The sequence below is a fragment of the Rhizobium oryzicola genome, assembly GCF_030504645.1.
GTDB classification, from domain to species: domain Bacteria; phylum Pseudomonadota; class Alphaproteobacteria; order Rhizobiales; family Rhizobiaceae; genus Neorhizobium; species Neorhizobium oryzicola.
In genome coordinates this window covers 1-57,671 of the sequence record NZ_JAUKWQ010000004.1, presented here as the reverse complement: position 1 = coordinate 57,671, position 57,671 = coordinate 1, and the positions used below count along the sequence as shown (strand labels likewise).

At 59.2% G+C, this 57,671-nt stretch carries 51 protein-coding genes (1 of these 51 running past the window's edge); 30 read left to right on the top strand and 21 right to left on the bottom strand.

Annotation, left to right across the window (positions count from 1 at the left end; all coding sequences use genetic code 11):
* From Q2T52_RS13765 to Q2T52_RS13675, 19 genes are all read left to right on the top strand, one after another.
* A protein-coding gene (locus Q2T52_RS13765; RefSeq protein ID WP_302077348.1) for a GMC family oxidoreductase crosses the window boundary here: on the top strand, positions 1-324 show its final stretch. 1,263 nt of this gene lie to the left of the window's left edge; the window shows 324 of its 1,587 coding nt (coding positions 1,264-1,587); the start codon falls outside the window, past its left edge; the stop codon is at positions 322-324.
* A gap of 13 nt (positions 325-337) precedes the next feature.
* Positions 338-655 (top strand): Dabb family protein, encoded by a 318-nt coding sequence (locus Q2T52_RS13760; protein ID WP_367187314.1) that lies wholly within the window; start codon positions 338-340, stop codon positions 653-655.
* 10 nt (positions 656-665) lie between these two features.
* Positions 666-1,829 carry a dihydrodipicolinate synthase family protein gene (locus Q2T52_RS13755; protein WP_302077346.1) on the top strand — a complete coding sequence of 388 codons (1,164 nt, stop codon included), beginning with the start codon at positions 666-668 and terminating at the stop codon, positions 1,827-1,829.
* A gap of 9 nt (positions 1,830-1,838) precedes the next feature.
* A complete protein-coding gene (locus Q2T52_RS13750; RefSeq protein ID WP_302077345.1) occupies positions 1,839-2,855 on the top strand; it encodes a LacI family DNA-binding transcriptional regulator in 1,017 nt (338 codons plus the stop codon).
* A complete protein-coding gene (locus Q2T52_RS13745; RefSeq protein WP_302077344.1) occupies positions 2,852-4,108 on the top strand; it encodes a glycerate kinase type-2 family protein in 1,257 nt (418 codons plus the stop codon). The genes Q2T52_RS13750 and Q2T52_RS13745 overlap by 4 nt, the downstream gene beginning before the upstream one ends.
* A 476-nt stretch (positions 4,109-4,584) precedes the next feature.
* A complete protein-coding gene (locus tag Q2T52_RS13740) occupies positions 4,585-6,237 on the top strand; it encodes a CocE/NonD family hydrolase (RefSeq protein WP_302077343.1) in 1,653 nt (550 codons plus the stop codon).
* A 66-nt stretch (positions 6,238-6,303) separates the two neighbouring features.
* Entirely contained in the window at positions 6,304-8,070 is a 1,767-nt protein-coding gene (gene mhpA, locus Q2T52_RS13735; protein ID WP_302077342.1) for a bifunctional 3-(3-hydroxy-phenyl)propionate/3-hydroxycinnamic acid hydroxylase MhpA, read from the top strand.
* A 391-nt stretch (positions 8,071-8,461) separates the two neighbouring features.
* A complete protein-coding gene (locus tag Q2T52_RS13730; RefSeq protein ID WP_302077341.1) occupies positions 8,462-9,277 on the top strand; it encodes an IclR family transcriptional regulator in 816 nt (271 codons plus the stop codon).
* 243 nt (positions 9,278-9,520) lie between these two features.
* Complete coding sequence (locus Q2T52_RS13725) at positions 9,521-10,333, top strand: citryl-CoA lyase (RefSeq protein WP_302077340.1); 813 nt, start codon at positions 9,521-9,523, stop codon at positions 10,331-10,333.
* An 11-nt stretch (positions 10,334-10,344) separates the two neighbouring features.
* Entirely contained in the window at positions 10,345-11,553 is a 1,209-nt protein-coding gene (locus tag Q2T52_RS13720) for a CaiB/BaiF CoA transferase family protein (protein ID WP_302077339.1), read from the top strand.
* Between the two features lie 50 nt (positions 11,554-11,603).
* Positions 11,604-12,500, top strand: coding sequence for a DODA-type extradiol aromatic ring-opening family dioxygenase (locus tag Q2T52_RS13715; RefSeq protein ID WP_302077338.1), 897 nt, complete (start codon positions 11,604-11,606; stop codon positions 12,498-12,500).
* Complete coding sequence (locus Q2T52_RS13710; RefSeq protein WP_302077336.1) at positions 12,500-12,865, top strand: hypothetical protein; 366 nt, start codon at positions 12,500-12,502, stop codon at positions 12,863-12,865. The genes Q2T52_RS13715 and Q2T52_RS13710 overlap by 1 nt, the downstream gene beginning before the upstream one ends.
* A 27-nt stretch (positions 12,866-12,892) precedes the next feature.
* Positions 12,893-13,099 (top strand): arginase family protein, encoded by a 207-nt coding sequence (locus tag Q2T52_RS13705; RefSeq protein ID WP_302077334.1) that lies wholly within the window; start codon positions 12,893-12,895, stop codon positions 13,097-13,099.
* 366 nt (positions 13,100-13,465) lie between these two features.
* Positions 13,466-14,155, top strand: coding sequence for a FadR/GntR family transcriptional regulator (locus tag Q2T52_RS13700; protein ID WP_302077333.1), 690 nt, complete (start codon positions 13,466-13,468; stop codon positions 14,153-14,155).
* Positions 14,152-15,330 (top strand): PLP-dependent transferase, encoded by a 1,179-nt coding sequence (locus Q2T52_RS13695; protein WP_302077332.1) that lies wholly within the window; start codon positions 14,152-14,154, stop codon positions 15,328-15,330. Before Q2T52_RS13700 ends, Q2T52_RS13695 begins: the two co-directional genes overlap by 4 nt.
* A gap of 32 nt (positions 15,331-15,362) precedes the next feature.
* Positions 15,363-16,622 carry an ABC transporter substrate-binding protein gene (locus Q2T52_RS13690; protein WP_302077331.1) on the top strand — a complete coding sequence of 420 codons (1,260 nt, stop codon included), beginning with the start codon at positions 15,363-15,365 and terminating at the stop codon, positions 16,620-16,622.
* 116 nt (positions 16,623-16,738) lie between these two features.
* Positions 16,739-17,671, top strand: coding sequence for a carbohydrate ABC transporter permease (locus Q2T52_RS13685; protein ID WP_302077330.1), 933 nt, complete (start codon positions 16,739-16,741; stop codon positions 17,669-17,671).
* Positions 17,672-17,674: 3 nt separating this feature from the next.
* On the top strand, positions 17,675-18,505 hold the full coding sequence (locus tag Q2T52_RS13680; RefSeq protein ID WP_302077329.1) for a carbohydrate ABC transporter permease: 831 nt from the start codon (positions 17,675-17,677) through the stop codon (positions 18,503-18,505).
* 4 nt (positions 18,506-18,509) lie between these two features.
* Positions 18,510-19,592 carry an ABC transporter ATP-binding protein gene (locus Q2T52_RS13675; protein ID WP_302077328.1) on the top strand — a complete coding sequence of 361 codons (1,083 nt, stop codon included), beginning with the start codon at positions 18,510-18,512 and terminating at the stop codon, positions 19,590-19,592.
* A gap of 73 nt (positions 19,593-19,665) precedes the next feature.
* Here the strand turns inward: Q2T52_RS13675 and Q2T52_RS13670 are convergent, their stop codons facing one another.
* The 12 genes from Q2T52_RS13670 to Q2T52_RS13615 all read right to left on the bottom strand — a co-directional run bounded on the left by Q2T52_RS13670 (position 19,666) and on the right by Q2T52_RS13615 (position 34,271).
* A complete protein-coding gene (locus tag Q2T52_RS13670) occupies positions 19,666-20,415 on the bottom strand; it encodes a tyrosine-protein phosphatase (RefSeq protein WP_302077327.1) in 750 nt (249 codons plus the stop codon).
* Positions 20,415-21,233, bottom strand: a complete 819-nt coding sequence (locus Q2T52_RS13665) for a carbohydrate ABC transporter permease (protein WP_302077326.1) — start codon at positions 21,231-21,233, stop codon at positions 20,415-20,417. Before Q2T52_RS13665 ends, Q2T52_RS13670 begins: the two co-directional genes overlap by 1 nt.
* Positions 21,234-21,264: 31 nt before the next feature.
* Positions 21,265-22,218, bottom strand: a complete 954-nt coding sequence (locus Q2T52_RS13660; protein ID WP_302077325.1) for a carbohydrate ABC transporter permease — start codon at positions 22,216-22,218, stop codon at positions 21,265-21,267.
* Positions 22,219-22,288: 70 nt separating this feature from the next.
* Entirely contained in the window at positions 22,289-23,584 is a 1,296-nt protein-coding gene (locus tag Q2T52_RS13655; protein ID WP_302077324.1) for an ABC transporter substrate-binding protein, read from the bottom strand.
* A 20-nt stretch (positions 23,585-23,604) separates the two neighbouring features.
* Positions 23,605-24,447, bottom strand: a complete 843-nt coding sequence (locus Q2T52_RS13650) for a metallophosphoesterase family protein (RefSeq protein ID WP_302077323.1) — start codon at positions 24,445-24,447, stop codon at positions 23,605-23,607.
* A gap of 88 nt (positions 24,448-24,535) precedes the next feature.
* Entirely contained in the window at positions 24,536-25,177 is a 642-nt protein-coding gene (locus tag Q2T52_RS13645; protein WP_302077322.1) for a TetR/AcrR family transcriptional regulator, read from the bottom strand.
* A 105-nt stretch (positions 25,178-25,282) separates the two neighbouring features.
* Positions 25,283-26,356 carry an ABC transporter ATP-binding protein gene (locus tag Q2T52_RS13640; RefSeq protein WP_302077321.1) on the bottom strand — a complete coding sequence of 358 codons (1,074 nt, stop codon included), beginning with the start codon at positions 26,354-26,356 and terminating at the stop codon, positions 25,283-25,285.
* Positions 26,357-26,369: 13 nt separating this feature from the next.
* A complete protein-coding gene (locus tag Q2T52_RS13635) occupies positions 26,370-27,140 on the bottom strand; it encodes a carbohydrate ABC transporter permease (protein ID WP_302077782.1) in 771 nt (256 codons plus the stop codon).
* 127 nt (positions 27,141-27,267) lie between these two features.
* Positions 27,268-28,161: a carbohydrate ABC transporter permease gene (locus tag Q2T52_RS13630; protein WP_302077320.1), complete on the bottom strand. Its 894-nt coding sequence runs from the start codon at positions 28,159-28,161 to the stop codon at positions 27,268-27,270.
* A gap of 69 nt (positions 28,162-28,230) precedes the next feature.
* Entirely contained in the window at positions 28,231-29,514 is a 1,284-nt protein-coding gene (locus Q2T52_RS13625; RefSeq protein WP_302077319.1) for an ABC transporter substrate-binding protein, read from the bottom strand.
* Between the two features lie 159 nt (positions 29,515-29,673).
* Positions 29,674-32,799 carry an alpha-mannosidase gene (locus Q2T52_RS13620; protein ID WP_302077318.1) on the bottom strand — a complete coding sequence of 1,042 codons (3,126 nt, stop codon included), beginning with the start codon at positions 32,797-32,799 and terminating at the stop codon, positions 29,674-29,676.
* Between the two features lie 329 nt (positions 32,800-33,128).
* On the bottom strand, positions 33,129-34,271 hold the full coding sequence (locus Q2T52_RS13615) for an ROK family transcriptional regulator (protein ID WP_302077317.1): 1,143 nt from the start codon (positions 34,269-34,271) through the stop codon (positions 33,129-33,131).
* 95 nt (positions 34,272-34,366) lie between these two features.
* On the opposite strand from Q2T52_RS13615, the gene Q2T52_RS13610 reads away from it, so the two are divergent.
* From Q2T52_RS13610 to Q2T52_RS13580, 7 genes are all read left to right on the top strand, one after another.
* Positions 34,367-35,740 carry an ABC transporter substrate-binding protein gene (locus tag Q2T52_RS13610; RefSeq protein ID WP_302077316.1) on the top strand — a complete coding sequence of 458 codons (1,374 nt, stop codon included), beginning with the start codon at positions 34,367-34,369 and terminating at the stop codon, positions 35,738-35,740.
* A 128-nt stretch (positions 35,741-35,868) separates the two neighbouring features.
* Complete coding sequence (locus Q2T52_RS13605; protein ID WP_302077315.1) at positions 35,869-36,780, top strand: carbohydrate ABC transporter permease; 912 nt, start codon at positions 35,869-35,871, stop codon at positions 36,778-36,780.
* Positions 36,780-37,844 (top strand): carbohydrate ABC transporter permease, encoded by a 1,065-nt coding sequence (locus Q2T52_RS13600; protein ID WP_302077314.1) that lies wholly within the window; start codon positions 36,780-36,782, stop codon positions 37,842-37,844. Before Q2T52_RS13605 ends, Q2T52_RS13600 begins: the two co-directional genes overlap by 1 nt.
* A 5-nt stretch (positions 37,845-37,849) precedes the next feature.
* Entirely contained in the window at positions 37,850-38,962 is a 1,113-nt protein-coding gene (locus Q2T52_RS13595) for an ABC transporter ATP-binding protein (protein WP_302077313.1), read from the top strand.
* A 15-nt stretch (positions 38,963-38,977) separates the two neighbouring features.
* Complete coding sequence (gene ugpQ / locus Q2T52_RS13590; protein WP_302077312.1) at positions 38,978-39,700, top strand: glycerophosphodiester phosphodiesterase; 723 nt, start codon at positions 38,978-38,980, stop codon at positions 39,698-39,700.
* Positions 39,700-41,148 carry a metallophosphoesterase family protein gene (locus Q2T52_RS13585; protein WP_302077311.1) on the top strand — a complete coding sequence of 483 codons (1,449 nt, stop codon included), beginning with the start codon at positions 39,700-39,702 and terminating at the stop codon, positions 41,146-41,148. Before ugpQ ends, Q2T52_RS13585 begins: the two co-directional genes overlap by 1 nt.
* A 308-nt stretch (positions 41,149-41,456) precedes the next feature.
* Positions 41,457-42,149: a class I SAM-dependent methyltransferase gene (locus Q2T52_RS13580; RefSeq protein ID WP_302077310.1), complete on the top strand. Its 693-nt coding sequence runs from the start codon at positions 41,457-41,459 to the stop codon at positions 42,147-42,149.
* Positions 42,150-42,181: 32 nt separating this feature from the next.
* Here the strand turns inward: Q2T52_RS13580 and Q2T52_RS13575 are convergent, their stop codons facing one another.
* The 9 genes from Q2T52_RS13575 to Q2T52_RS13535 form a co-directional block, all read right to left on the bottom strand.
* Complete coding sequence (locus Q2T52_RS13575; RefSeq protein WP_302077309.1) at positions 42,182-43,006, bottom strand: ABC transporter ATP-binding protein; 825 nt, start codon at positions 43,004-43,006, stop codon at positions 42,182-42,184.
* 8 nt (positions 43,007-43,014) lie between these two features.
* Positions 43,015-44,058, bottom strand: a complete 1,044-nt coding sequence (locus Q2T52_RS13570) for a FecCD family ABC transporter permease (RefSeq protein ID WP_302077308.1) — start codon at positions 44,056-44,058, stop codon at positions 43,015-43,017.
* Positions 44,055-45,089 carry a FecCD family ABC transporter permease gene (locus tag Q2T52_RS13565; RefSeq protein WP_302077307.1) on the bottom strand — a complete coding sequence of 345 codons (1,035 nt, stop codon included), beginning with the start codon at positions 45,087-45,089 and terminating at the stop codon, positions 44,055-44,057. The genes Q2T52_RS13570 and Q2T52_RS13565 overlap by 4 nt, the downstream gene beginning before the upstream one ends.
* On the bottom strand, positions 45,086-46,066 hold the full coding sequence (locus Q2T52_RS13560; RefSeq protein WP_302077306.1) for an ABC transporter substrate-binding protein: 981 nt from the start codon (positions 46,064-46,066) through the stop codon (positions 45,086-45,088). The genes Q2T52_RS13565 and Q2T52_RS13560 overlap by 4 nt, the downstream gene beginning before the upstream one ends.
* 133 nt (positions 46,067-46,199) lie before the next feature.
* Positions 46,200-47,048 (bottom strand): carboxylating nicotinate-nucleotide diphosphorylase, encoded by an 849-nt coding sequence (gene nadC / locus Q2T52_RS13555; protein ID WP_302077304.1) that lies wholly within the window; start codon positions 47,046-47,048, stop codon positions 46,200-46,202.
* Complete coding sequence (locus Q2T52_RS13550) at positions 47,045-48,607, bottom strand: L-aspartate oxidase (protein WP_302077781.1); 1,563 nt, start codon at positions 48,605-48,607, stop codon at positions 47,045-47,047. Before Q2T52_RS13550 ends, nadC begins: the two co-directional genes overlap by 4 nt.
* Positions 48,604-49,575 carry a quinolinate synthase NadA gene (nadA, locus tag Q2T52_RS13545; protein WP_302077303.1) on the bottom strand — a complete coding sequence of 324 codons (972 nt, stop codon included), beginning with the start codon at positions 49,573-49,575 and terminating at the stop codon, positions 48,604-48,606. Before nadA ends, Q2T52_RS13550 begins: the two co-directional genes overlap by 4 nt.
* A gap of 70 nt (positions 49,576-49,645) precedes the next feature.
* Positions 49,646-50,548 (bottom strand): NUDIX hydrolase, encoded by a 903-nt coding sequence (locus Q2T52_RS13540; protein ID WP_302077302.1) that lies wholly within the window; start codon positions 50,546-50,548, stop codon positions 49,646-49,648.
* 139 nt (positions 50,549-50,687) lie between these two features.
* Entirely contained in the window at positions 50,688-51,698 is a 1,011-nt protein-coding gene (locus tag Q2T52_RS13535) for a LacI family DNA-binding transcriptional regulator (protein WP_302077301.1), read from the bottom strand.
* 176 nt (positions 51,699-51,874) lie between these two features.
* Between Q2T52_RS13535 and Q2T52_RS13530 the strand changes: the two genes are divergently transcribed.
* The 4 genes from Q2T52_RS13530 to Q2T52_RS13515 all read left to right on the top strand — a co-directional run bounded on the left by Q2T52_RS13530 (position 51,875) and on the right by Q2T52_RS13515 (position 57,101).
* Positions 51,875-52,903: an ABC transporter substrate-binding protein gene (locus tag Q2T52_RS13530; RefSeq protein ID WP_302077300.1), complete on the top strand. Its 1,029-nt coding sequence runs from the start codon at positions 51,875-51,877 to the stop codon at positions 52,901-52,903.
* 69 nt (positions 52,904-52,972) lie between these two features.
* Positions 52,973-55,213: an ABC transporter permease gene (locus tag Q2T52_RS13525; RefSeq protein WP_302077299.1), complete on the top strand. Its 2,241-nt coding sequence runs from the start codon at positions 52,973-52,975 to the stop codon at positions 55,211-55,213.
* Complete coding sequence (locus Q2T52_RS13520; protein WP_302077298.1) at positions 55,210-56,274, top strand: ABC transporter ATP-binding protein; 1,065 nt, start codon at positions 55,210-55,212, stop codon at positions 56,272-56,274. Before Q2T52_RS13525 ends, Q2T52_RS13520 begins: the two co-directional genes overlap by 4 nt.
* Before the next feature lie 29 nt (positions 56,275-56,303).
* Entirely contained in the window at positions 56,304-57,101 is a 798-nt protein-coding gene (locus Q2T52_RS13515; protein WP_302077297.1) for an inositol monophosphatase family protein, read from the top strand.
* The last annotated feature ends 570 nt before the right edge of the window (positions 57,102-57,671 follow it).

Below are 57,671 nucleotides of genomic sequence, written 5' to 3'. Positions count from 1 at the left end.
GCGCAGGAGATCATGCGGCAGGATGCGCTGAAGCCCTATGTGAAGGCCGAGCGCCTGCCGGGGCCGGATGTGCGGACGGACGAGGATTACTTCAACTACGCCTGCCGCCACGCCAAGACCGACCATCACCCGGCCGGCACCTGCCGCATGGGACCTGATCCGGCCGCAGTCGTCGATCCGCAATTGCGCTTCAACGGCATAGAACGCCTGCGCGTCGTCGATGCCTCGATCATGCCGACGCTGGTCTCGTCCAACACGAATGCGCCGACGATCATGATTGCGGAAAAGGCCGCCGACATGATCCGCGCCGCACATAGCCTCTGAGAGGAACACTCAAATGATGATCCGCCATATCGTCCTCATCCACTTTCGTTCAGAGGTCACCGAAGCCCAGATCGCGGCCATGTTCGAAGAACTTGAAGCCATCCGGTCCAAGATTTCCGGCGTGCGCGCCATCACTGCGGGCCGCAGCGAGAGCCCGGAAAAGATAGAGCGCGGCTATAGGCACGGCTTCGTCGTCGATTTCGACGGCTGGGACGCGCTGGAAGCCTATCAGACCCATCCCGATCACAAGGCGCTGGGCGCAAAGCTCGTTGCTCATGCGCAAGGCGGGCTCGACGGCATTCTCGTCTTCGATCTGCCGGTTCACGAATAGGAGCGCACCCATGCTGAAACTCCCGAAGGCCGATCACACGCTCGAAGCCTATGCGCTGATCGGTACGCCGCTGATCCCGCGCGCACCGCGCATTCCCTTGACACGCACCGCCTTTGCCGCTGCCCATGTGGTCTCCGATCCCTTGCGCGAACGCAGCCCGTGGGACACGCGGCCCGCCGTTGACTGGGATGCGACGCTCGCTTTCCGGCAGGGGCTCTGGGACCAGGGTCTAGGTCTTGCCGAAGCGATGGACACGGCGCAACGCGGCATGGGCGTCGACTGGCTCACCGCGAAGGAACTGATCAAGCGGACTATGGCGGCCGCGAAAGCGCACAGCCAAAAGCCGCGCGTGGCCTGCGGGGCGGGCACGGATCACGTTGCGCTTGCCGATCTCAGGGACGCTGACGCGATCCTCGCGGCTTACGAAACGCAGGCTTCAGCCATCGAAGCCGCGGGTGGTCAGCTGATCCTCATGGCCTCGCGCGCCTTTACCGCCATCGGGGCAGGTCGCGACATCTACCGCAGCGTCTATCGCCGGCTGATCGATGGCGCGGCGGAGCCCGTCATCCTGCATTGGCTCGGCGACATGTTCGATCCGGCGCTTGCCGGCTATTGGGGTACGAGCGATGTCGCGGAGGCGAGCGACTTCGTGCTCGATCTGATCGGCGAAAATCCGGCGAAAGTCGACGGCATCAAGATCTCGCTGCTGGACCAGGCGCATGAGGAGGCCTTCCGGGCGCGGCTTCCCGCCGGCGTCCGGCTCTATACGGGCGACGACTTCAACTATGCGGCGCTGATTGAAGACGATGGGCAGCATTATTCGCATGCGCTGCTCGGCATATTCGCCGCCATCGCTCCGGCGGCGGCCCAGGCGCTCGAAGCATTGGCGCAAGGCGACAGGGAGACCTACCACCGGCTCTTCGCGCCGACGGTGCCGCTGAGCCGGGAGATTTTCCGCGCGCCAACGCGGTTCTACAAGGCGGGCATTGCCTTCCTGTCCTGGCTCAACGGATACCAGACCCATTTCATCATGCCGGCCGGGTTCCAGTCGAGCCGCGACATTACCCATTACGCAGAAGTCTTCCGGCTGGCGGATCAGGCGGGTCTTCTGGCCAAGCCGGATCTCGCCGTCCACAGGATGCGTACCTTGCTTGCGCTCCACGGAATCGAATAGGTTCGCCGGATGGAGCGCAGACCGACCATTGTCGATGTGGCGCGCGAGGCGGGGGTGTCGAAATCGACCGTCAGCCTTGTGTTGCAGCAAAGCCCGCTGGTGCGGGAGGAAAAGCGCGTTCTGGTCCGCGAGGCGATGGATAAGCTCGGTTATGTCTACAATCGCTCGGCTGCCAACCTGCGCTCGGCCAATGTCGGCCTCATTGGCGTCGTGATCAATGACCTGAGAAACCCATTCTTTACCGAATTCGCCACCTCCCTGCAGATGGCGCTTTCGGCGCGCGGCTATGCGACGGTACTCGCCAATACGGATGAAGATCCTGCCATTCAGGCCCAGGTTGTTTCCGCTATCATCGAGCATGGGGTGTCGGCGTTGATCATCTCGCCGGCCTATTGCGAGGAGGCGGTAACCTTTGATGCAATCGCGCGGGCTAACATTCCGACCATGCAGGTGCTGCGCAAGGTCGATCCGCGCATCGGGCTGTTTCCCTTCTCGGCGCCCGACTATCTCTCCGGCAGCCGGCTTGCCGCTCAGCATCTCGTCAACGGCGGCGCGCGCCGTGTTGCTTTCGTCGGCGGTCTTGAGGGCCGGGCGGTGGCTCAGGAGCGCATGTCCGGTTATTTCGAGGTCATGGCGGAAGCGGGGATAGAGCCCTTCGTTCTGTCCGGTCGCGCCAGCCGCGCCTTCGGCCACGAGGCGGCGGCGATCCTGACGCGGGACCATCCGGACATTGACGCGGCCATATGTTTCTCCGACCTGGTGGCGTTGGGGCTGCTCTCCGGCTGCGCTCGAATCGGGCGGAAGGTGGGCGAGGATTTCCGCATCGTCGGCTTCGACGATATCGAAGAATGCGCGCAGGTCTATCCACCACTGACCACGGTGCGCTGCGATATCGCTGGATTTGGCGAGGCGGTCGCCTCGACCGTACTCAATTGGCTGGAAGACAGCCAGACTCCCATCAGCGAACACCGCACGCCGGTGGAACTGATTGTTCGTGACTCTAGCGGGAGCGGGCTGACCCCATGAATTCTACCGAAACCTTTCTGCGGCAGCTCTTCGACAAGGCGGTGGAGGTGGCAGACCCCATGCGCTCGCTCGCCCGCTTCCTGCCAGAACGTCCAAAGGGCCGGGTGATCGTCGTCGGCGCTGGCAAGGCAAGTGCGCGTATGGGCGAAGCGGTCGAGGCGGCGTGGGAGCCGTGCGAGGGGCTGGTCATCACGCGCTACGGCTATGGCCGGCCCTGCCGGGGCATCGAGATTGTCGAGGCCGCGCATCCCGTGCCGGACGAAAACGGGCTCAATGCGACGGCCCGAATGCTCGAACTTGTGAAGACGGCGGGTGAGGGCGATTTCGTTCTCGCGCTGATTTCCGGCGGGGCGTCCGCGCTGCTGGTCGCGCCGGCGGAGGGGGTGACGCTGGCTGAGAAACAGGCCGTCAATGCAGCACTTCTCGCCTCCGGCGCGCCCATCGACAGGATGAACACGGTGCGCAAACATCTGAGCCACGTGAAGGGCGGGCAGCTGGCCGCGGCGGTTTATCCGGCGCGGATGCTCTCGCTTCTGATATCCGATATGCCGGGTGACGACCCGGCCTTCATCGGTTCCGGCCCCACCGTGGGCGATGGCTCGACGCCGGACGATGCACTGGCTATCCTGAACCAGTGGAAGATCGATGTTCCGGCGAGCGTACGCGCCGCCCTTGCCGCGCCCCATCGTGTCCTGGCGCCCAGCGACCCGCGCCTCGCGCGCGTCGAAAACGTCATCTATGCCGCGCCGAAACAGTCGCTCGCCGCCGCTGCCGAACTGGCAGAGAGGGCAGGCTACGATGTGCGCCTGCTCGGCGATGCGCTGGAGGGCGAAGCCCGTGAGGTGGCAAGGGCGCAGGCTGAACTGGCCCTCGACATTCTCGCCTCGCTTCGCCCTGGCGACCGACCTGTTCTGCTCCTCTCCGGTGGCGAGCTGACGGTCACCCGGCGCGGCAACGGCGTCGGCGGGCCGAATGCGGAATTCTGCCTCGCGCTGGCGATTGCTTTGAAGGGAACAGACGGCATTCACGCGATTGCCTGCGATACGGACGGTGTCGATGGCGCGGCGGAGGTGGCGGGCGCGGTGATCGGGCCGCGGACGCTCAATGTGGCCAGGGCTACCGGTGTCGATCCCGACTTGGCGCTTGCCGCCAACGATGCTCACAGCTTTTTCGCCGCCATCGACGGCCAGGTCGTGACAGGCCCGACGCTGACCAATGTCAATGATTTCCGAGCGATATCTATATGCCGCTGAGCGATAGCCGGTTGGTTTCCTTGGACAGGGGTGACTAATGTGTTTGCCTTTCGGGTTATAGAACATCTCGGGATCGTCGAACGGCGACGTCGCCTTTATCGATTTTGAGACGCGACAGCTTTTCTGCTGGAATTTATAACTCAGCCAAAAGCGATTTCTCGCCGGATCAAGATGGCGTGAGCATGAAGCTGGCGATGATCGGCGGTGACCAGATCCCTTGTTCGTTACCACTACTTCATCGAATGGTAACTTGTGGGCAAAGTTGCACTTTGAGCGCTGTCGGATCTGATCGGCGAACAGCAGGCTGAATTTCACCGGTCGTTCTGCGATGTTGACGGACCTCATTGACAAACGACACGCCGTCACTCAAAATGCGAATAATTATTCGTCTAACGAATTATTGCTAAGCGGCGGAGGAGGCCGCGGGGCAGAGTAAGCCAGAGCTTGCGGGATTTGAGTTTATCAGGGAGGACAGAATGAACGCGGTAACACCTTCCGTGGAGGCGCGCAGAGAGCCGAACTATCTGGAGGACCACCCCTTCGATTTGGAGACATATTCACTGCCCAGCGATATTACGCTGGAAGAGGTGCTGATTCCGATGCGCGACGGTATCCGCCTCGCGGCAAACGTGTTTCGACGGCCGGGAGCGCCGGCTGCGCCAGTCATCGTCACGTCGACACCCTATGGCAAAGACAATTATGATCAATGGAACAACTTCAGGGATGCACCTGTCGGCAATGTTCCAGGCGGCGGCTTCTACCTCGGCAGCGTGCGCATTTCCGACCATACAGCGTTTGAAGCGCCGGACCCAGGCTATTGGGTGCCGCATGGCTATGTGGTTGTCCTCGTCGATCACCCCGGAATGGGAAGATCTGAGTCCAATCCTACGCTTGATCCGCCGCTGGAGGAGCGCTGGCATGACATCATCTCGTGGCTCGCCAGGCAGTCATGGTGCAGCGGCAGCATTGGCATGTCCGGGGTCTCGGCATTGTGTGCCACCCAGTGGATCGCGGCGAAAGACCCCGCGCCAAGCGCTCTCAAAGCAATCATTCCCTGGGAAGGAATCAACGAATCGGGTCCGGCGGGCGGATATGGCGGCATTCCCGAGACCGCGTTCCCAGGCTGGCTTAAGAGCCAATGGATCGGTCCCAACGTCAATCATGCGGCACACGGACCGGAGCGGTTGTTGTTCGATTGGAAATATGACACGACGAAGATCAGCATTCCGGCCTTGATATGCGCGAGCTTTTCGGATCAGGAGCTGCATACCTGGGATACATTTGACGCATTCACCCGCATCGCATCCAAGGACAAGTGGCTCTATGGCCATCGTCGGCAGAAGTGGGGTGCGTTTTATGGAAAGAACGAGCTTGAATATCAGCGGGCGTTTCTCGATCGCTTTCTGAAAGGCGATGCCTCCGCATTCCAAAATCAACCTGCTGTCCGACTGGAGATCAACAATAGTCGCTTTGACTATGTGGTTGTCACCGCTGATGACTGGCCGCTCCCTGCCACGTCCTACGATACTTTGTATCTTGATGCGGAAAGAGCCGCTCTGAGCGCTGATCTGGTGGCATCGTCCGCTACCAAACCCATTACAGCGACGCATGCTGGCGATCCGCAAAATTCACTTTCGTTCGATCTGAAGTTCAAGACGCCGACGACACTTGTCGGGCACATGGCGCTGAAGCTGTTTATCGAGGTTCAGGACAGCGATGATGCCGACATTTTCGTGGGCATCGAGAAAATCGATGCCCACGGAAACAAGGTCTATTTCTTCAGTGCTTCCGGCGGCAATGCAAACGGGCCAGTCACGCGCGGCTGGCTCCGAGCCTCCAAGCGCAGGCTGAACAGTGCGCGCTCAACTGAATGGCGCCCCGTTCTCGACTTGTCGACCTCTTCTCCACTGGTTCCGGGGCAAGTAACGGAAGTGAATGTCCCGTTGATGCCATCAGGCACGACGTTCCAGGTCGGAGAGACGTTGCGTCTCTTGATCCAGTCCTGGTCCATTCCGGGACAATGGGAAGGCGGGGAGACACGCCAGTGGGACACGCTCAAAAAGGGTAGTTGCTGTATCCACACCGGACCGGAGTTTCCGTCAAGGTTGCTCGTGCCTGTCATCTCTTGACGATCTGCCGCTAACTCGACCGCAGGGAACGTTGGGACCCGATTCGGATGTCCGGTGGCAACGCCTATGGCTGAAAAGGGACAGGCTGCGCGGTTTTCGAAAGTTTGCAGGATCTCCGATCGTCATGTCTTGAGGATCGATGGTCAAGAATTTGAGAAGCTCCCCGTTGTCAGCGGGTGGGAGGAGTTTGAAGACATGGGAAATGACACTTTCGACGTCGCCATTGTAGGCTATGGCCCGGTGGGTAAGGGTTTGGCCCTGATGCTGTCCAGACGGGGATACTCGGTGTTCATCGTTGAACGATGGGACGAACCTTATCCCTTTCCGCGTGCAGTCTGTATGGATCATGAGATACGAAGGGTTATGAATTCCCTCGGTCTTGGCGATGAACTCGCAAAAGTGTCTGCGCCTTCACCGCGATACCAGTGGTTCGGTGCGCAAGGCCAGATGCTGCTCGACATCGATTGGACCGTGGAATCGGTCTCGGGAGGGCCGGAGGCCTATTTCTTCCATCAGCCGTCGCTTGAAGCGATAATGGATCGTGAGGTTCGCCGAGTATCTGACGTCCAGATCAATTCCGGCTGGGAGATGATCGACTTCAATCAGGACGGGGATGGCATCAAGCTACGCATACGCCAGCGCGTCAATCCCGAGCAAACGAAAACGATTTCAGCAAAGTTTCTTATTGGCGCAGACGGAGCCAACAGCCAGGTTCGGGAGCAGAGTGGCATCGAATGGCAGGACCTGGGCTTTCAAGCTGACTGGTTGGTCGTCGACGTGCTGCCGAACGAAGGTGTCGAACTGCGGGTTCCTGAAGCAGGTCAGAGTTGCAAACCTTCCCGGCCGACCACATTTGTTCCGGGCGGAATTGAAAATGGTCGTCGACATCGGCGTTGGGAGTTCATGCGTCTGCCGAGCGAGACAATGGAGGAACTGCAACAGCCGGAAAAGGTCTGGTCATTGTTGTCCCCCTGGGTCGGTCCTCACGAGGCGCAGCTCATCAGGCACGCCGTCTATACATTTCGTTCGCGGGTTGCAGCGAACTGGAGGAATGGTCGGGTTCTTCTTGTAGGGGATGCTGCACATTTGATGCCTCCATTTATGGGACAGGGCATGTGCTCAGGATTGAGGGATGCCTGGAACCTGACTTGGAGGCTCGATCTTGTCCTGTCTAGGAAGGCTGATGCAGCCATCCTAGACAGTTACAGCGAGGAGCGGAAAGACCATGTGACGGAAGTGATCAACCTTTCCGTTCAACTTGGAAAGATCATCTGCGTCGCCGACGAGGCAGAAGCAGCTGCAAGAGATCAAATATTCCTCTCGGGGCTCGCGCCGCCGCCCCCGAAGTTCCCGGACCTTAAGACCGGTCTTCTTTACCAGCCACGGGGATATCTGTCGCCCTTAGCTGGACAGCTTTGTGTTCATGGACAGGTCTCCGCAAAGTCCACAAGCGGCCCTTATGACGCGATTGTCGGCGCGGGTTTCTCCATTATCGGCTGGGAACACAATCCGCGTGAGAAGTTGCCCCAAGAGATGGTTGATCAACTGGAAGGCCTCGGTGCGAATTTCGTAGCGGTTCATGCGCAGCGTCCTGCCAGCGCCTCTTCGAAAGCGCTTGAGGACGTCACCGGGAAGTATGAAGCATTTTTCAGGTCGAGCGGCTTGAGCAGTCTTGTTGCGCGCCCCGACTTCTACCTTTACGGGGTTGCACGGGATGCGACCTGTCTACGGGACATTCTCCAGCAGTTGCTGAGAGATCTCGGCGTCCACAAGGCTTCGGGCGTTGCTCTGAGGAGAGACGCACCAAGCCCGGCACGTGATCGTGCCATCTGACCCATTGAGGCAATTCGGGAGGGACGACGCCAAAATTGACGTTCGTTATGCGATCCGAGGCCTGCCAACTGACTTAATCTGCAGATCCTTAATACGACCTGCAGCGCGAGCGGATCCGTCTTGCGTTTAGCAAGCATGCAGCGAGAAGGATCGGAGGACTGGTCCACTGCGGCCGTTTGTCTCCATCTGTCAAATTGTGGAGAGTGATCGAGACTGCCACCTGGAAAGGTCGTTGGTGTTGTAAGCTGGAGGTCCGATCGCCCTGTTTAGTCACCGCTCTCCCTCAGTTTCAAATTCGCTAGGCAAACATAAACTTCTTAGCGAGGCGTGTTGTGACCTTGTCCGTGTCAATTCATTATGCGAACCCAAAGGAGATGAGGAGTCGGTTGCAATGATAGATCGCAGTTCGCCGGAATTCGTGGAGGCTCTGGCCCGGGGTATTTCGGTTCTTGAGGCCTTCGACGCCGCCGATCCGGAAATGACACTCGCGGATCTCTCGCGAAAGCTGGACATGCCGATCGCCACCGTTCGCCGCAATGTTCTGACATTAGAGGCTCTCGGCTTCATTCGGCGGCACAACAAACATTTCCTGCTCGCTCCCCGCATTCTCTCCCTTGGCTCATCTTATTTGAACGCGTTTGGCGTCGAGGAAGCGGTCATGCCGGAGCTCCAGCGCTTGACGTCATTGTTTGGCGATGCAGCCAACATGGCAGTTTTGGACGGAATGAATGTGCTCTATGTCGCGCATATATCCGAAAGTCGCGGCGTGCGCCGGACGGCGAGTCTGGGCGTGACTTATCCCGCCTTCGCAACCTCCATGGGCAGAGTTCTCCTCGCGTCGCTACCGCCGGATGATGCCAATGGCTATTTCATGGATTTCAACCCTGTCAAATTGACGGACTATACTGTCACCGAGGAGGCCGACCTTCGAGACATTCTCGCCGATGTCCGGGTAAAGGGCTATTCCATCACCGTCGACCAATTGGATTACGGCATTACGGCGATTGCTGTACCGGTGAAGGATGCCACGGGGCGGACCGTCTGTGCCATCAACAGTTCCGGCTATACACCGCGCCTGACTTCTGAAGAGCTTCTGCAACAGCGGCTGCCCGAATTGAGGCTTGCCGCAAATCGGATTTCCCAGCTTTTCAGCCGCATGCCTGCGCTTCTGCACTCGCTGACCCCCGCGATTGGAACGCTAAAATAGCCGATGTGATCGGTATTCAGATCTCCACGTTCAGTTTTGCCGCAACCGGACTTGACATCTCAACGCGTAACAATTCAATATAAGAATATAAATTCGCCAAGCGAATAATTGAAGTGGGAGGATGTAGCGCGGATCGTGCCAGTTTTTGGTGCCGCGAAGCGTTTGAGGGCGGGCGGGGAACACCCAGCATCCTCCTCTGGCGCGCGATCCGCGATGCGGCCTCATCTATCTTGAGGATGCAGCATGAAGATCGGCAAGCAATCGGCCCCCTATCAATCGATATGCACATCGAACCCGGAAACGATCATCGTGCGCGGGCACGATCTGGTGGATGGTCTCATCGGCTCGGTTTCGTTCACGGAATATACCTGGTTGCTGATTGCCGGTTCCCTTCCCGATGCAAAGCAGCGGCGTATCCTGGATGCGACCTTGGTCGCCATCGCCGAGCATGGTCTCGTACCGTCGGTGCAGGCCGCGCGGATGACGCTTGCGGCATCGCCGGAGGCTATACAGGGCGCGGTCGCTGCGGGGCTTTTGGGTTGCGGCTCGGTCATTCTCGGCGCTTCCGAAGCCGCCGGTCGTTTCTTTCATGAGATCGTCGTGGAAAGTGAGGAGAAGTCCGCTTCTCTGACTGATGCTGCGGAATTCGTTGTCCGAGCCTACCGGGCAGAGCGGCGTGCCATTCCCGGTTATGGCCATCCCCTGCACAAGGGGCGCGACCCTCGTGCCGAACGACTCCTGGCGCTTGCTGAGGATACGGAGGTTTCCGGCACTTATTGTCAGGTTGCCAAAGCTGTCGAGGCTGTTCTTCCCGACATCGTCGGCAAGGCGCTGATGATGAACGTGTCGAGCGCTATTCCCTGCGTCCTTCTGGATGCCGGCTATCCGCTTCTGGCCCTCAAGGGCGTTCCGCTGCTGGCGCGAACGGCAGGTCTTATCGGGCATCTGCTCGAGGAACAGACCCGTCCGATCGGGTTCATTATGTCGCATGCCGCGGCTGCAGCCATCGAGTATGACGGTCCGGCTCCGGACGGCTTCGTCGCCAACGAGAATTGAGGAGGGCCGAAATGCCGAAAATCCTGAACGATGTTCGCATAGTCGAGCAAGGTACCTTCATCACTGGTCCCTGCTGCAGCATGATGCTGGCCGATCTTGGTGCCGACGTTATCAAGGTTGAAAGCGCGGGCAATGGCGATCCGTATCGCAGCTTCAAGAGCGGCTATTACAGCGCCCACTTCCAGGCCTATAACCGCAACAAGCGGGCCATCGGATTGGACCTGAAGCGCGATGAAGACCGCGAGGTCTTCTATGACCTGATCCGCAATGCAGACGTCTATATCCAGAACTTCAGGCCGGGCGTGGCGTCGCGCATCGGTGCAGAGTACGATACGCTCAAACAGATCAATCCTGGCCTGATCTATTGCTCGATCAGCGGTTTCGGACCAGACGGACCGTATTCGCACCGACCGGTCTATGATTCTGTTGCCCAGGCGGTATCGGGCTTTCTGAGTGTTATCATCGACCCGCAGGACCCACGTTTCATGGGGCCAGCACTGGCCGATGCGATCACCGGCCTGTACGCCTCCCTCGGGATTGCCGCAGCACTGGTGGAAAAGGCGCGCACCGGCAAGGGTAGGTTCGTGGAAATCTCCATGCTGGAGGCCATGATGCATTTTGCCGTCGAGCCGTTCATGGGCTATTTTGCTCTTGGCGAGGTTCCTGTTTCCAGCGATCGGCCGCGTTTGGCCCAGGCCTTCATGGTGCCGTGCCGCGACGGCAAGCTCGTTGCCTTCCATCTGTCTTCGCTCGATAAATTTTGGGACGCGTTGGTGGAGGCGGCCGGTTGCCGCCATCTCGCCAGTGACCCGCGGTTCGACATTCGGACCAAGCGCATTGACAATTATGAGGAACTGCGTCGCGAACTCGCAATCGTCTTTCGCAGTCGCGACCGGGCGGAGTGGTTGGAGCGCTTTGCCGGCTTCGACGTACCCCTCGCACCAGTCAACACCATCCCGGACGTCGTGGAAGACCCGCAGGCAAAGCATCTCGGCATGATCGTGCCGGTGACGGCACGTCGCGAGGGCGCCGAATTCTCCGTGCGCCCTCCGCATCGCTTCGACGGCGAATGCCAGAATGAGGTCAAGGCTGCGCCCCGCATCGATGAAGACGGCGAAACAATCCGCAGCCTGCTTCGTACAAGACCAGGCGCGTGGCCGCTGGCGCAACAGGACTTGGAGGCCGGCGATCAGCAAAGGCTTGCGTACCCACTCGCATAGAATTCAAGTTCGTATTTCTCCGGCGGAGGGCCGGGCAGGGAGGAGGAAATATGGCAAAACTGGTGGCTACACTGGCGTCGACCCATCATCCGTTTTATCTAAAGGCGACCACTGCGCCGAAGGAAAAACAGATCCCGCAGGCTGCGGAATGGAAGCGTAAGGTCGAGGCTTATCGCGAGACTCTGACGGCGGCGAAGCCGGACATTCTGGTCATGGTCGGTTCCGACCATTTCCATCAGTTCTTCCTTGATAATTACCCAACCTTCCTCATCGGCAAGGCGCCGCGCTACGACGCGACCTTTTATAACGAGGAGCGGGAGTTTGGCATTCCGAAATATGTGTTGGAGGGGCATGAAGATTTTTCCCGCTTCATGCATGAGGGGCTCATGGAGGAGGGATTCGACTTCGCCGTCAGTCACGAACTGAAGATCGATCATTCAATCATCTGCCCGATCATTACCGTGCGACCCGACGCCGACCTTCCGGTGGTGCCGATTTACACCAACATCTTTGTCCCACCGCTCGCTTCGGTGAAACGGTTCTGGAACCTCGGCCGCGCCATCCGAAAGGTCCTTGAGGCATGGCCCTCGGACAAGCGTGTGGCTGCCATCGGCACGGGCCATCTCTCGCTGGAGCTTGGCGGCCCGCGCCAATTCGGTCCCTCCGGCCCCGATCCTGAATTTGATCGCAAGGCCGTCGCGTGGCTTGCCAATGGCGATATCGAGGCGATCTTCGAGAACGTTACCCTGGAAAGCATGGTGCAGTCGGGCAATGCCACACAGGGGTTCCTCAACATGATCCTGATGATGGGAGTGGCTGGGCCGGTAAAGGCCGACTATGCCGACACGCTCGATCTTTACCACACAATGGAAGCCTATTTCACATGGTATCCGGACGGCGAGAAGCCGGCAAGGGTGGCAAATGCCAGGGTAGAGGAGACTGTCTGATGAGCAAATATTGGGTGAACAAGTTTCTTTACCAGATCGACCGCGATCCGGAACTTCTTGAGCGCTACAGGACAAGTCCGCGCGCCATGGTGGAAACCTGGGAACAGTCCATTGGGCCGACGATGACGTCGGTCGAGATCTCGACGGTCAATAGTTTTACGCCGGAAGAGCGCGAGGCCCTGATCAACCAAGACTATGTTGCTCTCTTCGAAATGGGCGCGCATTTCTTTCTCAACCTGACCTTGTTCATTGCGGTCTTTGAAGAGGAATACACAGCCCGTTCCGGACCGTTGGCATTTCAACTCGAATTCGGTCGCAAACTCTCCCACTGGCTCGGTCGGGAATATCCCTCGGTGGCGCTTTAGATATTGGGGACGCCGTGGCGAGCATGAGTGGCAAAATCCCAAGGTGTCCGCATCATCTACATGGAGGGATTTATTGACCGAGGTCCGCAATCGGTGACCGCAGAAGTGAAGGATATCTGCGGCGGCCCTCCGGCCTATCTCACCTTCGACATCGATTCGACCGACCCTTCGATGGCACCTCGGTTCTATCTCGCTGAAAGGGCAAGAGCGGGTAAATCCTCCAAGCCGCGGTAATAAACCGGAACTTCACTTCGTAAAGCGCATATCTGCGACTAGTCCCGTCAACGTTTGACACGTGCTGCCGATGGCCCCCTCGTGCGCAGACCCGTGTGACCTCCGGCATTGAGTCTGTCTCTGCTTCCCGCAACCCTCGCCAAATCAACCGCTTATTGTTCGACGATGAGTAGCGACGTGGAACGTTGCCAACCTTTCCCATTTTCGGAGCAGGCTCTGTCCTCGGGCCTCCATAGGCGCGTTTGCTTGTTCAAGCGTTGTTTTCCTGTCTTGCAATCCGAAATAAAGAATGCATAGGTAAGATGTCAGACCAATTTAAAGGCGTGGCATATTTTGAACGAGAAGTCCGGGCCAGATACTGCGATCATGCCACTGCCTCCTATCGACCGAGTTGTGCAGGTCGAGAAGGTGCTGGCAGATTTCGTTGAGCGGGCTGGCTTGGCTCCGGGTGAGCGCCTTCCGACCGAACGAGAATTGATGGCCGCTCTCAACGTTGGCCGATCGACCATCCGCGAGGTCCTTCGCAAATTCCAGGCTCTCGGCGTTATCGAAAGCCGCAAGGGTAGCGGCACCTATCTGCTCAAGCCCATATCCGGCGCTACGGTGCATATGCCAATTTCAATTGATGCACAGAGTCTGCGTGATGCGTTGCTCATGACATTGGAAGTGCGCCGCGGGATCGAAGTGGAAGCTTCCATGGCGGCTGCCCGCCGCCGTACGCAGCGCGATATTGCGATCATGGGGGCAAGGCTCGAAGAGATGGAGCGCGTTCACCTCGCCGAAGGAACATCTGGCAAGGCCGACCTCGCCTTTCATCTCTCCATATACGATGCAACCCACAACTCGCTGTTTCGGCAGTTGCTGGAGCAGATGCGCGAGGGTTTCGAACGCTTTTGGTCGAAGCCGTTTGACCGCCCGGATTTCGCCGCCCGCTCATTCCCATACCACCGTACGCTCTTCAACGCGATCGTGGCTGGAGATGCAGAGAAGGCGCGGGAAGAAACTCTCAAAATCCTGGCGGTTGTCGAGGAAGATATCAAGGAAATGTCGCAATGAGTCATGGCTTCGAGCACTTCGAGCTTGCATCCCTCATCGTCGCCCATGACGAGCCTCACGCATTTGAGGCGGTTGTGCCGCCGATCGTCCAAACTTCGCTGTTTACATTCTCAAGCTATGAAGAGATGGTTTCCACGTATCGAGGGGAGAAGGCGCGCCCCGTCTATACGCGGGGCCTAAATCCGACGGTCCGCCTGTTCGAGGAAATGCTGGCCAAGCTTGAGGGCGCTGAAGATGCGCTGGGCTTTGCAAGCGGCATGGCGGCGATTTCCGCTTCGGTCCTATCCTTCGTAGAACCCGGTGACCGCATTGTGGCTGTCCGCCACGTCTATCCCGATGCCTTTCGGCTCTTCGGCACACTGCTGAAACGGTTGAAGATTGAAGTCACCTATGTCGATGGTCGGGACGAGGCGGCAATCGACAAGGCAATGGCCGGTGCAAAACTTTTTTACATGGAAAGCCCGACCAGCTGGGTGATGGAAGCGCATGATGTCGGCGCTTTGGCGCAGATTGCCCGTCGGCATGGTGCCATTTCGATCATCGACAATTCCTGGGCAAGCCCGATTTTCCAGAACCCGCTAGCTTTGGGAGTGGACCTCGTGCTTCATTCAGCTTCCAAATATTTGGGCGGGCATAGTGATGTCGTTTCAGGTGTGGTGGCAGGCTCCAAGCTCTTGATCGACCGACTGCGAGCGGAAGCCTATCCTTACCTTGGCGGCAAGATGTCCCCCTTTGACGCCTGGCTGCTGATCCGCGGGCTGCGTACGCTTCCTATCCGCATGAAGGCCCATGAGAGCTCTGCCATGCAGATCGCGGCGCGACTGCAGGCGTTGGATGTTGTGGAAACTGTTTGTCATCCTGGCTTGGCGAACCGTCTGCCGCCTGGATTGAAGGGTACGTCGGGCCTGTTTTCCTTCATCTTCAAGCAAGGTGTGGATGTTCGTGCATTCGCCAATCACCTGAAGCTTTTCAAGCTTGGCGTGTCCTGGGGTGGGCATGAAAGCCTCATCGTGCCGGGCGAGGTGGTCCTGGAGCAGAAGGCCCAGCCGAATTCCGCCCACACATTTGGTATCAGCGAGCGTTCCGTACGCCTCCATGTCGGGTTGGAGGGCACAGAGGTGCTCTGGAGCGATCTCGCATCGGCAATCGAGGTGGCAACGAAAGCCGGTCGATAACACGCATCACATAACAAACTGGGAGCAGGATAATGAAAAAACTGGTAGCAGCAGCATTCTTTACTGCCATGATGGCCGGTACGGCCTTGGCGGATACCACCCTCAAGCTGGTTGAGGTGATTACCAGCCCCGAGCGTACGGAAACTCTCAAATCAATCACCGCAAAGTTTGAAGCCGCAAATCCCGGCACAAAGGTCGAGATCATCTCGCTGCCATGGAATGAGGCTTTTCAAAAGTTTGCTACGATGGTGTCGGCCGGCGATGTGCCGGATGTAATGGAAATGCCCGATACCTGGCTTTCTCTCTATGCCAACAACGGCATGCTGGAGAGCTTGGAGCCTTACCTTGCAAAGTGGCAATATACTGCAGGACTCACGCCGCGCGCCCTGGAACTTGGACGCGATGTCAAAAAGACCGCATACATGTTGCCCTATGGTTTTTATCTGCGCGCCATGTTCTACAACAAGAAGCTTCTTGAACAGGCCGGCGTGAAGGAGCCGCCGAAAACGCTGGATGCATTTGCTGAAGCGTCGAAGAAAATTTCCGCCCTTCCAGGCAAGTCTGGATACTGCCTGCGCGGCGGTCCGGGGGGGCTGAACGGCTGGGTCATGTTCGGTGCATCCATGGCTGGCTCCAACGAGTTCTTCACCAAGGACGGAAAGTCGACCTTCGATAGCCTCGGCTGGGTAAAGGGTCTCACATATCTTGTCGACTTCTATAAGAAAGGCTACGCGCCCAAGGATAGCGTCAACTGGGGCTTCAACGAAATTGTTGCCGGCTTCTACTCCGGAACCTGCGCCTTCCTCGATCAGGATCCCGACGCCCTCATTGCTATCGCGCAGCGGATGAAGCCGGAAGATTTCGGCATTATGACCATGCCGAAGGGCCCCGACGGCAAGACCTTCCCCACAATAGGCTTTGCGGGCTGGTCGATGATGGCGTCATCCAAGAACAAGGATCTGTCCTGGAAACTGATTGAGACGTTAGAGGGCCCTGAGGGCAATATTGCCTGGAACAAGAAGACGGGTGCTCTTCCTGTCCATCTGTCGGCAGAGAAAGATCCCTTCTATGCCAGCGAGCAGTTCAAGGGCTGGTTTGATGAACTCGCGGACAAGAATGCCGTGCCCACCACGATGCCGACGTATCTTGAGGAGTTTGCCTTCTTCAAGGACTCTCTGGTCATCAAGACCTCTCAGGAGGCGCTGCTCGGCGATATCACACCGGAAGAGCTTGCCAAGCAGTGGGCCGAATATATGACCAAGGCGCAGCAAAAGTTCCTTGCATCCAAGTAGCGCTGGCGAAATCGGTGCGTGAAGCGTTTCTTCACGCACCCTTTCAACCCAAGAGCCAATACCAATACCAATACCGGTTCACGTTGGGCGTTATCGCCCTCCGGGAGGAGTAACTTATGTCTTACCATCAGGTGGCAGGCACGCGAACGGGAGGAAAAAGGCCTCTTCGCCGGTTTGCGGATGCTGCCGAACCTTGGTTTTACAGCGCGCCGGTCCTCGTGCTTATCATTGCCGTGATGCTCGTGCCGCTGCTTCTCGGACTGTCCTATGCGTTTCGAGATATCCAGTTGCTCAATCCATTTTCTGGTGGCTTTGTGGGCCTTAAACATCTGAAGGCGCTTTCCCAGGATGCGGCTTTCTATCGCGCGCTGAAAAATACCCTCTGGTGGACAGGCGCGTCGGTCTTCCTGCAGTTTTTCTTCGGCCTCATTCTAGCGCTGCTTCTCGACAAGCCTTTTGCAGGACGGGGGATTGCCCAGGCGCTGGTCTTCCTGCCCTGGGCCGTACCAACCTTTCTCGCTGGATTGAACTGGGCCTGGCTATTCAATCCCGTCATCGGGCCGCTGCCTCACTGGATGGTTTCACTCGGTCTTCTTTCGGCACCCAACAATATTCTCGCGGATCCCCAGCTTGCCATGTGGGGGCCGATCATTGCCAATGTATGGTGGGGTATACCATTCTTCGCGATAACACTGCTTGCCGCCCTTCAGGCAATTCCGCGCGACCTCTATGAGGCGGCGGCAATCGACGGTGCAAATCCTCTGCAGCGCTTTATATCAATCACGTTGCCTTTCCTCGCACCAACCATCGCCATCACCATCTTGCTCCGAACCGTATGGATCGCAAACTTTGCCGATCTCATTGTCGTCATGACCAATGGCGGACCGGCAGATCGCACCCAGATCGTAGCCAGCTATATCTTCACTCAAGCCTTTCGGCGTCTCGACTTTGGCTATGCCTCGGCCATCGCGCTGGTTCTTCTGGTTCTTCTGCTTGCGTATTCCATGCTGATCGTCGTCATTCGCCAGCGTCTCATTGAGAAGGACTGATCAATGACCGGCAAACTTATTGGAACAATTGCCCATCGCGGCGCCATCCTGGTCTATATTGCATTTGCTCTCTTTCCGCTGTTCTGGCTCCTGAAGGTTTCGGTCACGCCGAACGACCTGCTCTACAGCGAAGGTGTCAGGTTGTGGCCATCGCGATCGACGTTCGATCACTATCACTTCGTCATTGAAAACAGCGCCTTTCCGACCTTCTTCAAGAACAGCTTGATCGTTGCAAGTTCGACGGCGTTTGCCGTGACCGTGTTCTCGTCGCTTGCAGGTTACGCATTGTCGCGCTTCCGCTTTCGCGGCAAATACGTGATCATTGCATTGATGCTGATCACGCAGATGTTTCCTCTGGTGATGCTGGTGGCTCCCATCTTCAAGATGCTGTCTCCACTCGGCTTGACGAACAGCTTGACGGGCCTCGTGATCGTCTATACCGCGTTTAACGTTCCCTTCGCGACTTTTCTGATGCAGTCGTTCTTTGACGGAATTCCGAAGGATCTTGAGGAAGCCGCGATGATCGACGGTGCGAGCCGGTTCACCGCTTTCAGGCAGATTATTCTGCCTCTGACCTTGCCCGGTATTGCCGCTACCCTCGGCTTCGTTTTCACCGCGGCCTGGAGCGAGCTCCTTTTCGCCCTGATGCTGATCTCCGGCAATGCGAGCGCTACCTTCCCGGTTGGCCTTCTCACCTTCGTCTCAAAATTCTCAGTGGACTTTGGACAGATGATGGCTGCGGGCGTGATGGCGTTGATCCCGGCATGTCTATTCTTCCTGCTCATTCAAAGATATCTCGTGCAAGGCCTCACAGCCGGTGCCGTGAAAGGATAAACCCATGGCGTCCATTGAGCTTCACAGCGTCGGCAAGTCCTATGGCGATCACCCTGTTCTGGAGGGTGTCGATCTCAACATTGATGATGGCGAATTTATTGTTCTTGTCGGACCTTCCGGCTGCGGAAAATCGACGCTTTTGCGCATGATTGCGGGATTGGAGGACATCACATCCGGGACGCTCGCGATCGACGGACAGCGCGTCAACGATCTGAAGCCAAAGGATCGCGATATCGCAATGGTCTTCCAGTCCTATGCACTTTATCCGCACATGAGCGTTGCGGAAAACATGAGTTACAGTCTTCGCCTGCGCCGAAAATCCAAAGAGGTGATCGATGCGGCTGTCGGATCCGCTTCGCAAAAGCTTGGGCTTGATCCATATCTGGCCCGCCGCCCGAAGGCGCTGTCGGGTGGACAGCGGCAGCGCGTGGCCATGGGCCGCGCCATCGTACGCAAACCCAAGGCTTTTCTTTTCGACGAACCCCTGTCCAATCTGGATGCACGCCTGCGCGAACAAATGCGGGCCGAAATCAAGCGGATGCACGCAGAGCTTGGGGCGACATCCGTTTATGTCACGCACGACCAGATCGAAGCGATGACACTTGCTTCCCGTATCGTTGCCATGAACGCCGGCTCGGTTCAGCAAATCGGCTCTCCGCTCGAACTGTATGACCGCCCGGCCAATCTGTTTGTCGCGGGCTTCATCGGCTCTCCGGGCATGAATTTTCTGGAAGGCCGGTTGAGCCAATCAAATGGAGTGAGCGAAATTGTTCTTTCCAACGGCATTCAGGTTTCCCTGGGACGGCACGTCGCCCGGGCAGATGGCGAGATGGTAACGCTGGGTATTCGTCCCGAGCACGTCGTGGCTGCGTCATCCGGCACAGGCGTGGAGGCACAAGTGGAGCTCGTCGAACCGACCGGACTTGGAGTTATTCTGCATCTCGTCGTGCATGGTGAAAGCTTCAAGCTCTTCTCGACCGACCGAATGCTGATGCAGGCGCAAGGCGCGATCCATGTCACTTTGCCGCAAAGCCGGCTGCATGTCTTCGACAAAGACGGAGTGCGGATTTCAGAGGATGACGTGTAATTGCGCTGACCAAAGCAGCAAGCTTCCGTGACCGGGAATAAGTTGGAATGTTCCCGAGTTTACCGGAAGTGCTCTAGTTCCCTGCGACGCGCTCATCAAGCGCCTTGAGCTCGGACGACTTAAGACCAATGTGCCGCAGGTAGTTGACCACGTTTCCATAGTGATTTGTCAGGTGGTTCAAGGCGTGCTGCATGCTCGTAGGCTCAGACGCCAGAACGATATCGATCAGGCGAGAGTCCATTCCGCGCGCCAAGGCACGGGCACGAAGCTTGGAAATCAAGTGTTCCGCCACGAGGCCCGTCAGGGCGTAGTCCTCGATGATTGTAGAGGGTGGTACACCCGCATTGCCAAGCAGCAGAGCAGCGATAAGACCGGTGCGGTCCTTGCCTGCGCTGCAGTGAAAGAGCACGGCTCCGGCAGGCATCTGGGCGATAGTCGACAGCACTAGTGCAATCGCTTCCTGGCAATGATCAAGCGCGTGGCAGTATCGCTCGCCCATATCGAAGGTCGCTCGGCCTTGCGCCATCATTTCCACGGGCGATAGAGCTGAAAAAAGCGGGATGGTGAGATAGCCTACCTGGTCGTGCTCGGCAAAGGGGTTGGGTTCGAGCGCGACTTCCGCTGGGTTTCTGAGATCGATGACGGCTGCCAGTCCAAGTCCGGTCAGCACGGCTATGTCTCCCGGAGTCAATGCGTGCAGCGCATCGCCGCGCAGCAGCGAGCGCCAGCGGGTGCAGCCTCCGGCTGCTATGGGATAGCCGCCGAGATCGCGCACATTATGAGCGCCTTCCAGCTCGATCAGGCGGGAATAGGTTTCGTTCATCAGCGGATTCCGGATTTCATGAAGGATTCGATGACGTGGCGCTGCAGCACCAGATAGACGACCAGGATCGGCAGGCTTGCCAGACAGGCGGCCGCCATTAGCGGCCCCCAAAGATTGCCCTCCTGCGTCATGAACATCTGCAGGCCGATCTGCACCACGGAGTTCTCCGGCTTGCGCGACAGGAGCAGCGGCCAGAAATATTCGTTCCAGGCGGAGATAAAGGCGATGATGGAGAGCGAGGCGATCGGCGCCCCCATGTTCGGCACCACGATCTGCCACAGGATTTTCCAGCTTCGGGCACCGTCGATGCGGGCGGCTTCCAGGATCTCGCTCGGGAAGGAGCGCATGCCGTGATAGAGCATCAGCACCGCAAAGGCATGCGCGGCATTGGGAATGATCAAGCCCGTCAGCGTGTCGAGAAGGCCAAGCTGCGAGGCCAGCACATAGTTCGGGATCATGGTCACCTGGAACGGCACCAGCCATGAGAGCGCGATCAAGCCATGCACCACGCCCGAGAGGCGCATCCGCCAGCGCACCAGCGCATAGGCGGCCAGCATGCCCGTCACCACCTGCAGGCCCGCTGTGAAGGCAGCGACCACTGCCGTATTGAGCAGCATTTGCAGCATGGGGATGCGCGTCAGGACGAAGGCATAGTTTTCCAGCGTGGGGGAGGCCGGCCAAAGCGCTGTCGAAAAGATTTCGTTGGCCGGCCTGAGCGAGGTGACGATCATCCAGTAGATCGGGAAAATCGACAGCACGGACAACAGGATCATCATCGCATGCACGGCAAGCCGTCTCACAAGTCCCGGCGCTGTCATACTCGACGGCTCGGGAGAGGAAGCGGGGTTCTCAATTGTCATAGACCGCGAACCTCTTGGTCAGCCACATGCAGCCTGCGGCGAGAAGGCCAAAGCCGGCAAAGGCAATCATGCCGGCGGCTGAACTCCAGCCGGCGGAGAGCGTCTCAAAGCCGTACTGATAGAGAAGGTAAAAGATATTGGTGGTCGATTTCAGCGGACCGCCATCGGTCAGGACACGGATATAGGCAAAGCTCCATTGCGCGCCGAACAGGATTGTCATCATCGACAGAAGCAGGATGGTGGGCGACAGCAGGGGCAGGCGGATATCGCGGATAATGCCCCAGCGGCTCGCGCCATCAATGCGGGCCGCCTCGATATAGGCGGAATTGATGCCGGCATTGGCGGCGGAAAACAGCAGCGTGGAAAAGCCGATCAGTTTCCAGCCGGTAATCCAGGTCAGCGTCGCCAGGGCATAACGAGGATCGGTGAGGAAGCCGATGCGATCGAACCCCAGCCAGTCCAGGCCGAGGGTCACGATGCCCTGGTCCTCGTTGAGGAGCCAGCGCCAGAGGATGGCGGCCACGACCGGGGCAACGATCATCGGCACGAAGATCAGCGCCCGGTAGATCTTGCGCGCCCGCCCGGTCAGATCCTGCGTCCAGATGGCCACGAAAAGCGGAATGATCACCGACATCGGAAACAGGCCGAGCGTGTAATAGAGCGTGTTCCAAAGCGCGTTGCGCATTTCCGGCAGGGCAATCAGGCGCTCGTAATTCTTCAAGCCCACATAGCGCTGCGGCGAGGTGGGCAGCATGTTCCACTGGTAGAAGGAGAGCTTGAAGGCTTCGACCAGCGGCACATAGGTCCAGATCATCAACAGCGCTAGGGTGGGGGCCAGGTAGATCCAGGGCGCAATCGAAAAAGGTTCACGCAGGCGTGCCGCCCGCATAGGCGTTGCGGCAGCGGCCTTCGAGGGCGCAAATTCTGCTTGGAAGCTCGTCACGATCCTGCCCTTTCAGAGAATGGTGAGAGGCCGAGGCGTCGCTGCGCTGGCCTCTCCCTTGATGCCGCAATCAGGGCATCAGGTCCTGTGCCTGCTCCTGAGCCGTCTTCAGGACAGCGATCGGATCGCCATTGCCGAATACGGCTTCGCGCACGGCATCCATCATCATCTTTTCCACCTGGCGGTAGTTGGCGCCTGGGAAGGCCATGTTGGCGGTCAAGCGGTTCAACTGTTCGAGGTTGGCCCGGAACATCGGGTTTTCCTTCACCCAGCCGCCGAGATAGTTTGGATCGTCCACGATATCGAGGCGCAGCGGCAGATAGCCGATCTTGCTGGTGATGATCGTATAGGCCTCCCGGCTCGTCAGATATTTCAGCAGTTCATAGGATGCGCGCTGCTTCAGCGGATCCTTGCTGAACACGAACAAGGCGCTGCCGGAATTGGTGGGCGCCGTCGGCTTGCTGCCGAAGGAAGGCATGGCGGCAAGACGCAGATCGAACTTGCCGGCAGCCGATTTCTTCAGGCTGGACAGAAGCGCGCTGGTATAGAGGAACATGCCCATATTGCCGCCGGCAAAGGTATCGGAAGCGCTGGCGGGATCGATCTTGGCATGCGCGCCGCTGACCACCATGTCATGCAGCATCTTGACCGCTTCGGCGGCATTGCTGTCAGCAAAGGTCAGCTTGTTGCCATCGCGAACCTTGCCGCCATTCGACATGACGATCGACTGGTAGACGAAGGTGCCGTCGGCCGGGCCATAGGCACCGGGAAAGAAGCCGTTCTTGCCCGTCTTTTCGTTGATGGCCTTGGCGGCTGCCGCCACATCGGCCCAGGTCTTCGGCGGCTGGTCCGGATCAAGGCCTGCCTGACGGAACAGATCAGCATTGTAGAACATGATCGGCGTCGAGAAGGTATAGGCCAGACCATAGGTCTTGCCATCCACCTTACCAAGCTCCAGGCCGTTCGGGATCATCCCCGCTAGATGGTCCTTGAGCTCGGCCGGCTTGACCATATCCTCAAGCGCATTGGCACCGAGATCGGTGGCAAGATAAATCAGGTCGCGGAAGACGAGTTGCGCCACATCCGGCTGGCGGCCAGCAACGATATCCGCCTGCACGCGCGACATGATCTCGTTCGAGGGAACGGCGATCGGCTCGACCTTGACGTTCGGAAACTTCTTCTCGAAACCGGCGATCAGTTCCTTGGTCGCATCGGCACCCGCACTCGCGGAAGCCAGATTGTAGTTGTAGAAGGTGATGGTCACCGGCTTGTCGATCGTCGCGGCCATGTCGGCCAGGGCACCGAAAGGCACCAGCAGGCTGCCTGCGAGAGCGGTCAGCAGCTTGAGAGAGGTTCTGCGCAGCATGTCGTGTTCTCCTGACGGATTCATTCAGCCGCGACGGGCATGGCCCGCGCCAGCAGCATTTCCAGCGGATAGGTGTTGAGTTCGGCGCGGTCGGACGGCAGCGGCACGAAGGCCATCGTCAGTCCGGATGGACGAAGGGTGCCGATGCCGAAGGATGCGCCGCGCACCATGCGCAGGATGTCGGTTCGCAGGATATCGGTTGCCGCATGCTGGCCCGTTCCGACCACGACCGGAATGCCGTGCCAGACGGAGACCCGGTCGTGATGGATATGGCCGCTCAGGATGCCGATGATGTTGCGGCCCTTCAGCAGGTCGCGAAGCTTTTCGGACTGCGGGAAATGGATTGTGCGCCAATGGGCAAGATCCGGCTCTTCGCCGAGGGCCGGCGGGTGATGCACAACGATCAGCTTTGGAAGATCCGGATGACGGTCCAGCGCCGCCGACAGCCAATCGAACTGTTCCGGGTCGATCGTCCCGCCGATCAGGCCGGGTGTAGAGGAATCGAGGGTGATGATGTGGATGTCTTCGAGTACCAGATCATGGTCATAGGGCGCATTCGGATCGGCTGTCTCCACCTGCATGCCCTCGTAGAAGCCGGGACGGGTGTCATGATTGCCGAGCGCATAGACGACAGGCACATCGATCCTCTCGTCCATGATCTGCTTCAGCCGCCGGAAGCTCTCCGCATCGCCGCGATTGGTCAGGTCGCCGCTGGCGATCACGAATTTCGGCTTCGGCGTGACGGTGGCGACGAGATCGAGGACCTGCAGCAGCGTCTCGGTCGTATCGCTGTGCAGATGCGCATCATCGGCGGTGCCGATATGCAGGTCGGTCAGATGAATAAATGTGGTTTCGCGGCGCATGACGGGCCTCCAGGACACGTGTTGTCAGGGAGGATCGATAAAAGGGGCATGTTTCGCAGGCGTGACGGAATTCGAATGCTGTTCGAAATCAGCTCGTCCGACGGAACATCGGCGCGATCACCTCGACCATTCGAGAGATCACCAGGTCGGGATCGTCCAGGTTCATGCGGTGATCGGTCAGGAGTTCGGTTCTCTGGCGGCTGCGGGTTACTTGCGAACGGATGCCGAGTGCGCAGTTCAGACGCCAGCCGATATCCACCTCGTCAAGCCAGGGCGCGATGCGCTTCAACTGCGGGATAAAAGCCTTGTGATGCTCCACATCCTCGATAATCCGCCGGTAATGGGCGGTTCCGTCGCGATGCGCATGTGCCATGGATGTGAAATAGGACAGCACGCGATAGCCGGACTGAGGGTTGGCCGCCCAGCGGATCGACGGGCCGACAAGCGCCGCGATGACCTCTTCCAGATCCGGCGGCTCCGGAGAGCGTCGATCGACTGCCTTCCGCAGCAAGGCAAGCCGCTCGGCATTCAGGCGGCGATAGACACGCTCGGCAACCGCGGTGATCAGCTCTTCCTGGGATCCGAAATGGTAGGCAATAGCGGACGGGGTTGCCTGCGCCTCTAGGGCAATGCGACGCGTGGTCAATTCCTCGTGGGCTCCCCGCTCGCATAGCAGTGCCTCGCAGGCATCCAGGAGACGTGTCGCTGTGATGTTCGGACGGTTGGACATGACGCATAGACCTCCGCCACACAGTGGAGAAACACTGTGAATTCGTCGTGACAGATTTCCCTTTTAAATTTGCATGATGTCACAATCGCTCTTTTTATCGCCAGATTAGATCGCCTCCAAACGTTGCCCTTTGCTGTCGAAATAGTGGAGATCCGCAAGTTCGAAACCCACGGTGACGGTATCGCCCATCTTGAGGGATGCGGTCGCCTTCCCGCTGACAAGCAGGGTTTGTCCTGAATTCAGTGCGATATGCAGCAGCGTTTCATTACCCAGATATTCCACAAGGCGCACGGTGCCTTGTGCCTGAACGGAGCCTTCACCCAACTTTATGGAACTGGGGCGGATACAGATGGTGATGGCGCCATCTTTGGTATCGAGACGCGGCACCTTGAAAGCCTGGAAGCCCTTTGCGGCAACTTCCATTCCATCCGAACCGGCTTTCAACGCTGACTCGATCATGTTGATCTTTGGCGAGCCGATGAAGCCAGCGACAAACAGATTTTGCGGGCGCTCGTAAAGCTCCTGCGGCGTGCCGACTTGCTCGATCTTGCCGCCGCGCAGCACCACGATGCGACTTGCAAGCGTCATGGCTTCAACCTGGTCGTGGGTGACGTAAATCATCGTCGTGCCCAATCGCGCGTAGAGGGAGGCAAGCTCCGCACGCATCTGCACGCGCAATTCGGCGTCGAGGTTGGAGAGTGGTTCGTCGAACAGAAAAAGCTTGGGCTCGCGCACGATTGCGCGGCCAATCGCGACGCGTTGCTTCTGCCCACCGGAGAGCTGGCGCGGCTTGCGGTCGAGGAGTTTTTCGATCTGTAGTATGCGGGCGGCCTCTGCAACTCGACGCTGCACTTCCGCACGGGGTAGCTTCATGTTTTCCAGCCCGAAGGCCAGGTTCTTCGCGACCGTCATGTGCGGATAGAGAGCATAGCTCTGGAAGACCATGGAAAGTTCGCGCTTGGAGGCTGGCAGGTCATTGACCACCCGACCGTCCATGGCGATCGTGCCATCAGTAATGTCCTCCAGGCCCGCGATCATGCGTAACAGCGTAGACTTGCCGCAGCCGGAAGGGCCGACAAGAACCAAAAACTCACCCTCGCGAACGTCCAGATTCATGTTCTGGATGATGGAAAGCGCCCCATAGCGTTTGCCGGTGTTTCTCAGCGTTAATGCAACCATGCGCGAAGAGTCCTTATTTCATGCCGGTGGTGGCGATGCCACGGATGATGAGCTTCTGGAAAAGAATGAAGAAGATGACGACCGGCACCAGCGAGGTAACCGACATCGCAAACATCTGGCCAAAGGCGGACTCGCCTTGGCTGTCAACGAAAAGCCGAAGCGCCAGCGGCACGGTGAAGGTTTTGATGTCGTTCAGGTAGATGAGCGGTCCGAGGAAATCTTCCCATACCCAGATGAAGGAGAAGATGGCAGCAGTACCCATTGCCGGCAGCGATAGCGGCAGGATGATCCTCCAATAAATCTTGAAGGGCGAGCAGCCATCTATTTCGGCTGCTTCGTCCAGTTCACGCGGCAGTTGGCGGAAGAACTGGATCATCAGAAACACGAAGAAGCCATCGGATGCGAGAAACTTCGGTACGATCAGTGGCAGGTAGGTGTTGACCCAGCCAAGCTTCAGGAACTCCACATACTGGGGAATTAGAACCACATGATAAGGGATCATGAGGGTCAGCATCATCAGCGAGAAGAAGAAGCTTCTGCCGGTAAACTTAAGCCGGGCGAAAGCATAGGCGGCAAAGGAGCAGGAAAGCAGGTTGCCGATGACCGACAGCACTGTCACGATTGTGGAGTTAATGTAGAACACCGAGAAGGACAGCGGCAGCCCGTTCCAGCCCTTCGAATAATTGTCGAACTGGAAGGTTGAGGGCCAGAGCGAAAGCGTCGTGAAGATCTCGTTCTCAGGTTTGACCGAAGCCGAAAGCAGCCAGAACAGCGGATAGAGCATGACGCAGGAGGCTGCGATCAGGAAGGTGTGCTTCCACGCGCGTCCCCGCCGTGCCTGCGCCTCGCGCTTCTTCCGCGAGATGGCCGCAATCTCAGCGGCCGCGGCCAGCTCGCTGTCCAATGCCGCGTCAGTCGCGTTCGTTTTCATAATGCACCCAGTATTTCGAAGAGAGGAAGGCAATCCCGGTAAAGGTTGCAATGATGACCAGCAGCACCCAGGCCAGCGCCGAGGCATAGCCCATGCGGAAGAAGCTGAACGCCTCGTTGAACAGGTAGACGGTATAGAAGAGTAGGCTGTCCGCTGGCGCACCATTGCCATGGGAAATGATGAAAGCGCTGGAGAAGGTCTTGAAGGCCTCTATTGTCTGCAGCACGAGATTGAAGAAGATGACAGGGGCCAGCAGTGGCAGCGTGATGCGGGTAAATTGGCGCCAGCGCGATGTGCCATCAATTTCAGCAGCTTCGTAAAGGTCTCGCGGAATGGATCGAAGCCCCGCGAGAAAGATCAGCATCGGTGAGCCGAACTGCCACATAGCGAGAACAACCAGCGTGTAAAGCGATGTCTGCGGATCAGTGATCCAGGAGGGACCCTGAATGCCGAAGAAGGAGAGAACTGCATTTACAGCGCCATCGCCTGCAAAAAGCTGACGCCAAAGAATTGCGATAGCGATTGAGGAACCAAGCAGCGAGGGAAGATAGAAGATCGCCCTGTAAAGGCCGATTGTGCGGAGCCCCTTGTCCAACAGCATGGCCACGCACAGCGCCATCGCCAAACGGGCCGGCACTGCGAGCGCCACATAGCTGAAGGTGACGTTCAACGCCTTCCAGAAGCGCCGATCGCGCGTGAACATGTAGACGTAGTTATCCCAGCCAATCCATCGCGGCGCACTGACCATGTCGTAGCGCGTGAAGGAGAAGTAGAGGGACGCCAGAATGGGACCGAGGGTGAGAAGGAAAAAGCCGATCAGCCATGGGGATAGAAATAGGTAACCGGGAGCATTCCGGGTAAAAAAGCGTCTCATGAAGCGGTCTCTGTCCGAAAAGTCCGGATCCTGAAAGAAATGAAGGTTCAGGATCCGGTGCGATGCCAATCAACGGGCGCGATCGATGATGTCCTGTGCATCCTCAATAAAGCGGCCTGCAGCTTCAGCCGGCTTGATCTTGTCGAGAACCACCTCAGAGGCGCTACGCGTGAACAGTTCATACACTTCGCCTGCCCCCTTCGGTTCGGGAAGCGGCAGCTGGCCGACACGAGTCTGGATCGCATCGAAGAAGGCGACTGCATCCTTTTCAGTGTCGCTGAGGCTGGGCTTGAGAGCCTCGCGGGCCTTAGGCGAGCAGGGGATGCCGCGCTCCAGGCCGAGAGCCTTGGTCGTCTCCGGGTCGTTTACCCAGTCATTCATATAGGCGATCGCGGCGTCGACATCCTTCACATCGCGGGTCAACGACATGAACATGGCAGGCTTGATATACTGACCATAGGGCCCGCCCTTCTTGTGCGGGAACATGGCCGCGCCGATCCTGTCCTTCATCAGCGCCTGGATGCCGACGATCTGGTTAGACCAGAACTGGGAGATGGCTGTGCCACCGGTAACGATACCCGATTCGCCGAGCGGCGGGTTGATGACAACGGTACGGTCCTTGCCGGCGATAATGCCGGCCTTGCGCATCTCGGCCCAGTATTGCCAGAAGCTCTCAATGTCTGCAGCGGTGGCGGTCACCTTGCCGTCCGCGTCATAGAATTCACGGCCGTTCTGTCTGACCCATACCTGCATGATGTCGACGGAGGTCGAGAGGTCGTCGGAACCCTTCATCTTGCCGCCGGTGGCGGATGTGATCTTCTCGCAGATTTTTGGGAAGTCTTCGCGTGTCCAGTTGATCACATCGGCCGTTATGCCGGCGTCTGCAAAAACCTTTGTGTTGTAGACCAGAACCTGACTGTTCGAGCCGATATTCAGACCATAGAGCTTTCCATCGACCTTGCCGCCAGCAAGCGGACCGGGATCGAAATCGCCGACCATGAGGGACTTGCCGATATACTCATCGAGCGGCTTCAGTGCGCCGCGATGGACATACTCGAAAAGATACCGGTAATCCATCTGGATCAGGTCGGCCATGTTGCGACCTGCCGTCTGCGTGGCCATCTTAGTCCAGTAGTCTTTCCAGCCAATCGTCTCACCGGATACCTTGATCCCAGCATGGTGCTTCTGGAATAGATCGATGGCCGCGAATGTCCGCTTATCGCGCTCCGGGTTTCCCCACCAGAAGTGGCGAATGGTGCGCTCTGCGGCCATTGCCGGAATAGTCGATACGACAGATGCGGCAGCGGCTGCACCCATGGTTCCGAGCAGGGTTCTTCTTGTCAGTTTGGTCATGGACTCCTCCTTCTTTGTTACAGGCGGCATATCCGGATGGGACAGCCACTTTGCCTCCATTGACGGCAAGGCAGTCTCCTCAGACCTTGCCTTTCCCGTATTCCTGCATTCCACATTCCTCATGCAGCGGACTGGATGTTCGGTGCTTGAGGCTGCGCATCACCTCACGGACGCAACTCTCCTGGTAAGCTTGAGCGAACGGATTTCGAATGGTGCGAAATCAAGCCGCACTTGCCCCTCCGTGAAGGGCAGGGGCCGGGCGTCCCGCTCCAGCAGGTCAACCTCGGCTGCGTTTGAAAAATGCTCGGGCAGCGTAAGCGTCACGCTGTTCCGCCGGCCCTGCGTCTCCCATAGGCGGACGATGAGGTCATTGCCAATCTCGGCCTTCTTGACGCTTTCGACTGCGATACCGCTAGCAGTGAGATCGAAGAGAGACGCCGCCTTCTGGGCGGTCGTGCTGCCGCTGCCGGCGTGCAGACGTAAAGGCGCATTGAAGCTTTCGGCGAGGGCGGGGACACCCTCACCGGCAAGCAATCCATGATGGATGTGAATGCCATAACGAAAACGGTGCTCGCCCTGATCAGCATCCGGCCAGGGATAGGTGGGTGAGCGCAGCAATGTCAGGCGCAGCAGACCCTCCTTCGCGTCATAGCCATATTTGCAATCGTTAAGCAAGGCGACGCCGAAGTCCTGTTCGGACATATCGACCCAGCGGTGCATGACCGTCTCGAAGCGTGCCTGATCCCATGATGTGTTGCGATGTGTCGGGCGACGCATGTGGCCGAACTGAATTTCCGCCGTTGTCTCGCTGGCGAAAACATTGATCGGAAAGGCTACCTTCACCAAGGTATGGTGCTGCTTCCACTCAATGAATGTATCGACCTCGATGGTCGATGCTCCCATTTCCAGCGAGACCACCTGATTGATGGTAGATTGCTCGTAGACCCACACAAAACGAAGTGCTGCGCGGTAAGGCCCTGTCTCCACGATTTCGACCGATTGCAGGTCGTCGATATCCCAGCTTTGATCCTCAAAGCTTTCATCGATATCCCATGCATCGAATTGCGCTGGCATATCGCGGAAGGCAACAAGCCTGTTGGCCAGCTGACCCGGCGTGACCGCTTCACGGCCAGTTGTCTTGTCGAGAATGGATTGTATGCGGCCCTTGTCGTTGAAGCGTACCGTGAGACGATCATTCTCAAGATGGTTTCTCGAAATCGCCAGAGCGCCGGTGCCTTCTGCCGATGTCCCTGCTGTTACGCCGCCGACCAGAATGCCGAGTGCAGGGATATTTCTGACGGGTGCCGCCTGCTGTCTTCTGCCATCCGCGCGGGCAATCGTCTGTGTCGGAACCAAATTCCCGTTGAAGTCGAGGATAAGCGGTTCGTCGCCATCGATCGTGGCGAGCCCGTCGCGAACGCGGCCAAGCGGATTGGGAATGACGAACTCATCCGTTCCTGCAAATGCCGCTATAAGTTCCGACCGCAGGCGTGTCGCTTCGCTGAAGAACTCGGCGTATTCGCGATCGCTGTCATCGAACACGGCACCGATGGAGGAGCCCGGCAGGATATCGTGGAACTGGTTCAGCAGAACGATGCGCCAAAGACGGTGCAAGATTTCCGAAGGATAGGCTGTCCCGTACTCGACCATGGCAAGCGTTGCTAGTGCCTCAAGCTCGCGCAGCATCTGCTCCGCAAATCTGTTGTTGCGCTTGTTCTTGGCGACCGATGTCAACGTGCCGCGATGGAATTCGAGGTACAACTCGCCATCCCAGGTGGGAAAATCCGAGGGATTTTCGTTCATCCGTGCGACAAGGCGTTCGAAGAAGGGGCGCATCCGGTCATGCACCACAGCCGGGCAACCGGGAATTCCCTTTTCCATGCGACGGACGTTTTCCAGCATCTCGCGCGTTGGTCCGCCACCGCCGTCGCCATGGCCATAGACGGCAAACAGCTCTTTGTTCAGGGCCTTTTGCCCATGGCGCTTCCAAGCGCCCATCACATGCGTGGGCTTGAGGTCAGGGCAATAGGTCGTATTGAAGCCCGGGGCTGTATAGGGTTGCATGGTGAGGAAGTAGGTCGGCACTTTGGTGCCATCGACGCCCTTCCACCAAAAGGTCTCGAACGGCATGCGATTGGTGTCGTTCCAGCTCATCTTGTGCGTGATGAACGTATCCAGGCCGGACAGCTTCATCAGCTGCGGCAGTGCCGGCGAATATCCGAACGTATCCGGCAGCCACATGATGCGAGGGCGTACACCGAATTTTTCCTCGTGATAGGCAACACCATGCAGGATGTGCCGCACGAAGGATTCGCCCCCGGTTACATTGGCATCCGGTTCCAGCCACAGCGCCCCCTCGATCTCGAATGCGCCTTCCTTGACCTTATGAAGAATTCGCTCGAAAAGCTCCGGATAGTCCTGCTCCAGATAATCAAACAGGACGCCCTGATTGAGCATAAAGCGATAATCCGGGTACTGATCCATCAGATTAAGCGCTGTGGCGATCGATCGCGCCATCTTCTGTCGGGTCTCTCGGACGCGCCATAGCCAAGCCACATCGATATGGGTGTAGCCTGTCAGCGTAATGACCGGCTTCTCAGAGAAATCTTCTGCGCCATAGATCGGCTGCGCGATCGCCTCTGCTTCTTGAAGCGAGCTTTGGAAGCGCCCCGCATCACCGGGTCGGAAATCGATCCGCGCCAAGGCGTCATCGATGTGGTTCAGAATGAAGTGGCGGCGTGCGTCATCTTCTGCGAGCAGTCGCGCGACATCCAGAGGGACGCGCAAATCGTAATAGACCTTTTCGGCCAGCGGATCATGAATGGTGAGATGGCAGGCAAAGCTCATCTGGCGCCGGTCTTCGATTGTGCCCACTTCGATAAGGACGTCATGGCGTGTTCCGGCAACCGCATTTTCCGTCAGCAGAACTTCGCGATGATTGCCGTCGCCGCCTTGCGCAATTCGGCCATCGATCCGAGTCAACAATTGCGGATCCGAGCGCCCCATGACGCTGCCGAATTGCGCTTCAACTTTCAGGAAGATGCGTTTGCCGTGGGCTGCCTCCGGAATTTCTGCCGTGCCCTTGAACCAGAAATAGCCTTCCGGCTCACCCCAAACGAGATCAGGACCTACATCAATCCATCCGTCTTGTAATCCCGCAACAACGGCAGGGCGCTGGTCATTTTCCGCGCGCCGAAATTTTAGAGGTACGTCTGCCGCAATCGGCAGGAAGATCCTCTCGCGCAATTCCAGCAGCAAGCGATCGAACTTGTGTATGCGCTTCATTCATCCTCCCATGCCGCCGTGAAGCGGCCCTCTCGAACATCAGCGTGAAAGTATTTGAAAATTTTTTCATTATACTGATATTCTTATTCGAGGTTATTCGACGGCTTACTATGTTGCAAGACGGGCTTCGCAAAGCTCGCAGATTTTTGACGAGGGAGATTATTAGCTATCAATGAAAAAGTTTTTGCAATGGTAATGCGGTGGGGTGTTCGGTGCGTCAGATTCCGCAGCACCTTGCGATCTGTGGTGGGCGCCCTGTCCGCCGAACCTCCAGTCCACCAGGATCATGGTTCGTGATGCAATGGGAGCGAACGCAGTTTGTCCTGATTTCACATCTGACCAGTCAGAGGCAGGTCATGGAGGATCATAGCAGCAGCACCAAGCGCCACTGCATCCTTCGCGGCATTTTGCGGTACAATAATGTTTGGCTGGAGTACGCGACCGCCCTGATGAGGATTGGACTCGGCAAAATTCAGCCAGAGAGCGAGGCGGTTACGCACCATACTTGGCAAAGTTCCGCCGAGATAGATGGCAGATGGCGCTAGGATTGCCGCAATGGGGAAGGCCAACTTCGCCGTCTCCGGTCCGGCCCGCTCCAGCCAGCGCTCCAACACATCCGGATGCTGATCGAGATAGGCCGTCCACGTCCTTTCAGCTCTTCCTTCTGGAATTCCACCGGTCTCCGCCAGGAACCAGGCTGCAAGGTCGTCGAAGGATGGACGAGACAGCCCCCTTGCGCGCAACGCGCCCAGTTCGCCGGCATTGCCAAGGGTGCCACGGTAGAGCTTGCCTCCTATAATGAGGCCTCCACCGATCCCTTCCGACAAATACAGATAAACAAAGTCTTCGTGGCTACCGTCTTTGCCGAGTGTCAGTTCGCCCATTGCTGCCGCGTTGGCATCATTCTCAACGTGAACCGGACAGCCGAGTGATTGGCGCAGGGACGTTTCAAGATCAGCGCCCGCCCAGGATATGATTTCATCGGCCAGATCCAGCCGCCCTGCTCCTTCGCGAAATCGCGTGGGCATTGCAATCCCGGCTCCGATCAGCTGCCCGGGTTCGATAGCGTGCCGCCGCAACAGCTCCTGTTTCCCTTCGATGAGAACCGAACGGACTTCCGAGAAAGATGAATAGGAGCCCGAGATCTGCCACTCTCCCACGATCGTTCCGCCGAAATCCAACATGGCCATCGTGATGGAAAAGCGATTGGCGTGGATGCCGAGTGCATACCCCGCCCGCGGGTTCAGTATCAGATCGACATGTGGTGCTCCCCTCCCGCCACTGCGCCTTGACCCTTCCGTGAGAATGCCGCGCTCGATCAAGTCACGCGTCATCATGCTGATAGCGGCTGTCGTCACGCCGCATAGGTCGGCAAGTTCTGCACGCGAGGCAGCTCCTTTGCGCCGAAGATGCCCAATGATGTCGCGTTGGGTGCGTCCGATTGCCTGCAGGTGGCGTTGGTGCGTCAGCATCCTATCCATCCTCCTCATCCATTTCTCAGGCGATGTCATGAAAGTTTTATTTAAGCAAGTTAATTAAATAATCAACGCAAATCGGAATGATGCTCATGACCAAATCTCTCGCCTTACTCGCCACTGTTGCTCTTGCTGCCCTAACCGGTGGTATGGCCCACGCCGAAGACATCAGGATCAAGCTTTCCACGCTCGTAGATAAGAGTGCTCCGGCGCGCATCACCAATATCGAAGCCGCTGCCGAAATCATGAACCACCAGTTCAAGGCAGCTGGCGTCGACAAGCACATCGTCATCGAGTCGAATGCCAGCGCCGCCAAGGGCTGGGACGATCTGGCGCTGGAAAATATGAAGGCGTTCTCGGTCGGGCAGGGCCCCGATCTTTATATCCTGCCGCATGAATGGATCGGCAAGTTTGCCGAAGACGGCAATGCCATGGCCATGGATGCCAAGATTGCCTCCACGCCCTGGGCCTATGGCGACATTCTGCCGGTCCTGTGGACGGCCGCGAAGGCAACCGACGGCAAGATCTATGGCATTCCGCAGGACGCAGAAATCCGCATGTTCTTCTACAACAAGGACATGCTGCGCAAGATCGGCAAGGACGAGGCCTTCATCGAAAGCCTGCCGGCCAAGGTCGAATCCGGCGAGTTCACGCTGGATGACCTGACTGCGCTCGCCAAGCAGGTCGTCGACGGCAAGGCCGCGCAATACGGCATGCTGCATCGCCCGAATGTCGGCATCGACTATCTGATGGTCTTCCAGTCCTACGGCGTCAAGTTCATCGACGAGAAGACCGGCAAGCTGATCTTCCCGAAGGCGGAAATGACCAAGGCGCTGGCCTGGTACGAGCGCAATGCCCGCCAGGGCGTGACGCCGGTCGACAACACGGCCATGAGCTGGGATACGATCCAGAACGCCTTCAAACAGGACAAGGCCTTCCTCTTCCACCAGGGTGTGTGGGCGGTTGCCTGGCAGTTGGGCGACAAGAATGGCGCGACCTGGCCGACCGACAAGGATGGCTATTTCCACAAGATCGGCTGGATCCCGGCGCCCGCCGCCGAAAAGGGCGGCAAGCCTGCCAACCTGTCGCATCCGCTGCTCTACACGGTGAACCCGAAGAGCAAATATGCCGATATCGCCGCCGACCTGATCGCGCTTGCGACCCTGCCGTATTTCAATACCGAGCATGCGGTCAGCTCCTATCATACGGCCATCACCAATGGGCAGACGGCGATGCCGAAGTACAAGGAAAACTGGGTTCTGTCCGCGGCGTCTCCGATGATGGTTCACGCTCAGTTCGTGCCGAACCAGACCCAGTTCGGTAGCTATAACAAGGTGCTGTTCAACGGCCTGCAGGCTGTCGAAACCGGAAAGATGACGGCGAAGCAGGCGGTTGAGTTCATCGCCGACGAGCTTGGCCTGCAGTTTGGCAAGGATGTCGATATCCGCGAAACCGCGAGCAATTAATGGTCTGACAGCCATCACGCCCTGACCGTGCTCACGCGACCGGAGACCGTATGGCGGTTTCCGGTCGACTTCCGTCATAGGACACTCGTCTTGCCGCCGGGACCGGCGGCCATTCCGGATAGATCACAATGTCACAAACCCGCCTTCGGGCGCATCGCCCCGCCCGACCGCTTCTTTATCTGATGCCGGCGATCGCGCTTCTGGCGATCTTCTTTCTGGGCCCCATCCTCGTCAACAGCGTGATTGCCTTTACCGACATGGGGGTAAACCTGCGTGTCGGCCAGTTCACGCTCTTGAATTTCGAGCGTATCGTCCAGCGCGACGGCCGCATCCCGATGGTGCTGATGACGACGCTGATCTATGTCGGCTCGACCCTGTTCCTCTTCAATGTCGGCCTCGGCGCGCTGTTGGCGATGACCACGACGGCGATCCCGGAAAAGCTCGGCAACTTCTTTCGAGGCCTGTGGCTTTTGCCTCGCATGAGCCCGGCCGTCCTCTACGGCATGCTGTGGATCTGGATCGCCGATCCGACACCCTCCGGCCTGCTGGCGCAGGTGACGATTGCGCTCGGCCTTCCAACCGTCAATCTGCGCAATGATTATCCGCTGATGCTGGTCGTGCTTGCCAATGGCCTCGTGGGCGCGTCCTTCGCCATGGTGATCCTCACCTCGTCGATCCGCTCGATCCCAGCGCATCTCGCCAATGCCGCGCGCGTCGATGGAGCCAGCGAATGGGGCGTGCTGCGCCATGTCGTGGCGCCAGCGCTGTCGCAGCCGATCCGTTTCATCACCATCTACCAGGCCCTGTCCCTGATGACGACCTATGAATATATCCTGCTGATTACCGGCGGCGGTCCGGTCTATGACTCGACCCCTTACGCGCTCTACATCTATCGCCGCGCCTTTGAGAACGGCGCTTACGCCTATGGGGCCGCGCTGGCGCTCGGCCTGATGGTGATCGGCGTGGTGATCACGCTGTTGCAATGGCGCCTCACCGACATGCGCTCCACCTTTGCCGCGCCCAAGATTGAGGTGCTCTGATGTCCTCAGCCATGACAACTGCGATGACCGATCTCGACTGGGCGCGCCTGGAGCGGCGCGGCATGCTGAACCGTGCCGGCTTCCTTGCCTTCATCCTGGTTTTCCTGACGCTCGTCTCCATCCCCGTTCTGCTGCCTTATCTCTGGCTGCTGGTGAAATCCTTCACCTCCTCGGATGATGCCGTCAGCCGGCTGGTGATGTGGCGCAGTGCGGGGATTGCGGCGCTCGCCTATCTCGGTGCGGTCGCGCTCTGCCTCGGAGCAACCCGCCTTAAACGGCCATGGCTTGCCTGGGCCGTGCTCGGTCTCGCCATTCTGCTGTTGATGGCGATTTTCGTTGCGCCCTTCATGACGCTTTCGAACTATCGCTTTCTCCTGACCCGCGACATCAGCGGATCGGGAAATACCCGAAGTGATCTGTTGCCCTCGGTCTGGGCCTCGCTTGGCACTTCGCTCGCCTTTGCCATCGCGCAGACGGCGATCGTGACGCTGGTGGCAACGCCCGCCGCCTATGCGCTGTCGCGCTTTGCCTTTGTCGGACGGGAAGCTTTCCTCCGTGGCCTCCTGATGCTGCACGCCTTTCCGGCGCTGGCGCTCACTGTCGCCGTCTTCGTGCAGCTTCACTACATGGGCATGCTGAACAGCCTTTCCGCCGTGGTGCTTGTGCTGAGCGCGCTGGAACTGCCCTATGCGATCTTCGTGATGAAGGGCTTCTTCGACACGGTGCCCTGGGACATCGAGATGAGCGCGGTGACCGATGGCGCGACGCGTTCGCAGGCATTTCGCATGGTGGTGCTGCCGCAGGTGCGTTCCGGCATCATTGCGATCGCCACCTTCACCTTCCTGCGCGGCTGGGAGGAATACGTGCTCGTTCAGACGCTGCTAATCGAGAAAACCCAGTTCACGATGAGCCTCTATCTGTTCTTCGTTTCTCAGGATCACATGGGCGTTGACTATGGCATGGTGGCAGCCGTTGGCATCGTCTACCTGCTGCCCGTGCTGATCCTTTACAGCTTCACGCAGAAATACATCACGCAGATGAGTTTCGGCGGTATCAAGGGATAACGGCCATGGCCCAGATTACACTTACCAATGTCAGCAAGAGCTGGGGCGAGACCCGTGTTCTGAAGCCGATGAACCTCACCATCGAGGACGGGGAATTCGTTGCCATCCTGGGCCCTTCCGGCTGCGGCAAATCCACGACGCTCTTCCTGCTCGCCGGACTTTACGCCCCGAGCGCCGGCGAAATTGCCTTTGATGGGCATGATGTCAGCCGCGTCGATGCCCGCGACCGCAATGTCGGCATCGTCTTCCAGTCCTATGCGCTTTATCCCAATCTCACGGTGCGCGAAAACATCGCCTTCCCGCTGCGCTTCAAATCAGTCGGCAAGCCGGAAACAGCGCGCCGGGTCGAGGAGGCGGCAAGCCTGGTGCAGATCGGCGCGCTGCTCGACCGGCGGCCGTCGCAGCTGTCCGGCGGCCAGCAGCAGCGCGTGGCGCTGGCGCGGGCGCTGGTAAAGGAGCCGAACATCCTGCTGCTCGACGAGCCGCTCTCCAACCTTGATGCGACGCTGCGCATTGCCATGCGGGCCGAGCTTAAAGCCATCCAGAAGCGTCTCGGGATCACCACGCTGATCGTCACCCATGACCAGATCGAGGCGATCACCATGGCCGACCGCATCATCTGCATGAACAATGGCGAGATTGCCCAGATCGGCACGCCGGATGATCTTTATCGCCGTCCCAACAACCTCTTCGTCGCGGGCTTCATCGGCACGCCGCCGATGAACCGGGTGAAGGGGCATGCGACGGGCCGTGTTCTGAAGGTCGCAGATGAGAGCTTCCAGCTGAGCGCCGATCATTCCGGCGACGTAACCTTCGGCTTGCGGCCGGAGGACATCAGCCTCGTTGCGCCGGTGGATGCGCCGCTGTCCGGTCTCATCGCCAGCGTCGAGCCGATGGGTCGCGAGGTCTTCTACACCGTCGATACGCCGGCCGGGCCGATCCACGCGCTTGAATATGGGGAAACGGTGCGCCATGCCACCGGCGCATCCGTGGGCCTCACATGGAAACCGGAGCTTGGGCTTCTCTTCGATGCCACCGGCGATCGCCTCGGCGGCCTTCATCCCGATCTTTCGCATTCCGCCGACAGCCGCACCGCCGCGCTGCAACCGGCACTCTGACAGGATCTTTCTTCCGTGACAAAAATCGTATCCCACCGTGGCGCCAACACGTTTGCGCCGGAAAACACCTTTGCCGCTGCCGATCTCGCGCTGGAACAGGGGGCCGACTATATTGAGCTCGACGTGCGCGAAAGCGCCGACGGCATTCTCTACGTCTTCCACGACGAGACGCTGGACCGCACCACAAACGGCACCGGCCCGATCGGCCATGCTCTGTCGTCCGAAATCGATGCGCTGGATGCCGGCAGCTGGTTCGGCGAGGCGTTCAAGGGGGCGATCGTGCCGCGCCTTGATGCCTATCTCGAACATCTGCGCGGACGGGCAGGGGTTTACATCGAATTGAAATACTGCGATCCCGCCAAGGTGGCCGCGCTGGTGCGCAATCTCGGCATGGTCCGCGACACCTTCTACTTCTCCTTTTCCGAGGAGATGCGGCGGGACCTGCAACTAATTGCGCCGGAATTCCGCAAGATGATGACGCTCAACATCGCCAAATCGCCGTCGCTCGTCGGCGCTGTTCATCACGCATCGATCATTGAAATCACGGTTGATCAGATGCGCCGGCCCGGCATCATTGCTGCAAGCCGGAAGGCGGGCCTGGAAATCATGGTCTATTACGGCGGCGACGACAGCGACGTGCACAGCGAGATTGCGGCGGCCGGCGTCGATTACGTCAATCTCGACAGGCCTGATCTGTTCGAGGCCGCGCGCGGTCAGCGCCAGGGAGCCGCCGCGTAATGCAGCTTGCCGTGGTTGCCGATGTCCATCTGCATGATCTCTATGGTGGCTATGGTCTGATCGACGAGGGCAGCGGCGGCATGGCGTTGCGCACGCTGGCCGATACCATGGCCTCCACCCGCGTCTTCAACGAAAGCCATCCGGCCTTCCTGGCAGTGCTGGAGGATATCGTCGGGCGCGGTATCCGCACCGTCGTTCTGCTGGGCGACTATTCGGATGATGGGCAGCCCGGTGCCGTGGCTGCCCTGAAGCGCATCCTCTCGCTCTACGAGGAGAGGCACGGCCTTCGTTTCTTCGCGACGTTCGGCAATCACGACTGTTTCGGCCCGGAGCCCCGCCATCAGGGCAAATGGCTGACGGTTGGCGCGGAGAGCGAGCCTGTGCTGGTGACCAGCGATCCCGATGCGCCGCTGCCGGCTGTCGTCAAGCCTGCCATGCGCGGCATGTCGACTGCCGAAGCCATGCAAGCTATGGGAGGTTACGGCATAGCTCGCCCCGGCCATGTAGGACATTGGGAAACGCCCTTCGGCGATCGCGAAGCGCTTCAGGAGCGCTATCCAGAAGGTGGCGATCCCGAAGCTCTCGATGCATCCTATCTGGTGGAACCGCATGACGGATTATGGCTGCTGGTTCTGGATGCGAACGTGTTCACCTGCAAAAACGGCTTTTCGAAGCTGGAAAGTGATGCGGCATGGGATCATGTCCTTGCAAGACGTCCCTATCTTCTGGAATGGATCGAGGCGGTCGCGCAGCGGGCGAAACGTTTGGGCAAGACGCTGTTGGCATTTTCACATTATCCCGCTCTTCCACTGAGCCTAATGGGCGAGGGCGAGAGAAGTATCGCTGTGGGCACGTCGGACTGGTTGAAGCGGATGCCGTCGCTGGAGACGGGGCGCAGTCTGGCAGGGGCCGGGCTCACCTGGCATTTCAGCGGGCATATGCATGTGGCCGGGCGTACGCAACTGTATGGCCTGACCAATGTCGCTGTTCCTTCGCCCGTCGGTTATCCGGGAGGTTATGTCGTCATCGATATCGATGGACCTGCGGTCGAGGTTCAGATGGTCGAACTGACTGAGGTTGCGGGTTTCGACGTTGCGTTTGCCGCCTATAACGCGCAGCGGCAGCATGATCCAAATGGACTGAGCGCGTTGGTTATCGGTGCCGCCGGTTATGCCGATTTTCTTGAGGCGCATTTGCGGGCGCTGGTGACACTCAGACATGTACCGAATGATTGGCCGGAGCTTGTCGCTTATCTCGACCAGCCGATCGGGACGTTTTGTCGCCAGAATGCAGGTTGGGGGCAGGTTCTCGCGGCATGGGAAGATTGCCCACTGGTGCCGCTTCGTGTGGTGTTGGAGGACTACTATTTACGCCGAGCTCGAGGATTAAACAGCGCTGCGCTCGATCACCTAACCATGTTGAGAACTTCCCTCCGCGCTTGTTCATGACTCCGCGTTTCGCGGAAATCACGGCCAGTCTCCGTTGCTCATTTTGCTGAATCTTCCAGTGAGTGAGGCGGAGAAGGCTCTCTCATCCCGCAGAATTCAGTCGTATCAAGTCTCACGACGGATCGAGAGTTTCGACCCAACTCAAGAGACAGAGAACCAGCAAGGGGGTGCATTTTATTCTGCCCGGGCCTTCGCATCCCCCAACTGGATTATGCAGCGTGATGGCTGTTAGTGACACGCGAAGCGTATGGAAAGCCAAGCCATCTTCGGGTAAAAGATGAGTATTATTCTCATGAAAGGTGAGGCCCATGAACCAACCCCTTACTTCTGAAGCTCCAACGATCTCGACCTGGTATATCGATCCAGACGCCGAGGATGCCATGGCGGATGGGCATGCGCCGATCTGGCGGCATCTGATCGGCCTGGTGCCGGAAAAGGACCTGTCGCGCGCTGCGGTGCTGGATTTCGGCTGCAACCAGGGTGGGTTCCTGCGCCATCTCCATGCGCTGCGCCCCTTTCACAAGGCACTGGGCGTCGATATTGCCCGGCAATCCGTCGACAAGGCGAATGCGCTGAAGGGCAACCTGCCGATTCAGTATCAGACGGACACGAAGCTTGCCGGCTGGGACGGCGAATTCGACATCGCCTTCAGCCATGAGGTCATCTATCTCGTCGAGGATATTGCCGGCCATGCGGCCGACATGATGCGCGTGCTGAAATCCGGTGGAGTCTATTATGCGGTCACCGGTTGCCATACCGATAATCCGCTCTGGCCCGCCTGGCGCAAGCTGGTGGCGGAGCGGACGAATACGGTGGTGCAGGATCGTTCGGTGACGGATTATGCGCGCATCTTTGCGGAGGCCGGCTTCCAGGTGTCGGCCCGCAAGCTTGAATTCGACGGCTTCGTCCCTTACGCGCCGGGCGGCTGGACGCCGGATTACGCCACCGCGCTCGACTACTACACGCAGACGAAGATCGTCTTCCGCCTGGTGAAGTCATAAAGGAGCGGCCTCAGGCGGCCGGTTCCGTCAACTCAAGAGGCTGGAGCGTGTTTTGCGCTTTCGAAACCGCGCTTGCCGCTCCAGCGCTTGAGATGCACGTCGAAATGCGGCGGACCATCTGGCGCAATCTGCACGAACCGGCCTTCGACACGGAAGACCTGCTCGATCAGCCCGCTTTCGGCCAGCGCGTCGGAGGTACCGTCAAAGACGACGCGGCCTTTTTCCATCAGTGTGATGCGGTCGGCAATCGACATGGCCTGGTTGAGATCGTGGATCGCCATGACCACGGTCACGCCGCGCTCGCGGCTCAGCCGATGGACGAGATCGAGCACCTCGATCTGATAGCCAATATCGAGAAACGTGGTCGGCTCGTCGAGCAGCAGGACCTTCGCCTCCTGCGCCAACGCCGCCGAGATCCAGGCGCGCTGGCGTTCGCCGCCGGAAAGCGCGCTCAAGGGCCGTTCGGCGAGCGGGGCGAGGCCCGTGCTTTCCAGTGCCCAGGCGATGGCGTCCTCGTCCTCCCGGCGATAGCGGCGGAAGAGACCGACATGGGCGAAGCGGCCCTGCCGAACCAGCTGCTCCACCGTCATCTCATCGGGTGCGGTGGGCTGTTGCGGCAGGAAGGAGAGGCGGTGCGCAATCTCGCGTCGGGTCATGACTGACATGGGCGCGCCGTCAATGGTCACGGCTCCGGCCTCCGGCTTCACGAGGCCGGCCATGCCTTGCAGGGCCGTGCTTTTGCCGGAGCCGTTCGGGCCGATCAGCGCGCGGATTTCGCCGGGAGCGAGCGCGATGTTGAAACCGTCGAGCGCCTTGCGCGGCCCATAACAGATCGACAGGTTCGTGGCGGTGAGCATGGGCGACCTCACGGGGTTTTGCGCAGCAGCGCGACAAGAAGCGGCACGCCACAGATTGCGGTGACGACGCCGATGGGAATTTCTTCCGCCCCGCCGGTCAGCCGGCCGGCGAGATCTGCGAGCGTCATCACGATCGCGCCGAGCGCGATGGTGAGCGGCAGGACGATGCGGGTCTGCTGGCGCGCGAGAGACCGCGCCATATGCGGCACGATGAGCCCGACAAAGACGACCGGGCCGATGACGCCAACCGCGCTTGCCGCGAGCGCACAGGCGACGAGCAGCACGACGGAGAATTGCACCCGATACGACAGGCCGAAGGAGCGTGCGACCGTGGCGTCGAAGCGCAGCAGTTCCAGCGGCCGGCGGATGATCGGCAGTACGGCAAGCCCCGCCACCGTGAAGGGCAGGAGAAACAGCGCATGCTGCCAGCCACGCGCATAGAGGCTGCCGGAAAACCATTCTAGCAGCACTTCCAGCCGCCCGGAGCCCCAGCCGGCCATCAGGCCGATGCCGATGGCATGGAGGACCGCGCCGACCGCAATGCCGCAAAGCGTGATGCGCAGCGGCCCGAGATCGCGGCGGAAGGCGATGAGATAGATGAAGCCGCCGGCCGCCAGACCGCCGAACGTGCCGATCAGCGGCAGCCATTGCACGGGCAGTTCCTGTAGGGTGGTCGAGCCGGTGTCGTGACTGTAGACGGAAAGAACCAGGAAGCCGCTGACGGCGAGCATCGCGCCTTGCGAGACACCCATGAGCGAGGGATCGGCGAGCGGATTGCGGGTGATGGACTGGAGAAGGAGACCAGCCAGCGCGAAATGAATGCCCGCCAGCATGCCCGTGAAAATGCGCGGCAGGCGGATGTCGAGGATGATCGCGCGCGCTTCCGGCGAGCCGTGACCGGTCAGCGCGGCGAGCGTGTCGGAGGGATCGAGATCGACGACACCCAGGAAGATGGCGAGGGCGAGCGAGGCTAGCGCGAGGACGAAGAGCAGCGGCAGGAGAAAGGCCGGGCGTGGCGCGCGGCGAGGCGTGGCGGAGGCCGTGACGGTCATGTTTCCCCCGCAAGACGCAGGCTGCGGTGCTGCACGAGATAGACGAAGATCGGCCCGCCGATGAGCGCCGTGACGATGCCGACCGGGATTTCCTTCGGCAGCGCCACGCTGCGGGCGACCAGATCGGCGCTGACGGTCATCAGCCCTCCGAGCGCAACATTGAGGACGATCGCTGCGGCCGGTCCGCCGGGGCGCAAGAGGCGCACGATATGCGGCGTGGAGAGCCCCACGAAGGCGACCGGACCGGCCACCGGTGCGACGCCCGCCACGGGCAGGGCAGCGATGAGCAGCAGCAGCGGCTTCCAGAGTGTCAGATTGAGTCCCATGCCGGCCGCGGCCTGATCGCTGAGCGACAGGATCTGCAGGATGCGGTGACTAAAAAGCGCCAGCAGCGTGCCGCCGATGACCCAGGGCAGCATCTGGAAAAGCTGCGGCCAGCTGCGGCCCTGGAAGCCGCCGGAAAGCCAGAAGAGCAGGGAGGGAACCTGCGGGCCGCTGAGCAGAAGAATATAGGTGGTGATCGCGCCGAGAAACAGCGACACGCTGATGCCGGCCAGCGCCAGATGTAGCGGCCGGGCATTGCCGCCGCGGGCGATCCAGAAGGTGGCGCCGGCGGCACCGAGCCCGCCGATGAGCCCAATTATGGGATAGTAGATCGAGGAAAGCGCTGGCAGGAAGACGAAACAGGCGACGATGGGCGCGACAGCGCCGGCGCTGACGCCGGTGAGGCCCGGCCCGGCGAGCGGATTGCGGGTCAGCGTCTGCAGCAGATAGCCGGAGACGGCAAGACCCGCGCCGCCCGCGAAGGCGGCAAGGCTGCGCGGCAGGCGCAGGGTCCAGACGAGAATGGAATCGAGCTTGCCGTCCGGGTAGATGAGCGCACTGAGCGCCTGCGCCGGGGAGAGCGGCTTCGTGCCGACGGTCAGGCCGCCGGCGATGATGACGGCGGAGAGGGCCAGCAGGACGGTGACCAGGAGCGCGGCGCGCGCATTGCCGGCCCACAAGGGGCCGGCGAAGGTCGCCCTTGTCATTGGTTCAGGCTGGATTTCAGGCTGGCGGGAATGAATTTCGCCGCCTCGGCCTTGATGTCCACCTTCGGGAAGGTGTCCGGATAGAGGTAGTGCCCGGCCTCGCGCAGCACGAGTTCGCGGGCAATCGGGCCGTTGGTTTCCACCCATTCGTCGCCGACATAGAAGACGCGTTTGTTCTTGACTGCCGAGAGCTGGCTCCAGATCGGGTTGTTTTCATGCGGGCGGTCGGGGCCGCTATCCATGACGAAGATGACTTCCGGGTCCTTGGCAAGCATGGTCTCCAGGCTGATTTCCAGCCCGAACTTGCCGCCCGGCGTCATCGGCCCGGCAATGTTGTCGCCACCCAGCGCCGCAACGATCGAGGCTGCGGTGTTTTCGGTGTGGAAGGAGAAGGGCGTGTCGCCGCCCCACATGATCTGAAAGCGCGGATGCTTGTCCTTCGGCGCCTTGGCAGCGAATTCGGCGAGGTGCTTCTTGAAGTCGGCATTGAGTTCCGCGCCGCGCTCCGGCTTGCCCAGCATGTCGGAGAGCTGTGCCACTTCCGTGTAGCTCTCGCTCAAGAGTTCCATGTTGTAGGCGACGTAAGGCGCGATCTTCTGCAGCGCATCGGCATTGCCGACCGTGTAACGCTTCATGGCGACGATGAGGTCGGGCTTGGCTTCGGAGAGAAGCTCCAGATTGGGCTTGGCGCGCTGGCCGATCTGCTTGATGTCCTTGGTCAGGCCCAGCAGATATTCCGGATAGCGATTGGCGACCATGTAGGTCGTGGCGACCGGCTTCAGGCCGAGAGCGAAGGCGACGTCCGCTGCAAAGAAGGAGATGGCGGCAACCCGCTGCGGCTGCGCCGGCACCTGGACCGTCACGCCGCGCTCGTCAGTAAAGGATCGGGTCTTGGCCTCTTCGGCCTGAGCCGTCAACGCACCGGCAAGGCAAAGCGCGATCGTGGCGGAAAGGGCTACTGCTGAAAATCCATGCATAGGCAACGCTCCAATTGAAATTCGTTGCCGGATGCTTACTCAATAAACATGATATTTTCAATCATGTTTATTGAGTTTGGTGCCATTCTTTGAAGGGAGAAGTTCTGTGCTGTGGCGATCTGTGGCCGCACGATTAGACGTGATCGAGGCCGATGTCCAAAGCAGGGGCGCTGTGGGTGAGCCATCCAACGGACAGCAGGTCAACACCGGTATGCGCGATAGCTGCCGCTGTGTCAGGCGTAATGCCACCCGAAGCCTCCGTGATGGCGCGTCCTCTGACGAAGGCCACGGCCTCCTTCAACTGTTCTGGTGTCATATTGTCCAGAAGGACGGCATCGACGCCGAGTTCCATGGCCTCACGCAATTGGTGGAATGTATCGACCTCCACCTCGATTTTGACCATATGCCCCACAGCCGCTCTCGCCCGTTGGATGGCCTCCGTGACGCTGCCGGCCACAGCAATGTGGTTGTCCTTGATCAGAACCGCGTCATGAAGCGCGTAGCGGTGGTTCATGCCGCCGCCGGCCCGGATCGCATATTTCTCGATAGCTCTTAGGCCCGGTGTCGTCTTGCGCGTGCAAACGACGGCTGCCTTGGTTCCGGCAATCGCCTGCACGATATCTGCTGTCGCCGTCGCGATCCCCGACATATGGCAGAGGAAATTGAGGGCAGTACGCTCACCTGTCAGAAGGCCGCGTGAAGCGCCCTCGGCCACGGCAATAACGTCACCCCTTGCGACGGTTGCACCATCTTCGACCTGCTGATGCAAGACGATATCAGGATCGATGAGAGCGAAGACAAGCTGTGCTACATGAAGGCCGGCAATGACCCCTGCCTTGCGAGCGCAGAGCGCAAAGCGTGAATGATGTTGCGCGGGAATGATGGCCGTCGATGTGATGTCTCCTGCCAGACCGAGATCTTCTGCCAGCGCCGTTCTGATGAGGGGCTCAATGACCAGCCGCGGTATTGGAGCAAGAATCATGTCAGGCTATCCTTCCTTTGTATGGTGTGGCCGGGCGAGCGCTCTGCAATGATGCTGGCCGTGTCGAGGATCTCGCGGAGGTTCATGTGTCGGCGCAATGCCACCATCGAAAGCTCCGGAAAATCACTGCGCGCGTGCGCACCACGCGATTCCTGCCTGAGCCAGGCGAAGACCGCGATGCTGATCGCGACAATCGCCGCATCGGACGAGGGGCTGTCATCCTCGATATGAGGCAGAAGTTGAGTAACGGCCCTCGTCAATCCTGCCCCTACTCGCACGATCGAGAGGTCACGTGTCGCAATTTCTCTGACAATGCTGAGGTCTGTCGCAGGCGGATAGGAAGGTGCGCTTGGTACTGTTACGCTACGAGTTTCGGCTGAAGAAACATCCTCGGCCGCGCGCAAGGCCATTACTGTTGCTTCCAACAAGGAATTGCTGGCTAGGCGATTTGCCCCATGCAGGCCCGTACACGCCGCTTCGCCCACAATCCATAAACCGTCCACGGAACTTCGCGCGCGAAGATCGGTAGCGACGCCGCCCATATGGTAATGAACTGCAGGCCGCACGGGGATGAGATCATGTGCAGGATCGATGCCGGCTTGACCGCAGAGTGTTGCAATCAGCGGAAAATCTTGCCTGAAACGCGCTCCAATTGCCTCGCGCGCATCCAAAAAAACACGGCCTCCACGCGAAATCTCAGCACCGATTGCGCGTGCCACCATATCGCGAGGGCCCAGTTCGGCGCCGGGCAGGGCTCCTAGGAACCGTTCGCCTTTTTCGTTGACGACAATCGCACCTTCACCACGCAACGCCTCGCTAATCAGATTCAGGGGGCGTTGCGGACTGTCGAGGGCGGTCGGGTGAAATTGAACGAACTCCATGTCCGACAATACCGCGCCGGCCCGTGCGGCAAGCATCACGCCTTGCCCATAATTGCCGGAAGGATTGGTGGTCGTCTCATAGAGGCCGCCCAGACCGCCGGTCGCCAGAACAACACGGTTGGTATAAAGCGTAATTCTGCGGTACCGGCTTTCAGCCATTAGGCCGCCAATGCGGTTGTCTGCAACCAACAGGCGTCGGACTTCTAAGCCTTCGAGAACCTCGATCGACGGTGTTTGTCGCACACGTTGAATGAGAGCCTGCATGATCGCGGCACCTGCCCCATCGCCCGCGACGTGAAGAATGCGCCGCCGCGTATGCGCGGCTTCCAGCCCAAGTTTAAACTGCCCATCCGGATGGCGATTAAACACCACGCCAAAAGCTTCGAGTGCGGCAATTGCCCCACGAGCTTCGCCGAGAATTGTTGCGGCAATCTCCTCTTCACACAGGCCGTCTCCTGCAGCCAGCGTATCAGACAGGTGAAGGGCGGGGCTGTCTTCGGCGCCCATGCTGGCTGCAATTCCGCCCTGTGCCCAGCCGCTTGATGTTTCAGCGCCGAGTGCCGCGCGGGTGATCAAAATAACCGGCTGCGGGGCAAGCGAAAGAGCTGTCACAAGACCGGCAATCCCGCTGCCGACCACAATGACGCGACCGGTGAGATCATAGCAAGTTGGGGTCATATCGCAAGCATGCGTTCGACAGCTCGACGTGCAGCGACGGCAATCTCTGGATCGACTGTCACCTCGTGACGGTTCCATTGCAGGGCTTCGCGAATACCGGCCAGCGTGATGCGCTTCATGTGCGGGCAAAGATTACAGGGACGTACGAATTCAACATCGGGAAGATTGACTGCAATATTGTCGCTCATCGAACATTCCGTCAGTAGAACGATACGGCTCGGTTTACGCTCGCGCACGAAATCCGTCATGAAGGCGGTCGAACCAGCAAAATCTGCTTCCGCCACGACCTGCGGCGGGCATTCCGGATGGGCTAGGATCGTAATCCCTGGATGCACCTCGCGGAGATCCCGGACATCCTGGGCAGAAAAGAGTTCATGCACTTCGCAGTGTCCATGCCAGGAGATGACCTCGACACCGGTTTCTCGCGCTACGTTCTGCGCCAGATATTCATCGGGGATCATCAGAACTTTTGGCGCGCCAAGCGATTCCACCACCTGCTTGGCATTGCCGGAGGTGCAGCAGATGTCGGATGCGGCCTTCACCGCGGCGGAAGTATTGACATAGGTGACCACAGGTACACCGGGGTGCGCTTGCCGCAGTAACGCTATGTCCTCAGGCGTGATTGATTCAGCCAGTGAACAGCCGGCGTTGAGGTCCGAAATGAGAACCGTCTTTTCCGGGTTCAGAAGCTTCGCGGTTTCTGCCATGAAATGTACGCCAGCAACGAGGATAATATCTGCATCCACCTCCGCTGCCTTACGTGCGAGTGCCAGGCTGTCGCCGACAATATCCGCCACGCCGTGGAAAATTTCCGGCGTCTGGTAATTGTGCGCGAGGATTACTGCATTGCGGCACCGTTTCAGTTCAAGGATTGCTGCCACGTCGGCCTCGTGCGAGAGCCACTCGGCCTTCGGCATGACATGACGAAGCCGATCGTAAAGCGATGACACGGACACAGAGTGGTTCATTCATTGCCTCCAACTTATACTCGTCATGAGTATATTGCGGACGCATAGATATTCTCGATTCGAGTATATGTCAATTGCGCGACAGGGGCAGCCTTGAACTGGAAATGGCGTGTTCATCCAGGATGGCGCGGCGATAACGGAATAGCTTGGCCGGGCGGCCACCAGCCTCGTTAGAAAGCTCACCAGTCTCCTCGATCAGTTCCTGCTGGTCGATCAACCGCCGGAAGTTTGGCTTATGCAATTTGAGCCCGGCCAAGGCTTCCACTGTGCGCTGCAGCTGCAGCAAGGTGAAGTTTTCCGGCATCAATTCGAAGACGACGGGCCGGTATTTGATTTTGCTTCGGAGCCTCGCGATCGCGGTCGCCAGGATGCGTCGGTGGTCGGCAAACATCGCGCGGCCGCTCTCCGGTGCAGACGAGGCACCGGCTTCAACGACAAGGCCGGCCTCGAACAGCAGTTCGTAACGCTGAAGAACCAGATCCTCGTTCCAGGGGGCTTTGTCGATGCCGAAAGTAAAGGCAATTCGCCGATGCCGATGCTCGCTTCTCGATCTGTCGCTGCCCGCCCAGGCGGCAAGACCTTCCTCTATGGCAGCAAGAGCTTTTGGGCGCCCTTCGCGATGGTCTTCCCAGGGAAAATATTCGTACCAGCCATGCCAGCCGGGTACACCGGCCCCAGGCGCAGCCTGCTCCCGAACAAGCCCGAGATAGCTGATCGAGATCGTCCGTGTAGCCGTTCCCTGTGGCGCGCGATCGCTATCGGCAAAGGTGTAGAGCTGTTCGAGATAACCGACCGGATGCCCGGTTTGTTCGTGCACCCAGGTCCTTAGTCCCGATTGCAGACTGCGGTGTCCCACTTCAAGTGGACCGGAGGGCAGGGCTTCTCCCGCTCTGACGGTCATCACGCGCGGGGCATCAGAGGTAACCGCAGTCAAAACGGCAATAAGTTCGGCATGAGCAAGCTCGCTTTTCACGTGATCGCAGGCCTTGTTTTGAAGAGATTAGATGTCTGTTGGTGAGTAACAGAGATCGAGGCAAGAGAAAGGAAATTCGTCGTTTGCGCACGATAAAGAGGATCGTACGCGCGTGCCTCCAAGGGTGCCAGTCCTCTGGCTAGCCGCCTCTGACAGACTTCCGCCAGATCAACTGCGGTTCGATGAGCACGGACGGAACTGACATAGCCGTCTCTTCCGGAGCGGAGCAAAGCCAGGAAACGGCTGCCTCCGCGATGCTGGCGAGGGGCTGCGCGAAGGTGGTGAGCTGATAAGATTCCCAGCCCGCCTGCTCGATATCATCAAACCCGGCAACACAAAGTTGACCGGGGATGGACAGACCAAATTCGTGGCGGGCGGCATCCATGAAACCGCAGGCCAGGAGATCGGTGGCACAGAAGACGGCTTCCGGTCGGATCTTGCGCGTTAAGAGGCGATGCGCCAGCACCTTGCCTGCCTCATAACCGGTCCAGCCGTACCGCTCGACCGTGACCTCCAGCCCCAAGGCCTCCGCAGCCTTCGAAAAGCCCCGTTCACGCGCCATGAGGCTCGGCGTTCGGGCATCGGAATTTGCGAAAGCAACGTGCCGGCACCCGGCCCGTTCAAAGGCGAGCGCGATGCGACTGCTGGCCTCTTCATCATTCAGGTTGATCTTGAGTGGTCCCGGCTGGTCATCGTCGCGGTTAATGAGGACAAGGCGCTGGCCGTTCTTGAGGCAAAGCTGGGTGATCGATTTATCCGGCAGGCCAGACAGGATGATCGATGCATCCGCCTGATAGCGAATGGCCTGGCGAAGCGCCTGGCCGACGCTGTCGTCGGAACGGTCGGTGTTGATCAGCATCACGACCTTGCCGGCATTCTGCAGGTGGATCGTCAATTCCCGTAGCAGGGCGGAGCGATAGGGAGTCGCGGCATCAGAGACGATCAGGCAGACAATGCCACTCTCCCGCCGCATCAGGCCGCGGGCCAGATGATTGACGTGATAGCCCAACTCATCCGCAGCTTTGAGCACACGCTCGCGCGTTTCAGGAGCCACGCTGGCGCCGGGCGTAAATGTTCTGGACACAGCCGAGCGCGAAACACCAGCACGTTCGGCCACATCATGCGCACTGACGGATGGCTTTGACGCCACGCCTTCCTCCCACTCGATTCCTTGATGGTCATATGTGCACAAGAGTGCATCAACATAAAGGGCGAATCGACCGAGATCCGTTCGTATTGGTCTTGACTTGGCAAAAAGGCACAGGCAGTCTTTGCACACGCTTGCAAGCGTGACGGTATGGAGGCCGTCGATTTGGGAGGAAGACAATGAAGTTACATCAATTGGCCGCGCTGTGCCTTGCCGCGGGTACGTCTCTTTTTGCGATCGAGGCGCATGCCGCGGGTGAACTGAACATCATATGCTCGGCTGACCCTGAAGTCTGTGACGTCATGAAGGGCGCCTTCGAAAAGCAAACCGACATCAAGGTGAGCATGGTTCGTCTGTCTGCCGGTGAAACCTATGCCAAGATCCGCGCCGAAGCCCGCAACCCGAAGACTGATTTGTGGTGGGCCGGAACGGGCGACCCGCACATGCAGGCGGCGGCGGAAGGGCTGACGCAGGAGTACAAGTCGCCGCTCTTCGACCAGTTGCAGGACTGGGCGCAAAAGCAGGCTGAAAGCAGCGGCTTCAGAACCGTGGGCGTCTACGCTGGCGCGCTGGGCTGGGGCTATAACAGCGACGTGCTTGCCAAGAAGAACCTTAAGGAGCCGAAGTGCTGGGCGGATCTGACCGATCCCTCCTACAAGGGTGAAATCCAGATCGCCAATCCCAACTCATCCGGCACGGCCTACAACACACTGGCCACGCTGGTGCAGATCATGGGAGAGGACAAGGCCTTCGACTATCTCGGCAAGCTGAACGCCAATATTTCCCAGTACACCAAATCCGGTTCCGCCCCAGTGAAGGCTGCGGCCCGCGGCGAAGCGACGATCGGTATCGTCTTCATGCATGATGCGGTCGCACAGACCGTGGAAGGTTTCCCGATCAAGACCGTCGCGCCCTGCGAAGGCACAGGCTATGAAATCGGCTCCATGTCGATCGTCAAGGGTGCCAAGAACCTGGACAATGCCAAGAAATGGTATGACTGGGCACTGAGTGCAGAAGCGCAATCGCACATGAAGGAGGGCAAGTCCTTCCAGCTTCCCTCAAACAAGAAGGCGGAGATTCCGAAGGAAGCCCCACGCTTTGAGGCCATCAAGTTGATCGATTACGATTTCAAGACCTACGGCAGCCCGGAAAAGCGCAAAGCATTGCTGAGCCGCTGGGACAAGGAAATCGGCGCAAAGGCCAACTGATCGCTATAATTCCGCGGCGCCGGATCCATTCGGCGCCGGTCGGTTGATCATCTCGGATTGGATGGAAACATGACCAACAGCATCCGCCGGCTGGACTATGTCCTGCTGGCCGGCTTCGTCGCGCTTGTCTGCCTGCCATGGTATCGCCTCGAAGCCGGCTTCTTCAGCCTCGGCTGGCTATCGGGCTTCCCCCTGGATCAAACTTCGGCCCCGGCCGTTGTGGAAATCGGGCTCCATGCAAAATGGTGGCTCACTCCACTCATCGTCACTTTCGGCGTTGCCACCGCCGCGCGACTGATCCGTCAGCCTGAACGCAGAGGTGCGGTCCTCGCCGCCTGCGGCGCCTTCGGCCTGATCTTTCTCGCGGTGCAAGGTCTGGCGATCACCTTCAATGGGTGGACCTGGGCCTGGACTGAAGCATTGTTCGGCCCGCTTTCCGCCGGCCAATCATCCATGGGCGCGGGTGCAACACTGACGGCCATCCTGTTCGTGCTGCTGTTTTCCTTCGGGCTTGCCGATCGCGGCGTGATGAGGGGCGATGCCTTCGTCGTCAGCGCCATCAGTCTCCTGATCTTCCTGGTGGTGATCTTCGTCTTCTATCCCGTCATCAGCATGCTGGTGGCAGCCTTCCAGGCCGTGGACGGATCATTCGATCCGGACGGTTTCATCCGCAACATTCAGGACCCCTCCATCTGGAGCCTCGATTGCGTAATCGGCGGCAACCGTTGCGGCGTTGCCTGGCGCACCTTCTTCCTTGCCATCATGACGGCAACCGGCGCAACCGCGATCGGCCTGTGCTTTGCGCTCGTTGCAACGCGAACCCGCTTTCCCTTCAAGCCGCTTCTGCGCATCCTGACGATCCTGCCGATCATTACGCCACCCTTCGTGGTGGGCCTTGCGCTGACCCTGCTGTTTGGCCGGTCTGGCGTGGTCACCGAAGCGCTCTCCTGGCTGTTTGGCATCGAACCGGGTCGCTGGCTCTATGGCCTGACCGGCATCTGGATCGCGCAGGTCCTGTCTTTCACACCGATCTCCTTCCTGGTGCTGATCGGCGTGGTCGAAGGTGTCAGCCCTTCCATGGAAGAGGCATCACTGACCCTGCGGGCCAACCGCCTGCGCACCTTCTGGAAGGTATCGCTACCGCTGATGAAGCCTGGCCTTGCAAACGCCTTCCTCATCGGCTTCATCGAAAGCATGGCGGATTTCGGCAACCCGATGGTGCTGGGCGGCAGCCACGGCGTGCTGTCGACGGAAATCTTCTTCGCCGTCGTCGGATCGCAGAATGATCCCTCCAGAGCCGCCGTGCTGGCCATCATCCTGCTCTTCTTCACCATGTCGGCCTTCCTGGCACAGCGCCTCTGGCTTTCGGGCAAGAGCTACGCGACCGTGACCGGCAAGGGCGATTCCGGCGCGCATATCTCCCTTCCCCGCCCCCTTTCGGTCGGCGTGCATGCGGTGGTCCTGCCCTGGATTGCCTTTACCATCATCGTCTACGGCATGATCTTCTTCGGCGGCTTCGTGAAAACCTGGGGCCTCGACAACAGCCTGACGCTGCAGCACTACATAAAGGCCTTCTCCATCGGTTGGCGCGAAAGCGGCAGCATTGCCTGGACGGGCGTGGCCTGGAACTCCTTCTGGACCACCATGGAGATCTCGCTCATCTCCGCGCCCCTGACAGCCATCGTCGGCCTGCTGACGGCCTATCTGATCGTTCGCCAGAAGTTCGTCGGGCGTGGTCTGTTCGAATTTGCCCTGATGATGAGCTTTGCCATCCCCGGCACGGTCATCGGCATCAGCTACATCATGGCCTTCAACCTGCCGCCCATCGAAATGACAGGTACGGCACTGATCCTCGTCGCCTGCTTCGTCTTCCGCAACATGCCGGTTGGCGTGCGCGGCGGCGTTGCTGCCATGAGCCAGCTGGACAAGAGCCTGGACGAGGCCTCGCTCACCCTCGGCGCCAACAGCTTCAGGACCATTCGCAAGGTCACCCTGCCGCTGCTTCGCCCGGCTATCACGGCGGCCCTCGTCTATTCCTTCGTGAGGGCCATCACGTCCATCAGCGCTGTCATATTCCTGGTCAGCGCTCAGTATAACATGTCCACCGCCTTCATCGTCGGCTTGGTGGAAAATGGAGAGTATGGCGTGGCTATCGCCTACTCATCGGCCCTCATTGTCGTCATGACGGTCATCATCAGCGGCTTCCAACTGCTGGTGGGGCAACGTCGGCTCCGTCGTGAAAACCGTGTCAATATTCCAGGCAGGGCTGCAGCCGCACCCGCCGCCGTCATCAAGGAGAAAGCGGCATGATCAAGACCGCGCCCGGTTCCGTCGTGTTCCAGAATGTGAGCAAGACCTTCGGTGCCTTTACCGCCATTCCAGACCTGTCGCTCACCATCGAGCCAGGCACGCTGGTCACACTGCTCGGCCCGTCCGGTTGCGGCAAGACGACAACTCTGCGCATGCTGGCGGGGCTGGAGCATCCGACGGGAGGCCGCATCCTGATCGGCGGCAAGGACGTGACCATGCTGCCCGCCAATGAGCGGGACGTCTCCATGGTCTTCCAGAGCTATGCGCTTTTCCCGCACATGACCTCCCTGCAAAACGTGGCCTATGGCCTGGAATCATCCGGCATCAAGAACCGCGAAGCACGCGAACGCGCTGAGGAAGCTTTAAAGCTCGTGGGACTGGCCGGCATGGGCCATCGCCTGCCCGCCGAGCTTTCGGGCGGCCAGCAGCAGCGCGTCGCGGTCGCACGCGCTCTGGTGCTGGAGCCGCAGGTCCTGCTTCTGGACGAGCCCCTGTCAAACCTCGATGCTCGCCTGCGCCGTCGTGTGCGCACCGAAATCCGTGAACTGCAGCAGCGACTGGGCTTCACCGCCGTCTACGTGACGCATGATCAGGACGAAGCACTGGCCGTGTCAGATCAGATCATCGTCATGCAAGGCGGCCGTATTGCCCAGAAGGGAAGCCCACGCGAACTCTATGAGCGACCGGCCTCCGCCTTCATCGCCGATTTCATGGGCGAAGCGAACGTGCTCGATTGCACCATCGTGGCGATCGAGAATGACTCGACGGTGGTCGACATCAACGGCGTGTCGCATCGTGTTCCGACCGTTGCAGAAAGAACCGGGCCGGCACAAATCGCCGTCCGACCGAGTGCCATTCGCCTGGAGCCATCAGCGAATGCGACAGGTTTCAGCGGTCGAATTGTCCATTCAGCCTATCTGGGGGACCATGTGGAATATGAAGTCGAGACCGGAGGCAGCAATCTTTTCGTTGTCGGGCCTGTCGTTGAAAACCCGCTTCCACCCTCCAGCGCAGTCAGCATCCACCTCAGCAGTCAGGGTATCGCCCTTATCGGCGCCTGAATCTGTCTCATCATCGTAAGGATCTTTTCATGACCGTTCCCGCCACCTCCGTGGAAACCCGTTTCGCCCTGGCCAAGACAGTTGCGCGCGAGGCCGGAGCACTTGCCTTTCACTATTTCCAGCAGCGCGAAACGTTGGTGATCGAAACGAAACGAGACCTACAAGATGTCGTTTCCATCGCCGACCGCGAGGTGGAGCAATTGATCCGCCAGCGCTTTGCCGAGGCCTTCCCGACCGATGGCGTGCTGGGTGAGGAATACGGGCTGGAGGCCGGAACCTCGGGCTTTACCTGGGTGGTCGATCCGATCGATGGCACGAGCCCATTCGTCAACGGCATGCCCAACTGGTGCATATCGATTGCGCTTCTGAAGGAAGATCGCCCCGTGGTCGGCGTCATCTACGCCCCCTGCCATGACGAACTTTATGCGGCAGCCGATGGATTGGGGGCGACCTTGAACGACCGCAAACTGACGCTCGATCCTTCCCGCAACATCCGCAACGCCGTCACCGGCATCGGTGCGAACAACCACGTTACCCCCGCCTTCGTCGCAGGCATTGTGGAGCGACTGCTGGAAGCGGGCGGCAATTTCATTCGTAACGGCTCCGGTGCGCTGATGCTGGCCTATGTCGCGGCTGGTCGACTGGTTGGCTACTACGAACCGTATATGCATGCCTGGGATTGCCTTGCCGGCTACTGCCTGGTGAACGAGGCGGGCGGTTGGTCACATGCATTCCCGGCGCGTGGTGAATCCTTGGTCAAGGGTGCGCCGGTTCTGGCGGCAGCTCCGGGCGCCATTGAGGACCTCCGACGCATCGCCGGGATCTGAATATGGCCTCGGCAGGTTGAATCCTGGCAAGCAGTGGAAAAGCTGCCGATCGGCTATGGCCTTTTCATCGAACCGAAGCGATTATTGATTGGCTGGTCAACTTTACCGCCAGCGGAACAGGTTGCTCCCTAGAGCATTTCCTGCAAACTCCGGGTCAGTTCTGTTTCTCGATTGGCGCGTACGATCCGTTGGTGAAACGGGTGAAATTCGATGCTCCTGCATCGGGCGAGACCGGTTCGCCATCTGGTGTCCGCCAATCGGAAACCCCGCCGCGCCGTTTGCCTTTGGCAAAGGCGCAAACGGACATACCAGCCGATCGCCTTTGTCGCTTCGCGAAAGCGAAGCGGGGCGATCGGTGGGACGGGCGCTTTTGCACCGATATCGGCGCCGAGCCGCTCGACCTTATCAAGGGATATGCCCTTAGTGTCTCGGCTTGATCTCGTCACAAAATCGCTCCGTCAGAATGATCCCGAGTTTGCCGGAAATGCTTGTCTTATGATTTCCATGCTTCTTGGTGAGATAAGAAGCGCCGGAGAGGACGGCCATCCTCTTCCGGCGGTGGGGAACGGA

Coding starts and splice junctions, on each gene's coding strand:
- Q2T52_RS13760 (WP_367187314.1), top strand. CDS start 338: ATGATGATCCGCCATATCGTCCTCATCCACTTTCGTTCAGAGGTCACC.
- Q2T52_RS13755 (WP_302077346.1), top strand. CDS start 666: ATGCTGAAACTCCCGAAGGCCGATCACACGCTCGAAGCCTATGCGCTG.
- Q2T52_RS13750 (WP_302077345.1), top strand. CDS start 1,839: ATGGAGCGCAGACCGACCATTGTCGATGTGGCGCGCGAGGCGGGGGTG.
- Q2T52_RS13745 (WP_302077344.1), top strand. CDS start 2,852: ATGAATTCTACCGAAACCTTTCTGCGGCAGCTCTTCGACAAGGCGGTG.
- Q2T52_RS13740 (WP_302077343.1), top strand. CDS start 4,585: ATGAACGCGGTAACACCTTCCGTGGAGGCGCGCAGAGAGCCGAACTAT.
- mhpA (WP_302077342.1), top strand. CDS start 6,304: ATGGCTGAAAAGGGACAGGCTGCGCGGTTTTCGAAAGTTTGCAGGATC.
- Q2T52_RS13730 (WP_302077341.1), top strand. CDS start 8,462: ATGATAGATCGCAGTTCGCCGGAATTCGTGGAGGCTCTGGCCCGGGGT.
- Q2T52_RS13725 (WP_302077340.1), top strand. CDS start 9,521: ATGAAGATCGGCAAGCAATCGGCCCCCTATCAATCGATATGCACATCG.
- Q2T52_RS13720 (WP_302077339.1), top strand. CDS start 10,345: ATGCCGAAAATCCTGAACGATGTTCGCATAGTCGAGCAAGGTACCTTC.
- Q2T52_RS13715 (WP_302077338.1), top strand. CDS start 11,604: ATGGCAAAACTGGTGGCTACACTGGCGTCGACCCATCATCCGTTTTAT.
- Q2T52_RS13710 (WP_302077336.1), top strand. CDS start 12,500: ATGAGCAAATATTGGGTGAACAAGTTTCTTTACCAGATCGACCGCGAT.
- Q2T52_RS13700 (WP_302077333.1), top strand. CDS start 13,466: ATGCCACTGCCTCCTATCGACCGAGTTGTGCAGGTCGAGAAGGTGCTG.
- Q2T52_RS13695 (WP_302077332.1), top strand. CDS start 14,152: ATGAGTCATGGCTTCGAGCACTTCGAGCTTGCATCCCTCATCGTCGCC.
- Q2T52_RS13690 (WP_302077331.1), top strand. CDS start 15,363: ATGAAAAAACTGGTAGCAGCAGCATTCTTTACTGCCATGATGGCCGGT.
- Q2T52_RS13685 (WP_302077330.1), top strand. CDS start 16,739: ATGTCTTACCATCAGGTGGCAGGCACGCGAACGGGAGGAAAAAGGCCT.
- Q2T52_RS13680 (WP_302077329.1), top strand. CDS start 17,675: ATGACCGGCAAACTTATTGGAACAATTGCCCATCGCGGCGCCATCCTG.
- Q2T52_RS13675 (WP_302077328.1), top strand. CDS start 18,510: ATGGCGTCCATTGAGCTTCACAGCGTCGGCAAGTCCTATGGCGATCAC.
- Q2T52_RS13670 (WP_302077327.1), bottom strand. CDS start 20,415: ATGAACGAAACCTATTCCCGCCTGATCGAGCTGGAAGGCGCTCATAAT.
- Q2T52_RS13665 (WP_302077326.1), bottom strand. CDS start 21,233: ATGACAGCGCCGGGACTTGTGAGACGGCTTGCCGTGCATGCGATGATG.
- Q2T52_RS13655 (WP_302077324.1), bottom strand. CDS start 23,584: ATGCTGCGCAGAACCTCTCTCAAGCTGCTGACCGCTCTCGCAGGCAGC.
- Q2T52_RS13650 (WP_302077323.1), bottom strand. CDS start 24,447: ATGCGCCGCGAAACCACATTTATTCATCTGACCGACCTGCATATCGGC.
- Q2T52_RS13645 (WP_302077322.1), bottom strand. CDS start 25,177: ATGTCCAACCGTCCGAACATCACAGCGACACGTCTCCTGGATGCCTGC.
- Q2T52_RS13640 (WP_302077321.1), bottom strand. CDS start 26,356: ATGGTTGCATTAACGCTGAGAAACACCGGCAAACGCTATGGGGCGCTT.
- Q2T52_RS13635 (WP_302077782.1), bottom strand. CDS start 27,140: ATGCTCTATCCGCTGTTCTGGCTGCTTTCGGCTTCGGTCAAACCTGAG.
- Q2T52_RS13630 (WP_302077320.1), bottom strand. CDS start 28,161: ATGAGACGCTTTTTTACCCGGAATGCTCCCGGTTACCTATTTCTATCC.
- Q2T52_RS13625 (WP_302077319.1), bottom strand. CDS start 29,514: ATGACCAAACTGACAAGAAGAACCCTGCTCGGAACCATGGGTGCAGCC.
- Q2T52_RS13620 (WP_302077318.1), bottom strand. CDS start 32,799: ATGAAGCGCATACACAAGTTCGATCGCTTGCTGCTGGAATTGCGCGAG.
- Q2T52_RS13615 (WP_302077317.1), bottom strand. CDS start 34,271: ATGCTGACGCACCAACGCCACCTGCAGGCAATCGGACGCACCCAACGC.
- Q2T52_RS13610 (WP_302077316.1), top strand. CDS start 34,367: ATGACCAAATCTCTCGCCTTACTCGCCACTGTTGCTCTTGCTGCCCTA.
- Q2T52_RS13605 (WP_302077315.1), top strand. CDS start 35,869: ATGTCACAAACCCGCCTTCGGGCGCATCGCCCCGCCCGACCGCTTCTT.
- Q2T52_RS13600 (WP_302077314.1), top strand. CDS start 36,780: ATGTCCTCAGCCATGACAACTGCGATGACCGATCTCGACTGGGCGCGC.
- Q2T52_RS13595 (WP_302077313.1), top strand. CDS start 37,850: ATGGCCCAGATTACACTTACCAATGTCAGCAAGAGCTGGGGCGAGACC.
- Q2T52_RS13585 (WP_302077311.1), top strand. CDS start 39,700: ATGCAGCTTGCCGTGGTTGCCGATGTCCATCTGCATGATCTCTATGGT.
- Q2T52_RS13580 (WP_302077310.1), top strand. CDS start 41,457: ATGAACCAACCCCTTACTTCTGAAGCTCCAACGATCTCGACCTGGTAT.
- Q2T52_RS13575 (WP_302077309.1), bottom strand. CDS start 43,006: ATGCTCACCGCCACGAACCTGTCGATCTGTTATGGGCCGCGCAAGGCG.
- Q2T52_RS13570 (WP_302077308.1), bottom strand. CDS start 44,058: ATGACCGTCACGGCCTCCGCCACGCCTCGCCGCGCGCCACGCCCGGCC.
- Q2T52_RS13565 (WP_302077307.1), bottom strand. CDS start 45,089: ATGACAAGGGCGACCTTCGCCGGCCCCTTGTGGGCCGGCAATGCGCGC.
- Q2T52_RS13560 (WP_302077306.1), bottom strand. CDS start 46,066: ATGCATGGATTTTCAGCAGTAGCCCTTTCCGCCACGATCGCGCTTTGC.
- nadC (WP_302077304.1), bottom strand. CDS start 47,048: ATGATTCTTGCTCCAATACCGCGGCTGGTCATTGAGCCCCTCATCAGA.
- Q2T52_RS13550 (WP_302077781.1), bottom strand. CDS start 48,607: ATGACCCCAACTTGCTATGATCTCACCGGTCGCGTCATTGTGGTCGGC.
- nadA (WP_302077303.1), bottom strand. CDS start 49,575: ATGAACCACTCTGTGTCCGTGTCATCGCTTTACGATCGGCTTCGTCAT.
- Q2T52_RS13530 (WP_302077300.1), top strand. CDS start 51,875: ATGAAGTTACATCAATTGGCCGCGCTGTGCCTTGCCGCGGGTACGTCT.
- Q2T52_RS13525 (WP_302077299.1), top strand. CDS start 52,973: ATGACCAACAGCATCCGCCGGCTGGACTATGTCCTGCTGGCCGGCTTC.
- Q2T52_RS13520 (WP_302077298.1), top strand. CDS start 55,210: ATGATCAAGACCGCGCCCGGTTCCGTCGTGTTCCAGAATGTGAGCAAG.
- Q2T52_RS13515 (WP_302077297.1), top strand. CDS start 56,304: ATGACCGTTCCCGCCACCTCCGTGGAAACCCGTTTCGCCCTGGCCAAG.